Raw genomic sequence first — 56,201 nt, forward strand, 5'->3', positions numbered from 1 at the left:
GCGCGATCCCGAATCGGGCAGCCTGCGCCTCGGCATCTTCCCGACCCTCGGTCCCTACCTGCTGCCGCACGCGGTGCCGATGATCCGCAAGCGCTTCCCTCGCCTCGAGCTGCTGCTCGTCGAGGAGAAGACCGAAGTCGTCGTGCGGCAGCTTCGTGAAGGGCGACTCGACGCCGGCATCCTCGCACTGCCGCTGCACGAGCCGCAGCTGCATGCCGAGCCGCTGTTCGAGGAACCGTTCGTGCTCGCGGTGCCCGAAGGCAGCGCGCTCGCCACGCGCAAGGCCCTGACCCTCGACGATCTCGCCGACCAGAGCGTGCTGCTGCTCGAGGACGGCCACTGCCTGCGCGACCAGGCCCTCGAGGTCTGCCAGCTCGCCGGTGCCGGCGAGAAGGCCGGTTTCCGCGCAACCAGCCTCGAGACGCTGCGCCAGATGGTCGCCGCCGACGTCGGCATCACGCTGCTGCCTACGCTCGCCGTGAAACCGCCGGTGCCGCAGGTCGAGCACGTGCGCATCCTGCCGTTCAGCGGCAAGCCGCCGAGCCGGCACGTCGCGATGGTGTGGCGACGAAGTTCGGCGATGGCGCCGTTCCTGCTCGAACTGGCAGGCGTGCTGCGCGGCCTGCCGCCGGGCCTGCTCGATCCGCGTGCCGAGGCCGAGACACCGGCACGGAAATCCCGCGCCGTCGCGAAACGCTGATCAGCGCGAGGCCGCGTCGCGTGCGGCCTGCCACGCGAGCCGCGTACGGCTCGCCTTGCCGAACACCGCCTCGATGCCGGCACCGTCACCGTCGGCGATGCGCGCACGCAGGTCGGCGACCACCGCGGCATAGCGATCGAGTTCGCCGAGCAAGGCCTCGCGGTTGGCAAGCACGATGTCGCGCCACATCTCGGGGCTGCTCGCGGCGATGCGCGTGAAATCGCGAAAACCCGCGCCGGCCAGCGCGAGCTTGAGCTCGGCGTCGACGCCGTCGACGATCTGCGCGACCAGCGCGTAGGCGAGCACGTGCGGCAGGTGGCTGACCGAGGCGAGCACGCTGTCGTGGCGCTGCACGTCCATCTCGAGCACGCGTGCCCCGGCGCTGCGCCACGCAGCGCGCACGCGCTCGACCGCGTCGACATCGTGGCCGGCCAGCGGCGTGACGATCACGTGGCGGCCGTCGTAGAGGTCGGCGAGTGCGGCGTCGGGACCGTGCACCTCGCGTCCCGCGATCGGGTGCGCCGGCACGAAACGCGCGACCCGCGTGCCGAGCGCCGCCTGCGCGGCCGCGACGACATCGCCCTTGGTGCTGCCTGCATCGGTCACGACCGTGTCCGGACCGAGCCGCGTCGCGATCGACGCGAGGATCGTCGGCGTCTGCGCGACGGGGGCGGCGAGCAGCACGAGATCGGCGTCGGCCACTTCGTCGCCAGGATCGCGCGCGACGCGGTCGACGATGCCGAGTTCGAGCGCGCGTGCGAGCGCGACCTCGTTGCGGTCGACGCCGACGATCGTCCCGACCGCGCCGGCACGCCGCAGCGCACGCGCGAACGATCCGCCGATGAGGCCGACGCCGACGACGACGAGTTTGCTCAGCATGCACGAGGCTCCCGGAACGTGGCGCGGGAGTGTACGCCAGCGCCGCCGGCCGCCATGGCGTGCACGGGGTGTCGAGGGTCCTCGGGCACATTGAGAATACCGGCGCGGTGGGCTACGGTCCGCCGCATGCGTCCCGCAGCCGCCGCGACAGGAGCGTCATCGATGAAACCCGCGATCCGCGTGTCGAGCCTCGATCTCGAACGCCTCGAGAGCCTGCTCGACGAGCCGGCGCACGCGCGCAGCGCGACGGCCGAGGCGCTGCGCGGCGAACTCGCCCGCGCGACGATCCTCGAACCCGCCGGGATGCCGGCCGACGTCGTCACGATGAACTCGACCGCACGCGTGCGTGACCGCCTCAGCGGCGACGACCGCGAAGTGACCCTGGTCTACCCGCGCGACGCCGATGCCGCCGCGGGACGCGTCTCGATCATGGCGCCGCTCGGCAGCGCGATGCTCGGCCTGCGCGTCGGCGACACGATCCACTGGAACGTACCGGGCGGGCGTCCCCTGCATGTCGAGGTCACCGGGCTCGCCTACCAGCCCGAAGCCAGCGGCCACCTGCACCGCTGAGGTCGTTTCCTCCCGTGAAAACGCCTGCCGCGACAACGCGCCGCGCCTTCGTGCTGTGCTGCAACATGGCACTGGTACGCGTGCTATCCTCGCCGCGCTCCTCGGCGGTGACCGCATGATCCTTCCGCGCTACCACATCGGCCCGTCGGGGATCGCCGGCGCCGGCAAAGGCCTGTTCCTCGACGAGGACGTCGAGCGCGGGCGCATCCTTGTCGCGCCCGACGCGATCAACGAAACCTCGAGTTTCGCCGAGATCCTCTCGCGCCCCGATGCCGCGCAGACGTTGCCGGCTACCGTGCGCTGGTTCGAGGACCGCTACACCGTCAGCACCGACTGGCCCGACGAGTGCTACGTGAACCACGCGTTCGAGCCGACCGGGCTGTGGCACCTGGGCTTCATCTTCGCGGCGTCCGCGCTTCCGGCCGGCACCGAGGTCACCGTCGACTACCGCCACCTGCTCGCCCCTGGGCAGGAGGAAGATTTCCGCGATGCGGCCACGGACGCGCCTATCGTCGGATTCACCTGGAAAGAGAGTCTCGGAGCGTCCTCGCAGGCGCTGCTGGCCCTCCTCGACTAGCGAACAGGCATGATCGAGATCCCCGTCCTCGTCACCGAGCGGCTGCGCCTCACGGCGCTGTCGGACAAGCATTTCGAAGCCTACGCGGCGATGCTGGCCAATCCCGAGACCACGCGGTTCATCGGCGACGGTGAACCCCTCGACCGCATGAACGCATGGCGCTCGATGGCCATGCTGCTCGGCCACTGGGTGCTGCGCGGTTACGGCATGTGGGCGGTCGAACTGCGCGACACCGGCGAGTTCGTCGGCCGCGTCGGCCTGCATCATCCGGACGGCTGGCCCGACCTCGAGGTGGGCTGGATGCTGCGTCCCGAGTTCCGCCGCATGGGTTACGCGACCGAGGCCGCGCGCGCCGCGCTCGGCTACGCGTTCTCGCGCCTCGGTGCCGAGCGCGCGATCAGCCTGATCCGCGCCGAGAACACCTCGTCGGAGCGCGTCGCGCGACGCCTCGGCGGCCGCCAGTCGACCACGATCGACTTCCTCGGCAGCGCGACGCTGGTCTACACCTACCACCGCCCCGATCCGGCGACCTGAGCCGCGCAATGCGCCTGCTGCGCCCGCACGACTACCGCCGCACGCGCTGGAAGAACGACGGCGGCTGGACCACGCAGATCGCGTCGGATCCGGCCGATCCCGAGGCCGTCGGCGGCGCGTTCCGCTGGCGCGTCAGCATCGCCGAGATCGAACGCGACGGCCCGTTCTCCTCATTCCCGGGCGTCGATCGCGACCTGCTGCTGCTCGAAGGCAACGGCATCGAGCTCGACATCGACGATGCGCCGACGCGCACGCTGCGCCAGCGCTTCGAAGGCGTGCGTTTCACGGGCGAATCGAGCGTCGACTGCCGCCTGCTGGCCGGCGCGACGCGCGACTTCAACGTCATGGCGCGCCGTGACGCTGTCGTCGCGGAAACCCTTGCGCGACCGCTCGCCGGCGCGATGCTCGTGTTCGGCCAGGCCCGCACGCTGCGTCTCGTGCACGTGTGGTCGGGCCAGGCGACGTTCCGCACCGGCGACGCCCGCCTCGACGCGCGCCAGGGCGACACCGTGATCGCCTCGCCCGCGGCCGGCGAACGCCTCGTCATCGACGGTGCAGGCGAACTCGTGCTCGTGACGTTTCGCGACATCGACGCCTGATGCGGGCGCGACGCACGCGCCCTGCCCGACCGGACAGTCTGTTCCTCTCGATCCGCCTGATCACCATTCGACCGCGCGAGCGCCACCCTCAACCCGCTCGCGGCGACTCCGCAAGCACGCCGCGCGGTGCGTCGTCTGCATGCAGCGGCAGCTCGGCCTCGAGCGTCGTGCCGCGGCCCGCGACCGCGTCGATGCGCAGGCCGCCGCCGAGCGCCTCGAGGCGTTCGCGCATGCCGCTCACGCCGTTGCCCGGCACGATCGCGCCGCCACGGCCGTCGTCGACGATGCTCAACCGCGCGTGCGTGGCATCGCGCGTCGCCGTGATGCGCACGCGGTGTGCACGCGCATGGCGCTGCACGTTGGTGACGGCTTCGCGCACGGTCAGTGCGAGCGCGGTCTCGAGGTCGGCCGGCAGCGACGTCGCGTCGAGTTCGTAGTGCAGCGACACGCCATCGGCCTCGAGCAGCAGCTTGGCCGAGGCGAGTTCGGCGGCGAGGCCCGCGGCGCGGATGCCGGTCACGGCGCGACGTACCTGCGCGAGCGCATCGCGCGCCACGCGCGTGACCTCGTCGATCTCGTGGCGCGCGGCCTGCGGGTCACGATCGAGCAGCTTGCCCGCGAGCTCGGACTTGAGCGCGACGAGCGACAGCGTGTGGCCGAGCAGGTCGTGCAGGTCGCGGCCGATGCGCTCGCGTTCGGCGAGCGCGGCAAGCCGGCGCACCTCGTCGTGCGAGAGCTTGAGTTCGGCGCGCTTGCGCGTGGTCTCGACGAAGAAGTGGTTGCCGAGGAACACCGCGATGCCGACGATCAGCGTCACCGCGAACACGAACAGCGGATAGCGCAAGGCGAGCACCTGGGCGAGGAACAACGCCAGGATCAGCGCCGCCCACGCCGCACGGCGTCCGAACGGGCCGCCGATGAAGGCGGCCGTGGCGAGCGCGTAGATGATGTAGGTGTTGCTGAACGGGTTGATCGGCAGCAGCGCGTAGCCGAGCGCCGCGATGCCGAGCATGCACAGCGTGCGCGCGAACGTCGTGCGCAGCCGGAAGCTCAGCACGTAGATCGGCAGGAATGCGACGATCGTGACGAGCGTCGCAGGCAGCATCGCCGGACGCTCGCCCCAGCGCGGTCCGGTGGTGTCGGCGAACACCATCGGCACGAACAGGAACACGAGGTAGCCGAGCAGCCACACCGGCGTCCAGCCGAGGCCGAGGTCGTCGGGGATCAGGCGGCGGCGCAGCGCCAGCAAGGTGATCATCATCGTGCGCAGGGCGTTCATGGCCGGCTCCCGCGCAACTCTACCGCATCGATCGCGAAGCGGAACGCGCCGGCCGGCGCACCGGCGGCGAAGCTGATCGCACGCAGCTGGGCGAAATCGGCGCCGCCGAACGCGGCCAGCGGCAAGCGCACTTGGGTCCATTCCGGACCTGCCGTGAACGCGTGCATCGCGGGCATGCCCTGCATCGTCGGACCGGACATCAGCATGACCTGGTACTCGCGCCCATCGCCGCGCACATGGAAGACGAGTTCGGTGTTCGCGCGTGCGTCGACCGCACCCATCGGCGTGCGCGCCGGCAGGAACGCGATGCCGGCCCATGGATACGCCGAGCCTGCGGCGATCTCGCCGGAGACCTCGAGCGCTCCCGCACTGCCGACCGCGCCGCCCGCGACGAGCGCATGGCGCACCGTCGAGCGGCCACCCATGACCGCATCGGTGGTCTCGTGCCAGCCCGAACCGAACGCGGCCGTGACGGCGCCGTCGTCGAAGTCGGCGATGCGTGCATTCGCGGGCAACACGTCGACGGCGTCTTTCGACTCGCCGGCACGTGGACGCTCGACCGCGTAGCCGTTCTTCCAGACCGCGACGATCGCGCGCGTCGCGCGGATGTCGGAGGTCGGATCGCCGTCGACGAGCACGAGGTCGGCGCGGCGTCCCTCGGCGATGCGGCCACGGTCGTCGATGCCGAAGCGGTCGGCACTGCGCGACGTCGCCGCCGCGAGGGCCTCGAGCGGCGTGAGGCCTGCGCGCACGAGCAGTTCGAGCTCGCCGTGCAGGCTCGCGCCGTGCGCGGTGCCCGGATTGCCCGCATCGGTACCGGCGAGAATCGTCACGCCGGCCGCATGCAGGCGCCGCACCGACGCGAGCGCATCGCCCGGATACTCGGGATGCGCGTGCAGCGAAGGAAATGCGGCCTCGAGCGTCTGCACCTGCGCGGCCGAGAGCAACGGCCGCAGGCGTGCATCGGCGACCAGCGAACGACCGTCTCCCGCGCCGCTGCCGGCCGCGAACACCGACAGCGTCGGCACCACGAAGAGATCGCGTTCGCGCGCGAGTGCGACGAAGGCGTCGTCGGCCGGCGCATCGACGAACACGTGCGCGAGGCCGTCGGCGCCGGCGCGTGCGGCCATGCGCGCGTCGTCCTGCTTCGACACGTGCACGATCGCGCGCTTGCCGCGCCGGTGCGCGGCCGCGACGACGGCCTCGACCTGGGCCGGCGACAGCGTCGGCCAGCGCGTCGTCGTGCTGTGCGCGGAGAGATCCTCGACGATGAGCTTGACCAGATCCGCACCTTCGTCGACGCGCGCATCGACGAAGGCGGTCGCGTCGTCGCCCTCGGCGAGCGTCGGCACCGGCATGCCGTACTGCGTTCCGTGGCCGCCCGGCGCGGTCACCGCGACGCCGGCGGCCCAGAGGTCGGCCTCGGCGGTGCGCTCCATGCCCTCGCGCTCGCGGCGCAACGTGGCCAGGCGTCCGCGATCGCCGTGCAGGTCGATCGCGAGCGTGACGCCGAAGCGCAGCGCTTCGCGGCGGGCCTCGCCCCAGCTGTGCACGTGCGCGTCGATGAGGCCCGGCATCAGCGTGCGGCCCTTGCCGTCGACCGTCTCGACACCGGGCGCATCGACCTGCGTGCCGATCGCGGCGATGCGGCCGTCGCGCACGAGCACGTCGGTCGCCTCGAGCACGCGCTCGCCGTCGAACACGCGCGCGCCGCGCACGACGAACGTGTTGCCGGCCGGAAGCGCGGGCCCCGTTTCGGGCTTCGATGTCGAAGGTGGCGTGGTGTCCTGCATCACGACCGCGATCGCGAGCACGGCGACCACGGAGAGCCCGGCGATGAGCGAAGTCTTCGAGCGCATGATCGTCCTCCTCAACCGACGTCGGCGAGGCGGCGCCGCGCCATCACGAAGAACGCGACCGTCACCACGGCGAGCACGCCCAGGTGCATCGCGAGGCTGCCGCCGGCGTCGCGTCCGACGATCTTGAGCGCGATCTGCGACAGGTGGAACGACGGCCACACCGGCGCGAGCTTGGTGAAGATCGCGGGCAGGATCGACAGCGGCATCCAGAGACCGGACAGGAACGCCATCGGCAGGTAGATCAGGTTGACGATCGCGGGCGAGGCCTGGCCGCCGACGTGCACACCGATCCACAGGCCGATCGCGCAGAACGGCAGCGTGCCGAGCACGTTGACGAGGAACAGCCCGCCCCACTGCAGCGGCGAGAGGCGCACGCCGCCGAGGCTCGCGGCGAGCACGGCCAGCATCACCGAGATGATCGTCGCGAACAGCATCGCCATGACCATCTTGGCGACGAGTACCGCGCCGGGCGGCACCGGCAGCGCACGCTTGAACACGAGCAGGCCGCGTTCGCGCTCGAGCGCCATGGTCACGCCGAAGCCGAACAGCGCCGAGCCCATGATGCCGAACACGCCGTAGGTCGCGAGCAGGTAGCGCGCAGCTTCGCCACCGCCGCGTCCACCGCCGAGCAGCACGCCGAACAGCACGTAGAACAGCGACGGGAAAAGCAGCGCCGGCAGCACGTACGACGGCGTGCGCAGCAGGCCGAGGAATTCGTACTTGGCTTCGAGCAGGTACGGACGCAGGCGGAAACCGGCATCGAGCGTCGTGGTGTTCATCAGGCGGCATCCCGGGTCAGTTCGAGGAAGGCGTCGGCGAGGCCGGCGCGCTGCACTTCGAGATCGGCGAGCGTGGCGTCGGCATCGAGCAGGCGGCGCACGACGGGTTCGGCAGGATCAGCGACGACGTCGAGCCGATCGCCGTCACGCGTCGCGCTGCGCACGCCCGGCCATGCGGCGACGTCGGCGGCATCGACGCGGCTGACGCAGCGGATGCGGCGCTGGGCGACGTGCGCGCGGATCTCGTTGACGCTGCCTTCCGCGACCGTGCGCCCGCGCTGCAGCACGACGACGCGATCGGCGAGTGCCTCGGCTTCCTCGAGGTAGTGCGTGGTCAGCAACACCGCGCAGCCGTCCGCGACGAGCTCGCGGATCGCCGCCCACAGGCGCTGGCGCGCGTCGATGTCCAGGCCCGTGGTCGGCTCGTCGAGGAACAGCACGCGGGGACGGCCGCAGATCGCGAGCGCGAACTGCACGCGGCGCTGCTGGCCGCCCGAGAGCTTGCCGTAGCGCCGGTCGAGCAGGCCGTCGAGGCCGGCCAGCGCCACGCAGTCGGCGACGCTGCGCGGCTGCGCGTAGTAGCTGCGTGTCAGGTCCAGCAGCTCGCCGACGCGCAAGGTGTCGGCGATGCCGACGCTCTGCAGCATGACGCCAACCTGGCGGCGCGCGGCGAGCACCTGCGGCGCCTCGCCGAACAGGCTCGCGCGGCCCTCGTCGGCCGCGGCGAGGCCGAGCAGCAGGCCGATCGCGGTGGTCTTGCCGGCGCCGTTCGGGCCGAGCAGCGCGAGCAGCTCGCCGGCGCGCAGCTCGAGCGAGAAGCCGTCGAGCGCGACATGGCTTCCGTAGCGCTTGCGCACCTCGGCCAGTGCGGCCAGCGGCGTGGAACGGTCGTGGGTCATGCGGCATCTCCCGTGGCGATGGGAGCATGCTCGTCGAGCGCGGCCCGGCGCGGCAGTCGCAGCGGTCAGGCCGCGCATGTGACAAGCGTCATGGCCCGCCGGGGGTACCGCCCAAAACCGCGCCGTGATAGGCTTCGCGCCACGTTTTTATCAACCCAATCAATAGTTAAGCCTGCTCGGCCCGCGACGTTCCACGGCGCGGGCCGCCGCTTTTGGAGAATGCGAATGAATGCGTCGTTGACGAAACTGCACGCGATGCGTGCCCACGGCACCTCCGTGCGCAGCCCCGGCCTCGCCGATGCGCGCATCGAGGCGCTCGCCGCGCAGCATGCGGACCTCGTCGCCGCGATCGACGACGCGCATGCCGCGTTCGAGGCGCTGCGCGCCAGCGATGCCGCGTTCCTCGCGCTCGACGAGAATGCCCAGATGGCCGCCGTGCAGGCCGATTTCGTCAACTTCTACGCCGACGACGCGGTCAACCCGTTCGTCGCGCTGGCCGCGCGCGGTCCGTGGGTCGTCACCACCAAGGGCGCGGTCGTCCACGATTCGGGCGGCTACGGCATGCTCGGCTTCGGCCACGCGCCGACGCCGGTCCTCGAGGTGCTCGCGCGCCCGCAGGTCATGGCCAACGTCATGACGCCGAACCTCGCCCAGTTGCGCCTCGCCAAGGCGCTCAAGGCCGAGATCGGCCACACGCGCGGCGGCTCGCCGTTCACGCATTTCCTGTGCCTCAATTCGGGTTCGGAGTCGGTCTCGCTCGCTTCGCGCATCGCCGACGTCAACGCCAAGCTCATGACCGACACCGGCGCGCGCCACGCCGGCCGCGAGATCAAGCGCCTCGCCGTCAAGGGTGCGTTCCACGGCCGCACCGAGCGTCCGGCCGTGTATTCGGATTCCACGCGCAAGGCCTACGTGCAGAACCTCGCGAGCTTCCGCGACGAGCGCAGCCTCGTCACGGTCGAGCCGTACGACGTCGACCAGCTGCGCCAGGTGTTCGCCGACGCCGACCGCAACGGCTGGTTCATCGAGGCGATGTTCCTCGAGCCGGTCATGGGCGAAGGCGATCCGGGCCGTGCCGTCACGCGCGCGTTCTACGACGCCGCACGCGAGCTCACGCGCGCCCACGGCACGCTCCTGCTGGTCGACTCGATCCAGGCCGGCCTGCGTGCGCACGGCGTGCTGTCGATCGTCGACTACCCGGACTTCGAAGGCATCGACCCGCCGGACATGGAGACCTACTCCAAGGCGCTCAACGCCGGCCAGTACCCGCTCTCGGTGCTCGCCGTGACCGAACCGACCGCCGCGCTGTACCGCAAGGGTGTCTACGGCAACACGATGACGACCAACCCGCGTGCGCTCGACGTCGCCTGCACGGTGCTCGACATGCTCACGCCGGCGATCCGCGACAACATCCGCAAGCGCGGCGAGGAGTTCCTCGCCCGCCTCGAGGCCCTCAAGGCGGAGCTGCCGGGCTACATCACCAAGGTCCAGGGCACCGGCCTGCTGTTCTCGTGCGAGCTCTCGCCCGAGTTCAAGTGCTACGGCGCCGGCAGCACCGAGGAGTGGATGCGCGAGCACGGCTGGGGCGTCATCCACGGCGGCGCCAACTCGCTGCGCTTCACGCCGCATTTCGCGATCACGACCGACGAGGTCGAGCTGCTCGTCGAAGGCGTGCGCCGCGCCCTGACCGAAGGCCCGCGCCTCGGCCAGCAGGCCAAGGGCACGCGCGCCGAAGCGGCCTGATCGACCCGGCGCGGGCCGTTACGGCCCGCGCCGACGGCGAGACCGCCATGAGCTGGGGTCAGGTTCATTTTTCCCACGCGCCCATCACGACAGGTGGGGCGATAAGGGAAAAATGAACCTGACCCCATTCTTGAACCTGACCCCATGCTTGTCCCTCCCATCCGTGCGCCCCACGAGGCGTAGACTCGCGCGCACCGGTGCCGGGCGGCACCGGACCCACGTGCGGGAGACCCCGACATGATCCTCCGGACCACGATCGCGTTCGCGCTGACGCTCGGCCTCGCGGCGATGCCGCTGCATGCCGCCGAGAAGGCGCCCACCACGCAACAGCAGCGCATGACCGACTGCAACCAGCAGGCGACCGGCAAGACCGGCGACGAACGCAAGACGTTCATGAGCGCCTGCCTCAAGGGCGAGACGCCGGCGCAGACCCAGCAGGACAAGATGAAGACCTGCAACGCCTCGGCCACCGCCAAGGAGCTCAAGGGCGAGGCACGCAAGGCCTACATGAGCAGCTGCCTGAGCGCGAAGCCTGCCGCGACGTCGTGAAGACGGCGTCGGATCGGCCGTAACGCGGAATCCCCGCAACCGTTCGCGTGTTGCGAGCCGCACGTTGCGAGGCCACAACACCCGACGCGGCGGAATCGCCTGCGGCGGTTCCGCCCTTGTGTCTTGATGCTCGCCCCGATCAGGCGATCATTGTCCCGGTGACACTCGGGAAACCCTGACGACGCCGTTTCCGCCCTTGAGCCTCCGAGCTCGTTTTGTAGATGCAGCGCGTCAGGGTTCTTGCTCTCGCCTCGAACTTGAACGGTATCTTCGGCCCGCTTCGGCGTGAGCCAGCGCATCGCAAGGGCAAGTCTGGCGGGATTCCGGGCGCTTGCAGATCGTCCTCGGATTTCAGGAGTACTCCCATGACACAGGTCATCGGCGTGGACGTGGCCAAGGCGTCTTTCGACGTGGCCGCCCCGCTGGGCAACGGCAAGTTCCGCACACGCGGCAAGATCGCCAACACTGCCGCAGGCTGGAACGAGCTGCTGGCGTGGCGGCAGCAGCACGCCCCGGAAGCGGCGGTGTGCATGGAGGCCACCGGCACGTATCACGAAGCCCTCGCGCGCGCGCTTCACGAAGCCGGCGTCACGGTGTTCGCGATCAACCCGGCCAGGATCAAGGCCTTTGGCATCAGCGAGCTGTCACGCACCAAGACCGACCGCACCGATGCCAAGCTCATCGCGCGCTTCTTCCTCGCCCAGCAGGCCACCCAGGCACCCCTGCAGCGCTACATCCCGCCCACGCCCTCCGAGGCGAGGCTGCGTGCGCTCGTGCGACGGCTGGAAGACCTCAAGGACATGCGCCAGATGGAGGCCAACCGCCGCGACGTGGCCGATGCCTCCGTGACCGACGGCATCGACGAAGTCATCACGCTGCTCGACACGCAGATCCGGCACACCGAAAAGGCCATCCGCGATCACATCGACGACGATCCCGACCTGCGCGGCCGCAACGATCTGTTGACCAGCATCCCCGGCATCGGAAAAGCGACCAGCGCCGTGCTGATGACCACGCTGGGTGACCTGAGCACGTACACGGACGTGCGTCAGATCGTGGCGTATGCCGGACTCAATCCCGCACAGCGCCAATCCGGCCGCTACGCAGGCAAGGTCTGCATCTCGCGCATCGGCAACGCCGACCTGCGCGCCAAGCTCTTCTTCCCCGCCATCTCCGCCATGAAGCACAACCCCGCCGTCGCCGCACTCGCGCAACGACTCAAGGAACGCGGAAAGACCGGCAAACGCGCCGTCTGCGCGGCCATGCGCAAGCTCCTGCACATCGTCTGGGGGGTGCTCCGATCCGGCAAGCCTTTCGATCCGCAACGAGCGCTTGCGGGGACGTAGGCAAGACGGTATCTACCCGTTCTTCGTAGGGCGGAACCCGCGAAGCGGATTCCGCCGTCGGCAAAGCCGGTGAACGCCGGCGCGGGCCTGGCCCGCACCGCATCAACGGAAGCGGTCGGTCGCCTCGACGAGCTCGTGCAGGATGCCGGGCTCGAACGCCGAGTGGCCACTGTCGACCGCGATGCGCAGGTCGGCTTCGGGCCAGGCGCGATGCAGGTCCCAGGCGCTGCGCATCGGGCAGACCACGTCGTAGCGGCCCTGCACGATGACCGTCGGGATGGCGCGGATGCGATCGACGTTGCGCAGCAGCTGGTCGTCGTGGTCGAAGAAGCCGCCGTTGACGAAGTAGTGGCATTCGATGCGCGAGAACGCGAGCGCGAACTCGTCCTGCGCGGTGCCGTTGATGTGCGCGTGGTCCTGCAGCAGGAAGCTCGTCGAGCCCTCCCACACCGACCACGCCTTGGCCGCGGCGAGGCGCACGGCCGCATCTTGGCTGGTCAGGCGGCGGTGGTAGGCGCTCATGAGATCGCCGCGCTCGGCTTCCGGGATCGCCGACAGATACGTCTCCCACGCATCCGGGAACAGCGCGTCGCAGCCCTTCTGGTAGAACCACTCGAGCTCCCAGCGGCGCAGCATGAAGATGCCACGCAGCACGAGCTCGCTCACGCGCTCCGGATGCGTCTGCGCGTACGAGAGCGCGAGCGTCGAGCCCCACGAGCCGCCGAACACCTGCCAGCGGTCGATGCCGAGATGGTCGCGGATCGCCTCGATGTCGGCGACGAGGTGCCAGGTCGTGTTGTCGGTCAGTTCGGCGTGTGGCGTCGAGCGCCCGCAGCCGCGCTGGTCGAACAGCACGATGCGGTAGTGCGCGGGATCGAAGAAGCGCCGCGACTTCGGACTGCAGCCCGCACCGGGACCGCCGTGCAGGAACACGACGGGCTTGCCGCGCGGGTTGCCGCACTGCTCGTAGTAGACGTGATGCAGCGGCGAGACCTGGAGGAAACCGCTGTCGAACGGTTCGATGTCGGGATACAGGGTGCGGCGCGCGGCCGAGTCGTTCGTGGTCATGCGCGCAAGTCTAACCGCTCGCCTCCGCGAGCTGCGCATCGAGCGCGGCGGCGAGCTCCGGCAGCGCATGCGCGGCGGTGTCGCGCCAGTGCAGGTCGACCTCGTCGGCACGGAAGCCCGGCTGCGGGTTGATCTCGACGACGAAGGCGCCGGCGCGCCGTGCGAGTCCGGGCAGGCTCGCGGCCGGCTGCACGAGGCCCGAGGTGCCGACGACGAGCACGACGTCGCTGGACCCGGCATGCGCGACCGCACGACGCCATGCCGCCTCGGGCAGCGATTCGCCGAACCACACGACGCCGGGCCGCACGCGGCCGCCGCAGACACACGCGGGCGGCGTCTCGCGCTCCGTCGCGGCGGCGTCGACTCGTGGCGGCGGCTCGCCGGCACGCATGTCGCAGCGATCGCAGCGAAGTGCGAACAGTTCGCCGTGCAGGTGCACGACGTCCACGCTGCCGGCGCGTTCGTGCAGGTCGTCGACGTTCTGGGTCACGACGGCGATCTCGGCACGCGACGCCATCGCCGCGATCGCGCGATGCCCCGCGTGCGGCTGCGCGTCGCGCACGCCGGCCATGCGCCAGCGGTACCAGCCCCAGACCAGCGGCGCATCGGCACGCCACGCCTCGGGCGTCGCGAGTGCCTGCGGATCGAAGCGCGCCCACAGGCCGTGGTCGCCGCCACGGAACGTCGCAATACCGCTTTCGGCCGACATCCCGGCACCGCTCAGCACGAGGACACGGTGGGCCGCGGCAATGCGCGCGGCAAGCGCGGTGGCGATGGCGGAGCGGTCGTGCATGCGGCGTCTCCGCATCGTCGGGACCCCGATGATAGGAAACCGTGCACGCCCGCGTCCTCGTCCGCATCTCCTCGACGATCGGGACACGACCATGCGCCTCGCCGCTACCCTCGCCCTCACCTTCCTGTCGGCCCTCGGCATGGCCCACGCCGCCGACGACGCCACGCTTGCACGCGGCCGCTACCTCGCCGTCGTCGCCGGCTGCAACGACTGTCACACCGCGGGCTTCACGACACGCGGAGGCAAGGTCCCCGAGACCGAATGGCTCAAGGGCGACACGCTCGGCTATGCAGGGCCGTGGGGCACGACCTACGCCCCCAACCTGCGCCTCACGATCGCACGCATGGACCTGCCGGCGTGGACCGCATGGGCGCGCGGCGTCGTGCTGCGCCCGCCGATGCCGTACTGGTCGCTCAACGCGATGAGCGACGCCGATCTCGCTGCGCTGTGGCACTTCACGCGCGCGCTCGGCGAGCCGGGCTCGCCCGCACCGACCGCGTTGCCGCCGGGCCGGGAGCCGCCCTTGCCGGTGTTCCGCCTGACCCTGCCGGCGATGCCGCCGGGCGCGTTGCGCTGACCTGCGCAGGGCTCCCGTGGCGACGCTCGGTTACACTGCGCGCCCCTTCAGGAGCCCCGGATGCACGCACCGACCACCACCAGCGGCACCGCGATCGCGAGCCTCGTGTTCGGCATCGTGTCGTGGGTTGCGCTGCCCGTCATCGGGGCGATCGTCGCGGTGATCTGCGGCCACATCGCGCGCAGCGAGATCCGTCGCGCACCGCAGGGTGCGATCGAGGGCGACGGCATGGCCCTGGCCGGCCTGATCCTCGGCTACATCAACATCGCCGCGACCGTGCTGGTCATGATCGCCCTGGTCGGCCTGATCGGCTGGGGCCTCACGTTCATGAAGCCCTGAGGCGCGCGACGTGTACGGCCTGCTTCGACACGCGCTGTTCCGCCTCGATGCCGAGCGCGCCCACGACCTGACCCTGCGCGCGCTCGACGCCGCCGGCCGCGTCGGCGCGACGGGCCTCGTTGCGCGCCGTGCGGCAGACCTGCCCGTGCGTGCGTTTGGCCTCGAACTCCCGAACCCCGTAGGCCTCGCCGCCGGCCTCGACAAGAATGCCGCGCACGTCGACGCGCTCGCCGCGCTCGGTTTCGGCTTCATCGAGGTCGGCACGACGACGCCACGCGCACAAGCCGGCAATCCGAAACCGCGCATGTTCCGCCTGCCCGCGCACGAGGCAGTCATCAACCGCCTCGGCTTCAACAACGAAGGCGTCGACGCGCTCGTGCGCAATGCCGAGCGCGCGCGTTTCGGCGGAGTGCTCGGCATCAACATCGGCAAGAATAAGGACACGCCGAACGAGCGCGCGGTCGACGACTATCTGCATTGCCTCGAACGCGTCTACGCACGTGCGAGCTATGTCACCGTCAACATCTCCTCGCCGAACACGCAAGGCCTGCGCGACCTGCAGGAAGAAGAGACGCTGCGCCGCTTCATCGCCACGCTGCGCGAGGCGCAGGAGCGGCTCGCCGCGCGCCACGGCGCGCGCAAGCCGATGCTGCTCAAGATCGCACCGGATCTCACCGAAGCGGAGCTCGACGCGATCGCCGAGGTGCTGGTCTCGTGTTCGGTCGACGGCGTGATCTGCACCAATACGACGATCGCGCGCGACGCGGTCGCCGGTGCCCGCCACGCGGACGAGACCGGCGGCCTGTCGGGACGCCCCGTGTTCGCGCGCTCGACCGCAGTGCTCGCCGGCATGGTGCGTCGCCTCGGCGATCGCGTGCCGGTGATAGGCGTCGGCGGCATCCTCTCGGGTGCCGACGCGCTCGCCAAGCGCGAGGCCGGCGCCTCGCTCGTGCAGCTCTACACGGGCCTCGTCTACCGCGGACCCGCGCTCGTCGCCGAGTGCGTCGAGTCGTTGCGCAGGTCGATGCGATGACGCAGATCCCCGGCTGCGTCATCCTCGACGATGCCGCACTCGAAGGTCGCAACACGCTGCGTGTCGCCGCGCGCGCCGAGATCCTCGTCGACGTGCACGACGTCTCTGCGTTGCCTGCGCTGTTCGAGCTGCCAGCGTTCGGCGCACTGCCGCTGCTCGTTCTCGGCGAGGGCAGCAACCTTCTTTTCGCGGGCGACTGGCCCGGCATCGTGCTGTCGATGGCCACGCGCGGCATCGACGTGCTCGGCGAATCCGGGCAGCGCACACGCCTACGCGTCGCCGCCGGCGAGAACTGGAACGACTTCGTGCACTGGTCGCTCGCGCGCGGGTATCGCGGCCTCGAGAATCTCGTGCTGATCCCGGGTACGGTCGGCGCAGCGCCGATCCAGAACATCGGCGCCTACGGTGTCGAGGTCGCCGAGACGATCGCGGCCGTGCACGTGTGGGACCGCCACGACGGTCACGCGCGCGTGCTCGACGCGACGGCCTGCACGTTCGGCTACCGCGACTCGCTGTTCAAGCGCGAACCGGATCGATACCTGATCACCGCGGTCGACTTCGAACTCGCACGCGACGCACCGTTGCGCGTCGACTACGCCGGCATCCGCGACGAGCTCGCCACGCTGGGCGACGGCGAGCCGACCGCGTCGCGCGTCGCCGAAGCCGTCGCGCGCCTGCGTACGCGCAAGCTGCCGAACCCCGCCGTGATCGGCAACGCAGGCAGCTTCTTCAAGAATCCCGTCGTGGCGGCCGATCTCGCCGCCACGCTGAGCGGCGCCCACGCGGGCATGCCGGCATGGCCGTCCGTCGACGGCATGGTCAAGCTCTCGGCGGCGTGGCTCATCGAACAGGCCGGCCTCAAGGGTTATCGCGACGGCGCCGCCGGCATCTCGGCGCAGCACGCGCTCGTGCTCGTCAATCATGGCGGCGCGACCGGCGCGGCGCTGCTCGGCGTCGCGAAGCACGTTGCACGAACCGTGAAGGAGCGCTTCGGCGTGGTCCTCGAAGCCGAGCCCAGGATCGTCGGCAAGCGCTCCTGAAAACGTTTTTCCGGCGGGTTTCGCGCTCGCGGTCACAATTGCAGCGACGTTCCGTCGTTATCGTGCGTTCATTCCCCCTCTCCATGGACCGGGTCGCGCCCGGGGAGACCGCATGACGACCGCCGCCGCCACGTCGCCGTTGCTCAACGCGCGCCGCAAACTGTTCACCGCCCTCGGCGCTGCCGTCGGCCTCGGTGATTCCGTCGCCCCCGCCACCGCGATGCATCGCCCAGGCAAGGAGGCGATCGACAAGAGCCTCGTCGAGCCCGAATCGCCCGATGCGCTGCCGCAGACCCATGCGACGCCGCCCGACTTCGTGCGCTGGATCACGAAGGGGACGTTCGGCTACTCCACGGCCGACGGTGCGGCGTTCCTCGCGCTGTCGGGCAGCACGATGGACGCGAAGTGGCAGACCTGGATCAACCAGCAGCTTGCGCCCGCGACGATCGCCGACACGGATTGCACGAACCGCATCAGTGCAGCCGGCTTCCTGACGATCAACAAGACGCTGCCGCAGCTCTGGAACGACCACGTCCGTGCCGATCCCGAGTACTACGTGCGCATGCTCCCGGCCAACGAGACCGAGTGCACGACGATCATCCGCGCGATCTACAGCAAGCGGCATCTGTTCGAGCGCATGGTCAATTTCTGGCACGACCACTTCAGCGTGTTCGGCTTCGACTACGACATCGCCCCGGTGCTCGTGCACTACGACCGCGACGTGATCCGCCCGAACGCGTTCGGCAACTTCCGCACGATGCTCGAGCAGGTCGCCACGTCGACCGCGATGCAGCTCTACCTCGACAACTACGCAAGCCGCGGCGCCGATTTCAACGAGAACTACGCGCGCGAACTCATCGAACTGCACACGCTCGGCGTCGCCAATTACTTCGGCCCGGGCGATCCGTTCCAGGTGCCCTGCCTCACCGCCAACATCCACTGTCCCGGCACGGTGCCGGCCGGCTACGTCGACAACGACGTCTACGAGGCCGCCGCCGCGCTGACCGGTTGGACGATCAAGAACGGCTACTGGCAGTACCCGACCGAGAACGACGGCACGTTCGTCTACCGTGCCGACTGGCACGACCGCCGCAACAAGATCTTCCTCGGACTCTACATCCCGCCGAACAACCAGCCGGCGATGCAGGACGGTCGCGACGTCTTCAACCGCCTGTGTGCGCATCCGGGCACCGCCAAACACATCGCGACCAAGATGTGCCGGCGCTTCATCGGCGACTCGCCGTCGCAGGCGATCATCGATGCCGTCGCGCTCGACTTCGCGAACAACATCGACGCGCCCGACCAGATCGCACGCATGCTGCGCACGATCCTGACGAGCAACGAGTTCAAGACGAGCTGGGGCGGCGGCATGCGCCGGCCGTTCGAGGTCGCGATGGGCGCGCTGCGCGGCCTCGCCGCGAACTACACGCCCAAGCCCGACAACACGAGCGAATGGACCGTCACCGAGCGCTACCAGTGGCTGATCCAGATGGCCGGCCACCGCTCGTTCTACTGGAATCCGCCGAACGGCTACCCGGACCGCCAGAGCGCTTGGGCCAGCACGGGTTCGCTCGCGAGCACGCTCAAGATGCTGTCGTGGTTCCCCGAGATGCGCACCGGCTACGCGAGCGGGCAGACCTTTCCGTACGTCTCCGACATCAAGGTGCAGACCGAGACCGCGTTCCCGACCACCTCGGCCCGCAACGCGCCCGCGATCATCGGGTACTGGTGCGACCGCCTGCTCGGCTACCGCCCTGAACCCGTCTACAGCGTCGCGACGAGCTTCCTGCAACAGAACGCCAGTGCGAGCGAAGTCATCGACATCACGACCGATGCCTGGAACGCGAACAACCTAAAGCTCCACTACACCCAGCAGCGGCTGCGCACCGCGGTGGGCATGATCCTCATGTGCGCCGACAACTTCCGCAGGTGATGGCCATGACCACCTTCGACCGCCGCGACTTCCTCAAGACCTGCGCCGTCGGCTCGCTGACCGCCGGCATCGTGCCCGGCGCGCGCGTCGCGTTCGCGCAGCCCGAGGTCAACACCTACGACACGCTCGTGCTCGTGTTCCTGCGCGGCGGCATCGACGGCCTCAGCCTCGTGCCGCCGATCAGCGGCAACGACCGCAACTACTACGAAGCGGCGCGCCCGACGCTGCGCGTGCCGGTCAGCGGCACCGGCGCAGCCCTCGCGCTCGCCAACTCCGCGAGTGCGAATGCGACCTCGGGCCTGCATCCGCGCGCCTCGCGCCTGCACACGCTCTACCAGCAGAACAAGCTCGCCGTCGTGATCGGCGCAGGCATGCCGGCACCGGTCACGCGCAGTCATTTCGACGCCCAGCAGACCATGGAGTACGGCACGCCCGGCTCGACGAGCATCAGCAGCGGCTGGCTCACGCGACATCTCGCCAGCGCCGGCCTGCCGGCCAACGTGACGATCCCCGCGGTGTCGGCGGGCAGCATCACGGCCAATAGCCTCATCGCGAGCACCGAATCGATCACGATGGGCAGCGGCGGCGATTTCCGCATCGACCAGTCGGCGTGGAACTGGAACTCGCGCGACCGCTACGACACGCCGCCGAACGGCTTCCAGGGCCTCGTCGAACGCCTGCCCGAACTGTGGGCCGGCAACAACCCGCTCGAGGCCGCAGGCCGCCAGACCCTCGACGCGCTGTCGATCGTGCGCCCGATGAACTTCGGCGCCTACAACGCGACGTCGAATCCGGGCGGCTACGCTCCTGCCAACGGTGCCGCATATCCGACTGACGGCCTCGGCAACCAGCTCAAGATGATCGCCCAGCTCATCAAGGCCAACGTCGGCATGCGCGTTGCCGCACTCGACTACGGCGGCTGGGACACGCACAACGGCCAGGGCGTGCCGACCGCGAGCTACGACCCGTTCGGCAATTCGGTCGAGGCGCTTTCCAACGCACTCGCCGCGTTCTACCAGGACCTCAACGGCACCGGCGCCAACGCGTTCGCGAACCGCACCAGCATCGTCGTCATGAGCGAGTTCGGTCGCCGACTGCGTGCCAACGGCAGCGGCGGCACCGACCATGGCTACGGCAACATGATGATGGTGCTCGGCGGCTCCGTGAACGGTGGCCAGGTCTATGGCCGTCAGACGTTCGCGGGCTTGGCCGGTGAAGCCCTGTTCGAGGGCGAGGACGTGCGCGTCACCACCGATTTCCGCCGCGTGCTGTCCGAAGCACTGATCCGTCGCGCCGGCAACAACCGCCTCGGCTACATCTTTCCGGCGTACTCGGGCTACTCGCCGCTCGGCATCTTCCAGGGCACCGACATGACGCCCGACTACACGAACTCGTTCGACCGCATCTTCCGCGGCACCTTCGAAGCAGCGTGACGCACCGGCGCATGCCCCATGCATTCGTGCATGGGGCGTCGCGTCGAGCAGCGGCCCGGCCGACCGATGCCGGATGGCATGCGTTCCGGTCCGCGGATCGATCGTCCCCGCGCCGTTTCGTCTCCGTGAGCAGAGGCGTGTCGGCATCCGCACGACGGGAACCCGGCTCCGGCAGCCGGAGAATCCTGGACCACCGGCGCTGCGCCCCATCGAGCAACGCATCCACCCGATGAGGGAATGACGAGCGGCTTTCGGGACCTTGTCCACGCCGGCGCGAACACGCGCCGGGCGCCCGACGTGCCTGCGCACGTGAATCGGTACGGCTCCCGACATCGAGCGGGATGTCCGGCCGAGCACCGCTCCGGACGGATCGGCATCCCATCGTCGTTCTCGCCGGAAGGATCCGAGACGACTCGCCCCTGACCTGCCCTGCAGCTGTTCGAAGGGGCCGGAACGACGGCGCGAGGCGCTCAATGCGATGGACCCTACCGCCGGGGCGCGTGCACGGCGACGCTTGACGCGCCTGCATGGCCGTCCCGCTGCCGATACCGTCCCGGAAACGCCACCCAAGCCACAAAAAAATGACACCTCGCCATTCTTGATGACGTTGAAGATCATTTATGATCATGTATGATCACTTTCACCCGCGGATCTGACGGAACTGACGGGCAACGCCCTCCAACGCCCTCGCCAAGGAACCGCGCCATGTCGAACCTCAACGAAACCCTCAACGACCTCATCTCCCAGGACGGCTCGCTCTGCGCCGCGCTCGTCGACTACACGAGCGGCATGCTGCTTGGCTCGGCCGGCACCGGCGTCGACCTCGAACTCGCCGCGGCCGGCAATACCGAAGTCATGCGCGCCAAGATGAAGGCCATGCACGCGCTCGGCATCAAGGATTCGATCGACGACATCCTCATCACGCTCGGCCGCCAGTACCACATCCTTCGTCCGTCGGCGAAGAAGCCGGGCCTGTTCCTGTACTACGTGCTCGACAAGTCGCGCGCCAACCTCGCCCTCGCGCGCCGCAAGATCCAGGACGCCGAGCAGTCGCTCGTCGTCTGATCCGCGCGACGTGGCGCGGGGGACCCCACCCGCGCCACGCCGCCCCGGAACGGGATACGCCCGGCCATCGGCCCGCAAGCGCCCCTGCGCGCCATCTCCCTGGTCCATCCCGCTCCGCCGGCGCCACCACGACATCGCCGGCACCACACGCCGCCCGGCGTGATCCGGGACCATGTGATCGGCAAGTGAATAGCACGCTCACTAATAGCTCGCTATGATTCAAGCATGCGCTCGATGGAAGACCTCCGCCTGCAGGTTTCGTCCGGCCTGATCCTGTCGGCCCGCCTGTGGCAGCGTGTCGTCGACAACGCCTTGTCGGGGCACGGTATCTCCAATGCGATGACCACGCCGCTGTTGATGATCGGGCGCACCGGCGGCGGCATCCGCCAGGTCGATCTCGCCCAGCTGATCGGCGTCGAAGGGCCCACGCTCGTACGCACGCTCGACAAGCTCGGCGAGGCCGGGCTCGTGCGTCGCGACCCGGACCCCTACGATCGCCGTGCCAATCGCCTCTCGCTGACCGAGGAAGGCGAAGCACTTCGGCAGCAGCTCGAGGAGCGGCTCACCGAACTGCGGGAGGCGACCTTCGCGGAGCTCTCCGCACAGGACATGGAAACCGTGCTCTCGTTCTACCGCATCGTCGCCGAAGCCGCGCGCGGCACCTGATCAGTCGGCCGCGACCGGCGCACCCATGTTGCCCTTGCTGTAGGTGCCCGAACGGTCAAAGCAGCAGGCGCGGCGCTTGCCCGAGGCGAGCATGTCGCAGGCCGTGGCGATGCGCTTCACGCGCGTCTCGGCCTTCTTGCCCGAGGTGATCCAGTGGATCCAGTCACGCCGCGCGACGGCCGTGATGTCGTCCCACGTCGCACGTGCGGCGGGCTCGTCGGCGAGTGCCTTGCGCAGGTCGGGCGGCAGCTTGGGTTCCGGCTCCTTCGCGACCGGCGTCATCGTGAGTTCGACGCTGTCGCCGACCTCGACGCCCGCGGCCTCGCGCAGCTTCTTCTCGATCTTGAGCCAGTGGCTGCCCTCGCCGTCGGGCTCGAGCGTGGCCTGGAACGCGTGCCCGGCCAGCGTGCCGTCGACGCTCGTCATGCTGCGCGTCGGCAGCTTCGCACTCGCGGTTTTCGGCAGCACGAGGAACGTCCACGTCGCGCCTTTCGGCTCGGCGGGACGCTGGAGCGTCGCCTTGAACACAATGCGCACGGGGGTCGGAGTCGTCGCCATCGGCCTAATCTAGCATCGCGCACGCGCACCCACGCTCAGACCGCCGCGAGCATGCCGACCGAGGCGATCAGGCGCTCGCGCACCGCGTCGTCGCCGAAGCGTGCACGCCACCACGCGAGGGCGGCACCCGATTCCTGCGATCGCCACGCGAGATGGAACGCCTCGGGCGCGCGTGGCTCGTCGACGTCCTTCACCACGAGCAGGCCCGCCTCGATGGCCGGGCGCGCGAGCGCGACAGGCAGGAAGCCGAAGCCGAGCCCGGCGACCTGGCAGCGGTACTTCGTGGCCATGTCGGGCACGGTCAACGTGTCCTGGCCGTGCAGCAGGCCGACCGTGCGCGCGAGCAGGCGCCGCGCCGAATCGGCGACGACGACCGCGCGATGCGGTTGCAGGTCGTCCTTGCGCAGCGCGCGGTCGATCGCCGCGAGCGGATGCGTCGGTGCCACCGCGAACACGAAGGCGAGGTGGCCGATCGGCGTCGACGCGTAGCCGCCGCCCGAAGGTCCCTCGCCCGCCGCGACGACGAGATCGACGCGCTCGTCGAGCAGCGCTTCCCATGCACCCGACATGACGTCCTGCGCGACACGCAGGCGCGTGCCCGGCGCGACCGCGTGGAAGGCCTCGATGTCGTCGAACAACGCGATCGGCGGGAACACCGAATCGAGGCCGATCGCGAACTCGGTTTCCCAGCCCGTCGCGACGCGTCGCACGCGGTGCTCGAGATCCTGTGCGGCCTTGAGCAGGTGGCGGCCTTCGCGCAGCAGCTCGCGTCCTGCATCGGTCGGCACGACACGTGGCCCGAGCCGCTCGAACAGGGTCACGCCGAGGCCTTCCTCGAGCGTGGCCACGGTGTAGGAAATCGTCGACGGCACGCGATGCAGCGCCTTCGCCGCGCCCGCGAACGAGCCGCGGCGGTCGATCGCATCGAGCACCTGCAGTGCATCGAGGCTGATTCTCAGCATTCGATTTTTTCGATGATTGGCATGCAAACGGCTCGCTTTTCGTGTCGAGGCATGGCGCGCAGACTGTCCATCACCCCGCCACGACGGCGATTGCAGCAGATCCCGGCATCGCCCGCCAGCATCGAATCCATCGATCTCACACAAGGAAGCCCGCCATGAACACCACGCTCGCCAACGCCCTCCCGCTCGCCGCCCGCCACATCGCCCCGGCCCTGGTCGGCCTGCTGTTCGCCGTCTCCGGCTGGAACAAGATCGGCGGCTTCGACCACGTCGCCGGCTGGATGGCCAGCCTCGGCCTGCCCGCGGCACCGGCGCTGCTCACGGCTGCGATCGCGCTCGAACTCGTCGCCGGCGTCATGCTCATGGTCGGCTTCGGGACGCGCTGGGCCGCGCTCGCGCTCGCCGCGTTCACGATCCCGACCACGCTGATCTTCCACGCGTTCTGGAACGTCGACGCCGCGCAGTTCGCCGAGCAGCAGACCGCCTTCCTCAAGAACCTCGCGATCCTCGGCGCGCTGCTCATGGTCGCCGCGCAGGCGCCCGAGCCGAAGCGCGCGACGGCCACCGCCGCGCTGCGCATGGGCTGAACGTGGCGCCGCCCCTCGGGGGCGGCGTCCTTCTTCCGCATCGACATCCATCCCTTTCCAGGAGAACGCCATGAGTGCCCGCCTCAACTACTTCCGCGTCTCGCGTGATGCCGCCGCGAAGTACACCGCCTTCCACGATGCCGTGAAGCAGCAGCCGATCGTCGCCGAGCTCGGCCACCTCGTCACCACGCGCGCCTCGCAGATCAACGGCTGCGCGTTCTGCGTCGACATGCACGTCAAGGAGGCGACGATCGACGGCGAACGCGCGCTGCGCCTGTTCCACCTCGCCGTGTGGCGCGAGTCCAACCTCTTCACCGAGCGCGAGCGCGCCGCGCTGGAATGGACCGAAGCGCTCACGAAGTTGTCCGACCACGGCGTGCCCGAGGCGATCTACACCGCCGTGCGCGAACACCTCTCCGAGCAGGAGCTGTCGGACCTGTCGATGCTGATCATCGAGATCAACGGCTGGAACCGTCTCGCGGTCGCGTTCAAGACCGTGCCCGGTTCGGCCGACAAGGCCTACGGGCTCGACAAGGCCAACCTGGCCTGACCTTCCCGGCCGCGGCGCCTCGTCGCCGCGGCCCTCCCCGATGACACCACCCTGTCGACGGCGCTCGCCGCCCGAGCCGACGCGCCCACCGAAAGGACGATGAATCAAGTTTCAAGCACGAAACGTGACCATTCGATCACCCGACGCGCGCACAGTGTCCGCCGTCACCCGACACCGCCTTCCCACCTACGCTCCCGGAGAACCGCCATGTCCATGCTCCGCACCACCATCTTCGCCGGCCTCGTCGCCACCACCTCGCTCGCCCACGCCGCGCCGACCGCGAAACCCGCCACGCCGCTGCGCCCGGTCGCGGGCTTCCTCGAGGCCCTCAACGGCAGCGGCGGCACGCCGATCGAACAGCTCTCGCCGCAGGCCGCGCGCCAGGTGCTCGTCGATGCCCAGGCCGGCGCGACGCTGCCGCCTGCCGAGGTAACGCGCACGACGATCCAGGCCGACGGCAAGCCGCTCGAGATCGTCGTCGTGCGTCCGCAAGGCACGAAGGACCAGATGTTGCCGGTCTTCATGTTCTTCCACGGCGGCGGCTGGGTGCTCGGTGATTTCCCGACCCACGAGCGCCTGATCCGCGATCTCGTCGTTGCCTCGGGTGCGGCTGCGGTCTACGTCGGCTACACGCCCTCGCCAGAAGCGAAGTATCCGGTCGCGATCCACCAGGCCTACGCGGCGACGCGCTGGGTCGCCGAGCACGGCGCGCAGATCGGCGTCGACGGCACGCGCCTCGCGCTGGCCGGCAACAGCGTCGGCGGCAACATGGTCGCCGCGGTCGCGCTGCAGGCCAAGCAGGCCGGCACACCGGCGATCCGCTACAACCTCATGCTGTGGCCGGTCACCGACGCGGACTTCACGACGGCCTCCTACGACACCTACGCGAACGGGCACTTCCTGACGCGCGCGATGATGAAATGGTTCTGGGATGCGTACATGACCGATCCGAAGCAGCGCGCGGAGATCCTCGCCTCGCCGCTGCGCGCGACAAGCGCGCAACTCGCCGGCCTCGCGCCGACGCTGATCCAGACTGCCGAACTCGACGTGCTGCGCGACGAAGGCGAAGCGTTCGGCCGCAAGCTCGATGCCGCGGGCGTCGACGTCACCGTGACGCGCTACAACGGCCTCATCCACGACTACGGCCTGCTCAACGCCTTGAGCACCGTACCGGCCGTGCAGGACGCGCTCGACCAGGCCGGTGCCGGCCTGCGCGATCACCTGAAGTAAGCGTCTCCTCACGCGGCGATCATGATCGATCGCCGCATTCCACCACCGACGCGCACGCAGGGCGGGCCCACCCTGCGGCGCATCGCGCGTCAGACCTGCGCCTGCGCGTAGGCTTCGCCCAGTTTCACCGCGCACTCCTCGCAGCAGACCTCCACCGTCTTGCCGCCGATCTTCACGCTGATCGCGGTGCCGTCGAGCGGGTAGTCGCACGCTGCACACGTCTTCTCGGCCATCGCCGTTCTCCAGTCGTCGCCTGCCAACCAGGCGAGGCCATTTGAACGCGCCGCGCGTATCGCCGCTGTCAGGATCTTTAGCGACCGGCGCTATGCTGCGCGCCTCGCCCGCGAAATGCCGACCGTGCCGGACTTCCATCGCCTGCGCCTGCTCGAGACACGCGTCGTCACCGTCGACGACGTGCACTGTCCAGGCGGGCCAGCACACCGCGACGCGCCCGAAGTCTCGAGCGCGACGCACCTCGTGTTCCCGTACCGCGGCGCCTATGTGCGCCACGTCGGCGACGACGCCTCGGTGGCCGACGCGAGCCACGTGCTGCTGTTCAACGAGGGCGAATGGTTCCAGGTCAGCCATCCCGTGCCGGGCGGCGACGCGAGCCTGTCGCTGCAGGTCGATGCGGGCGTGCTGCGCGAACTCGCCGCGCCCGAACTGCTGCACGACAGCGAACCGCTGCGTTTCCGTACGCAGCGACTCGGCCTCGATGCACGCGCGCAGGTGCTCGTCGCGCTGCTCGGCCACTCGCTGCGCGAAGGCAGTGCCGAACCGCTCGAAGGCGAAAGCCTCGCGCTCGTGCTCGTGCACCGCGCGATCGGCCCGCGCACCGTGCGCATCGCCGGCGCGAGTGCGGCGCGACAGAAGCTCGTCGAGCGAGCGAAGGTCGTGCTCGCAGGCGACCTCGCGCGACGCTGGACGCTCGCCGAGATCGCCGCCGACGTCGGCGTCTCGCCGGTCTACCTCACGCAGAGTTTCCGCCAGGTCGAAGGCGTGCCGCTGTACCGCTACCAGTTGCGCCTGCGCCTCGCACGCGCACTCGACCGCCTCGCCGGCGAAGACGACCTCTCCACGCTCGCGCAGGATCTCGGCTTCTCGAGCCACAGCCATTTCGCCGCGGCGTTCCAGCAGGCCTACCGGCGATCGCCCTCGGCGTTCCGGCAGCACGTGCTCGCAGGCGGAACGCGCGGCAAGGCGCGCGTGCGACCGACGTCGTGATGCACGCACACCTCGTCGATCAGACTCCCGCCAAGGCCACCGCATCCGCTCCTGCCGCGAAGCGGAGGCGTCCCGACGTGTCGTTCGCGGCCTGCCAGACGGCCTCGGCGACGTCGAGCGGTTGCGTCGTCGCCGTGAGCGTCGCGAAGCCCTCGAACACGCTCGCCGCGAAGGCGGCGTACGGCTCGGTGACGAGGCCCGACATGCGTTCGGCGCCGTTCGCGGCGAAGCGCGTGTCGGGGCAGTAACCCGGCTCGACCAGCGCCACGCGCACACCGAACGCCGCGAGTTCGAGCGCGAGCGAGGCGGTGAAGCCTTCGATCGCGGTCTTGCTCGCCGTGTAGGCGGCGACGAGCGGAAACGGCGCGAGCGTCGCGCTCGAGGTGACGTTGACGATCGTGCCGGTACGGCGCTCGCGGAAACGCGGAATGATCGCCTGGCACATCGCCATCGTGCCGAACGTGTTGGTCTCGAAGATCTCGCGCACGGTCGACATCGGCGTCGCTTCGAACGCACCGAACAGGCCGAGCCCGGCGTTGTTGACGAGCACGTCGATCGGCCCGGACTCGTCGAGTGCGCGCGCGATGCCGTCGGCATCGGTGACATCGAGCGGCAGAAGGCGCAGGCGCGGCGATGCGGGCAGCAGATCCGCGCGCGGCGTGCGCATGGTCGCGACGACGTTCCAGCCCTGCGCGTGGAAGTGACGGACGGTGGCCAGGCCGTAGCCGGACGAACAGCCGGTGATCAGGACGGTTTTCATGACAGCTCCTTGGGTGGTTTGACGCGGAGCGCCACGGTAGGCCACGATCGCCGGACGATGAATCGCTGGATGTCCGCCATGTTCGAGCCATCGTCCGAAAATGGCTGACCCGCTGTCCCAGCTCATCGACCTGCTGAAGCCTCGCGCGGCATTCGCCAACGTGATCAGCGGCAAGGGTGCATGGGCCGTGCGCTTCCCCGCGTACGGCAAACCGGGCTTCTGCATCATGCTCGAAGGAAGCTGCGAGCTTGCCGTCGACGGTCATGCAGCGCTCGCGCTCAAGGCCGGTGACTTCGTGCTGCTGCCGACGACGCCGGCGTTCACGCTGTCGAGTGCGGATGCGCCATCGCCCATGCTGCTCGATCCGCACGCCCTGCCGAGCGACGGCCGCGACGTGCGCTACGGCGATGCCGGCGATGCTCCCGACATGCGCTCGCTGGGCGGGGCCTTCGTGTTCGAACGGACCGATCCGTCCCTGCTGATCGCCTCGTTGCCGACGATCGTGCACGTGCGCGATGCGAAGAGACTGTCGCAGCTCGTCACGATGGTCGCCGAGGAGACGACCACCTCGGGGCCCGGCCGCGACGTGATGCTGTCGCGCCTGGTCGATCTGCTGCTGATCGAGGCGATGCGCGCAACGACCGGCGGCGATGCACCGCCCGGCCTGTTGCGAGGACTCGGCGATGCGCGCCTCGCGGTCGCGTTGGAGCGCATGCATGCGCGCATCGACCACCCGTGGAGCGTCGGCGAACTCGCACAGGTGGCCGCGATGTCGCGGTCGACGTTCCACGAGCGCTTCACGCGCACGGTCGGCGTCGCGCCCATGGCCTACCTGCTCGCCTGGCGCATGCAGGTCGCGAAGGATCTGCTGCGTCGTGGCGACCTCGACGCGAGCCGGATCGCCGAGCGCGTGGGCTACGGTTCGGGTAGTGCCTTCAGCGTCGCGTTCCGTCGGCATGTGGGCGTCGCGCCAAGTCGATACGCAAGGGATTCGGGGTCCGACACCCGGTCCGCAACGTCGACCTGACATCGGCGCGATCGACGACACCATCGCGGAACGAAGCACATCCCCATCATCGTGATGGATGAGAGTTCCCGCATCGTCATGCGGTGATAGCCAAGCGCATCTTCCGACGCTTGCATCAGAGGATATTGGTCAGTCGGGAACATTTCCCGATATTCCCCAACTCGATCACATCAATTGCATGCATATGCAATGATTTCAAACTCACGATGTAAACGTCCTTGCACTCGGCGGCGTACGAAACTAGCCTCGGAAGGTCCGGGCGTGGATGCGCCGTCCGGGCCATTCGCGATGTCGTGACAACGAACGTGGCTTTTCCTCCACGGAGAGCCGCCTCGTGAACCGCCATGAGCCGATCCGATCGTCTCGATGACGCGTCCGGGGCCCTGCGACCCGGCGCCGGATCGGCTGAAACCACCGCAACGTTGAAGATGGGGAACAATCCGATGACACGAACCATGCTCAAGGCATGCCTGGCCTCCACGATCCTGCTGGCCGCGAGCGCCGGTGCGAGCACCGAGCGCTACACGCTGGCCGAACTGCGCGCGTACGAACTCGAGCTCAAGCAGCAGGCGTCCGCTCCCGGGGTACCGAATCCGCGTGACACGGTGACCTACACCGGCACGCTCGTCGGCGGGTCCGAGTGGAACCGTCCGTTCGCCGACTGCACCGGCCAGTCCGCGCTCGGTCCGGTGCGCTACCACGAGCAGCTCTTCAGCGTCAGCCAGACGGGCTCGTACTCGTTCGCGAGCACGCAGACCGGCTTCGACGGTTTCATCTTCATCTACTCCGATCCGTTCAATCCGACCTCCCCTAGCACCAACTGCGTGGCCGGCAACGACGACAGCGGCGGCATCGGCACGTCGAGTCTCACCACCAACCTCACCGCCGGCACGCTGTACGTCGCCGTGACGACCGCGTTCGAAATCGGCGAGGAAGGCCCGTTCTCGAATACCTTGACCGGCCCCGGCACGATCCTGCTTGGTGGTGGCGGTCCGCGCGCCGATCTCGGTGTGACCAAGACTGCGCCCGGTGGAGTCGCCAACGGCGGCAGCTACGTGTACGCGCTCGGCGCCAGCAATGCCGGCCCCGATGACGCCACCGGCGTCACCGTGACCGACGTGCTGCCCGCCGGCGTCACCTTCGTCTCGAGCACCTGCGGCGCGACCGTGTCCGGCCAGACCGTCACATGGTCGATCGGCGGACTCCTCAACGGCGGCAGCGCCTCGTGCGACCTCACGGTCGATCGTGCGTCGCTCACATGCAGCGCCGTCACCAACACCGCGACGATCGCCGGCGCCGAGCCGGATCCGGTCGGCAGCAACAACACGTCCACGCACAGCAATGGCGGTGGCGAGCAGATCGTCGACGGCGGCTTCGAGGCGGCACTCGCGCCGGCATGGGCACAGACCTCGAGCAACTTCGGCAGCCCGCTGTGCAGCGTGGCCAGCTGCGGTACCGGCGGCGGTTCGGCCGGCCCGAACGCAGGTTCGCAGTGGATCTGGTTCGGCGGCGCGGGCGCGGACGTCGAAACCGGCTCGGTCAGCCAGTCCGTCGCCTTCCCGGCCGGCGCGACCTCGCTGACGTTCCAGTACCGCCTCGGCGTGTGCGCGGGCGGCGCCGCCGACTTCATCCGCCTCACCGTCGGCGGCACCGAAGTGTGGCGTCGTGACAGCACCTCGGGCGAGTGCGCCGCGGCCGGCTACACGCAGGCCTCGATCGACGTGAGCGCGTATGCCGGCACCACGGCAACGATCAGCTTCGAGTCGACCACGGGTGCCGGCGGCACGAGCAGCAACTTCAACCTCGACGACGTCAGCCTCGCCGGCTCGCCGACGTGCAGCACGGGCGCGGTGCCGATCACGATCATCCCGACCACGGGCGGCACGGTCACCTGCTCGCCGAATCCCGTTGCGTCGGGCGGCGACGCCACGTGCACGGCCACGCCCGATGCCGGCCAGACCTTCACGGGCTGGACCGCGGGCTGCTCGGGCACCAACCCGGTCTGCACGCTGACCAACGTCACCGCGCCGGTCACGGTGCAGGCGGCCTTCGGTGCGGGCCCGGGCGGCGGCCCCGAAGCGGTCGCGCTGCCGGTCTCGTCGACGTGGCTCATGGTGCTGCTGTCGGGCCTGCTCGGCTTCGTCGGCCTGCGCACCCTGCGCCCGGCCACGCGCCGCTGATGCGACACCGCCGACGCTTCGGCGTCGGCTCACGCACGGCCCTGGGCAGCCCCCGCTGTCCAGGGCCGTCGTCGTTTCAGGCGACCCGCTTCGCGGGATGGCGTCGCGCCAGTCCTCCACGGCGCACTCGTCGTGCGTCGATCAACCGCCCGCGCCACCCGCCTTCGGCGAGCGCTTCAGCGCGGCCACCACCTCCGCCACGTTGAGCCCGAGCTCGAGCTGCAGGCGCACATAGGTGCGCTCCTTGCGCGACAAGGTGCGGCCAACCTCGATCCGCACGTCCTCGGCATGCAGGATGTGCATGATCCGCGGCATCGCCGACCCGATTGCATCGGGCCCGTAGCCGGCTTCGCGCAACGCCGCGACGAGTATGGTTTCGGCATCCATCGGTGATCCTGATCGTTCTGGAAGCACAGCATTGTGCGCCATGAAGCCGGCGGACGATCGGTTCCGCCGGGGAGTCGCGACCGTCTCGTCCATGCACCGCTCTCCGAGAGGATTCCGGACCTCCGCCCCAAGTCGGGGGAGACCGGCGCCCGAGACAGGTGCACCCTGTGCTGCAGGTGAGTCGAATGGAGGGTTCATTCGGCTCACGCCGTGAGCCGAGCAGCCATTTCCGGCATCGTGGCCGGCCTGCATATCGACGACGTCATCGAAGCGATCATGCGGCAGCCGCTCCTGCTTCGCGCCCCCTTGGTCACGACGTGCGGATCGACGTCGATCGGGCTATGGTGCCGGCTTGGTCACGCCGAGCCCGCATGAAGAAGCACTACGACCCACCGCTGACGACGAACCCGAACGATCCCCTCTTTCGTGTCGACAAGGGCATCGCCTCGGCGCAGAAGAAGCTGGACGTCGCGATCGACATGAAGCGGCACCACACCCGCCACAATCTGGCGCAGGAAGTGATCAAGGAAGCGCGTGAGATGCTGCGCAAGGCCGAACACGCGCGCGCACTCAAGCTCAAAGAGCTCGCGGTGAAGGCGGCGGAGATGAGGGCGGCAGGGAAGTAGCGCCCTCCCCCTTCCGGGGGACAGGGTTTGCAGAACAACGATGCGCCGCTCGACGACGCGACGCGCCCGTGTCGAAAGGCGTTCATATGCCTTGGTCAAACAGCGACCGCCGAACGCCTTGTCCTGGATGTCCCGGAATCCCCACGGTGCTCAGCCAGAGCTGGACAGCCGCCTCTCGATCTGCACGTCGAGGCCTGTCGCGATACCTCGACACGTCGGCATCAGGGCAGCGCGCCTTGGACAGGCGCTGCGCTTTCCGTCTCATCGATCGTTGCGGTTCGATCGCGTGGGTCACCGAGCCGCCACAACAACCCCGACATGCGCACCGCATGCCGTGTGAGTGCATCGCGCAGCACCTGCGCACTGCCCGCCACATGCAGGCGCGTGCGGGCGCGCGTGATCGCGGTGTAGACAAGTTCGCGCGAGAGCACGCGATTGGACTGGCGAGGCAGCTGCAGCCAGACCTCGTCGAATTCGCTGCCTTGCGCCTTGTGCACGGTCATCGCGAACGCGCTTTCGTGGGCAGGCAGCGCCGAGGGGTGGAAGGCGCGGACCTCCCCTGCGCTGTCGCCCGGGAACCAGGCCATCGGTACGCCGCGTTCGTCGTCGAGGCAGATGCCGATGTCGCCGTTGAACAGGCGGTGGCGGTAGCTGTTCTCGGTGACCAGCAGCAGGCGGCCGTGGAAGTACGACGACGCCGAGCCGCTGCGGCGACCGGATAGCAATTCCTCGATGCGCGCGTTGAAGCCGCGTGCGCCTTGCGGGCCTTCGCGCACGGCGGTGAGCAGGCGCAGGCGCTGCGCCATCGACAGCGCGGTGGCCGGATCGGGCGCGTCGCCGAGGCTGCGCCAGTGCGCGAGCAGCGCGTCGCGGCGGACCTCGAACGGGTCGAGCACGTCCTCGTGGAAGCTCACGCCGCGCAGGTCGCCGCCGCGCAGCAGGGCAAGCGCGGTGGCGCTGTCGCCTTCACGCACGGCATCGGCGAGCGGGGCGAGATCAAAATCGGCGTCCTGGCGATAACCGCGCAGCAGGTGCACACGATGGCCGCGCAGGCCGCGCGTGTCGTCGTCGACCGACGTAGCATCGCCGAGCAGCGGGTGCAGCGCACGCGCATCGTCGGCGTGCAGCGCGGCCCCGGGTCCGGCGGCCTCGAGGATCGCGGCGAGCACGTCGCCCGCTTCGACCGAGGGCAGCTGATCGGCATCGCCGAGCAGGATGAGCTGGGTGCCGTCGGCGACCGCGTCGACGAGCTTGGCCATGAGCGGCAGGTCGACCATCGAGGCCTCGTCGACGACGAGCACGTCGAGCGGCAGCGGGTTGTCGGCATGGTGCCGGAACACGGGTTTGTCGGGGATCGTGCCGAGCAGGCGATGAAGCGTGCTCGCGGTGTCGGGCAACGCGGCGCAGAGTTCGGGATCGACGTCGCTCGCGACGATCGCGTGCACGGCGCGGCGCAGGCTCTCGGCCATGCGTTCGGCGGCGCGGCCGGTCGGCGCGGCAAGGCCGATGCGCGGCGTCGCCCTGCCCGCGGCCCGGGCCTGTGCGACGAGCAGCACGAGCAGGCGCGTGATCGTGGTGGTCTTGCCGGTGCCGGGTCCGCCCGTGACGAGCAGCAGGTTGCGGCGCAGCGCGAGCGCGGCGGCGCGGGCCTGGAGATCGGCGCCGCCGCCCTCTTCCGCCCTCCGGGCTCCTTCTCCCGCGGAGGGGAGAAGGGAGGCATGCGGGAACAGCGTCGCGAACAACGGCGCGAGCGCGGCGATGTCCGAGCCATCACGCACGTGACTGCCGATGCGATGCAGGTCCGCGGCGAGACGGCGTTCGTACTCACGGTAACGACGCAGGTAGACGAGGCCGGCGCGACCTTCGATGCGCTCGAACACGAGTGGCGCGTCTGGGGCCGCTTCGATGTCGCCGGCTTCGGGCATCGCGACCCAGCGCGATGCGGCGAGATCGGCGATCCATGCGTCGGCCGACGGCCAGTCGATCTCGCCCTCGACGAGTCGCCACGGTTCGGCCAGATCGAAGCCCGCATGGCCCGAGGCGACCGCAAGCGACGCGAGGGCCGCCGCGGCGAGCACGCGATCCGGTGTCTCGGGATCGAGGTTGCGCAGGCTGCGCGCGAACGCGTGGTCGAGCGTGCGCAGATGACCGCTGCGGAACAACGCGTCCAGCAGGGAGGACGTGGTCATGAGTGCGGCACTCCCGACAGGCTCGGACCCTCACCCCTGCCCCTCTCCCGAAGGGAGAGGGGATCGTCTCCGTCGAGGGATGGGTCGCGGTGGCGTGATCGAGCTCTGGAAGGCGATTCGTGCGCGCCGCCGCGACCGCCGGAACCGTTTGGCCCGGCACCGGCGAACAGCGCATCGAGTTCATGCACGAGGGCAGGATCGAAGCGCCAGGCGTGGATGCCGGCGCCGTCGTCGAGCGTGGCGTCGAGGCCGCGGCAGAACACGTAGCGCACGCCGCCGAAGTCGCGCGCGTAGTCGTAGCCGTCGCCGAGGCGGAAGCGCAGCCAGCGGTGCAGTGCGAGCGTGTAGATCAGCGCCTGCAGGTCGTACTCGCTGTGGGCCATCGCCTCGGCGAGATGTGCGGGACCGTAGCCCGGCAGGCGGTTGGACTTGTAGTCGAGCACGTACCAGCGGCCGTCGTGGACGTAGGTGAGGTCGATGAGGCCGGTCATGAGGCCTTCGAGCGCGCGGCGCGCGCCGAAACCGTGGCGTGTCGCGAGCAGGTCGTGGCGATGCAGCAGCGCGAGCAGTGCATCGACGCGTGTCGGCGCGAGCGCGAACTGGAACTCGATCTCGGGGCGTCGCTGCTCGGCGGGTACGTCGGCGAGGCGCACGCCTTCGGGCAGCGTGACGGTGAGCGTCTGGCCGACCAGCGGCGCGATCACGGCGAGGCCATCGTCGAGATCGTCGACGCCGTAACCGGCCTGACGCAGGCGCGCGAGGATGATGTCGGCTTCGCCGTCGGGCGCCGATGCCTCGGGTGTCCAGTGCGACCACGCGGCGAAATCGCTGCGTTCGAGCGCATCGTGCAGCACGACGCCGAAACGCGGGCCCACGAAGCGCGTGTCGACGACATCGCCGGCTGGTGCGATCTCGGCCTCGGTCGCAGGTTCGTCGCGGCCACCCGGTGCAGCCTGGGTCGCCGCGGTCGTCGCCTCGCCTTGCCCGTCGGCGTTCGCGAGCTGCGTGAAGCTGTACACCCACCAGTCACTCGACAGGTTGCGCGTCGCGACGCGAGCAGGCGGCACGGCCTCGACCGCTTCGGGCGGCAGCCACGGCAGCGTGGTCGAGGGTGGCGTGGTGTCGAAGCGCAGCGCGTCGCCGAGCGCGGTCGACAGCGCCGCCGGCTCCGCGATCATCCGCGCGATCGCAGACTTCCCGAACCCGCACAGCGGACCGTCCGCGAGCCACAGCGCGTGGCGTGCGCGCGTGAGGCCGACGTAGAGCAGGCGCGCGTCCTCGGCCTGCTGCGCGGTGGTCCATGCGGCCTTCGCGTCGTCCCAGCCGGACACGGACGGCAGCAGCTTCCAATGCAGCGCGCGGCCGTCGTCGCCGGCCACAGTGACGTGGTGGCCGGCCGACGGCGGCTTGCCGACGATGCCCGCGAACGGCAGGAACACCAGCGGATACTCGAGGCCCTTGCTCTTGTGCAGCGTCACCACCTGCACGCGGCGCGCGTCGGATTCGAGGCGCAGCAGCTGACTTTCGTCATCGGCACTCGCGGTCACGATCGCGCGCGCCAGCCAGTCGACCAGGCCGTGCAGGCCCAACGCATCGGCCTGCGCTTCCTGCAGCAGCTCGGCGAGCTGCAGGTAGTTGGTGAGGCGACGCTCGCCGTCGAGCAGTCCGAGCAGACGCTGCGCGTGCGTGGCACAGAGATCGCCGACCAGCGCGAGCGGGCCGCCGCGCTGCAGGCGGTCACGCCACGCGAGCGCGGCCAGCTGCCAGGTGCGCAGCGCTTCGCCGTCGGCATCGAGCGCGGCGACCTCGGCGGCGTGTTCGCCGAGCAGCACCGTCGACAGTGCCGTGCGCAGGCGGCCGTCGTCGGCGCTGTGCAGCAGCGCGAGCAACAGCGCATGCAGGTCGCGCGCCTCCTCGGTTGCGAACAGGCTCTGCTTGCCGGCCGCGACCGCAGGGATGCCGACGCGTGCCAGCGCCTGGCGGATGCGCGTGGCCTCGGCGTGCGAGCGCACCAGCACCGCGATGTCGCCGGGCTGCACGGGGCGTCCCTCGACGGTCGCGTGGCCGGCGCGCGCGTCGGTGAGCACGCGATGGATTTCGGCGACACACGCCTGCGTGGCGATGTCGCGCGACTGCCCGGCGTTGTACGGCTTCGCGTTGCCCTTGCTGTCCACCTGGCCCGTCGGCGGCGCCTGCCACAGCGTCAGCGCGGGCGCGGCCGTGCCATGCCGCAGGTAGTCCGCGTCGTGGCGCACGCCGCCGGGTGCGACCTCGAAGAATTCGATGCGACCATCGACGAACGGCGGCGGCACCTTGCCGGGATCCGCGAGGTGCGCGGCGTACGCGCGCGCGTACAGCGCAGCGACGGCCTTCAGCACGCTCGGGCGCGAGCGGAAGTTCGCCGCGAGTGCGGGCGCTTCGTGCGCGGTGGCCTTCGCCGCGAGGTAGGTCTCCACGTCGCCGCCACGGAAGCCGTAGATCGCCTGCTTGGGATCGCCGATCACGAACAGCGCGGGATCGCCGCTAGTCGCACCAAACACGCGGTCGAAGATGCGCCACTGGCGCGCGTCGGTGTCTTGGAACTCGTCGACCAGCGCGATACGGTACTGCGCGCGCAGCGCGGCGACGAGGGCGTCGGCGCGGCGGGCTTTCGCGGTCGCAGCGGCGCTGGCACCTGTGCCGCCGGCGCTGCCGTCGCCGTCCGCATCGCCATCCACATCGAACACGTTCGCGACGCGGTCGATCAGATCGTCGTAGGTCTGCACGCGCTGCTGCTGCTTGAAGCGCGCGAAGCGCGCACGCGCGTCGTAGCGCAGGCGATGCAGCAGTTCCACGCGCAGGGCGTCGCGCCATTCGGCCACGGCCGTCAGCGCCTCGATATAGTCGGGGATCGCGTCGCAGACCGGAGAATCGGGCGTCGGCGCCTTCGCCTTCTTGTTGGTCTTGTCGACCAATGTCGCGCGCTGCAGGTTGCCGAGCTTCGCGTGCACGAACGGAACGGCGGGATCGCCGGCCTCGCACCACCACGCGAGCGAAGCGAAGAGATCGTCGATCCAAGTCCGCTTGTAGCTTTGGCCATTGAGGACGCCACCGTCCACCGCCGCGATCAAGGCGGCATGGAATTCCGGACCATGCCCCCGCACCGCCGCCGCCAGCGCCTCGCCCGCCGCCCGCAACCGCGGCGCCGGATCGTCCGGCACCTCCGCCAGCGACGGCCGAATCACGCGCTCGCGCACGAGCGGCGACAGGTCGGCGGCCAGCGCTTCCGGACCACCGCTCCACAACGCGATGAGATCGTCGGCGACGTCGTCGGCCGCGCCGTGCGCGCGCCACAGGTCGGCCGCGATCGACGCGCGCAGCGCGGCGTCGCTGGCCATGAGCTCCGGTGCGTCGAACCCCTGCCCCGACTCCAGCGCGTGCTCGCGCAGCACGCGCGCGCAGAAGCCGTGGATCGTGAAGATGGACGCGAGGTCGATGTCGTTGGCCGCGGCGTGCAGGCGCGCGCGCAGCGCGTCGGCGGTCTCGGTGCCGCGCGCGAGATGCGCTTCGAGCACCGCGTGCGTGAGCGCGGCTTCGGGCGACGCGTCGCCGGCAGGCACCGTGCCGACCAGCGACGTCGCCAGCAGCAGGCGCGCGCGGATGCGGCTGCGCAGTTCCTGCGTCGCCGCGTCGGTGAAGGTGACCGCGAGGATCTCGCCGATCTTCAGCCCGCGCTCCACCACCAGGCGCACGACCAGCGTGGCGAGCGTGAACGTCTTGCCGGTGCCGGCCGACGCCTCTATCGCGCGCACGCCGGTGAGCGGCAGCTGCAGGTACGGGTCGGTCGCGGCACTCATTCCGCGTCCTCCACGTCGAGGTTCGCGGCGATCGCGCGCAGCGCGTCGAGGTCCGTGCCCTGCCAATGCAGGCCGGAAACGACCGCGTTGAAGATCGTCATCGCGTGGTCGACGAATGCGACCTGCGTCGCTTCGTCCGTGAACGGATCACGCCCGCGCAATGCGAGACGCAGCGCTTCGCCCTGCCCTTCGCTCCAGCCGCGCTCGTTGCCCGCCCACTTCTTCTGCGCCGCAGCCAGGCCACGTTCCATGTTGGGCGCATCGAACAGCGCCCAACCGCTGTACGGCGCGAACGGCAAAGGCTCACGCAGGCCGCGGTCGCGCAGCGCGACCAGCTTCGACAGCAGCGCGCGCGCCTCCTCCGCACCGATTTCGCGCTTCTGATACGCATCGACGCCCTCCGCGCCCTCCGCGCCCTCGTGCACCTGCACGAACGGCGCGTCCACGCCCGCCGCGCGCGCGAACAGCCAGTCCAGGCCGTCGCGGATCGCGGAACTACCGTTCGGCTTGCCGAAGCGCACGCGCGCGATGCCATGCGGATACACACCGTCGACGCGGCCGGTCAGGCGCACGCCGTCGAGCGGAACCTCCAGGCGCAGCGAGTCCTCCATCGCGTCCCCGCGCCATGCGCGGAAGGCCTCCGCATACGCGTGGACCTCGGCGCAGACCACCGCCAACGCGTGCGCGCCGAGCGGCCCCGTAGGCAACAGGCCGCGTGCGCGCAGCGACGCCTGCATCGAAAGATCGTCGTCGCCACGCAGACGCGCTTCGTACACCGCTTGCTGCAGCGCGTGCCTCTGCAGGCCGCGCGCGGGCGCGACCAGCGGTTCGACGTCCTCGCCGGCATCCTCCACTTCCGCCAGCCGCAAGCCGAGGCGCTGGCCCAAGAAAGTCTCGGCCGGCGCGCGAAGGAACCTGCTCAGTGCGTCGATCGTGAGCACGTCCGCCGCATCGTCCGGCGGTGGCAGCGGCGCACCGTCGAACCACGGCGGCAGCGGTTCGCGGCGCAGCGTCGGGCGCGCGGCGGCCTGCCACCAGGCATGGCGATACGAAAAGCGTCGCGGCTCGTCTCCGGCGCCGAACGCGGCCGGCGCGAACGGCTGCAGCGGATGGCGCACGACGAGCGTCTCGGTGGCGTCGATACCGGGCACATGCTGGGCGGCAGCCACATCGAGCAGCTCGGACACGAGCACGGACGGCTCGCGCACGCTGCCGTCGCGCGGATCGGCGCCGCGATAGCTCACGTAGAACACGTCCTGCGCGGCGACGAACAACTGCAGGAACAGGAAGCGGTCGTCGTCGCGCGTCGAACGATCGCCGGCCTGGCGACGATCGGTGCCGAGCTCGGCGGTGAGGCGGTTGAGGCCCGCGGCCGGATCGCGGCGCGGGAACTCGCCGTCGTCCATGCCGAGCAGGCAGATGACGCGGAACGGCAGCAGGCGCATCGGCACCATGCGGCCGATGCTGACGCCGCCCGTGAGCAGCGGCGCACGCGTGTCGGCCTCGCCGAGAGCGCCAGCGAAGTGCGCACGCACGGCCTCGGGCGGCACCGGGTCCCCGAAGCCGGCGCGTGACGCATCGGCCGCGAACGTGTCGATCAGCGTGCGCAGGCGATCGAGCGCACGCTGCGTCGAGGGCGACGACGGCGGGCGCGGCAGCAGCGCATCGAGGAGATCGAGCAGGCGCGTGCGCCAGGCTTCGGGCGGCAAGTTTTCGCCGAGCGACCTGGCGTTCTGCGCGAGCACGCGCAGCAGGCGGATCAGCGTGTCGAGCGCGTCGAGCGCACTGCCTTCGAGATCGGGCAGCGGCGCGACGATGCGGCCCGAGGCCGACGCGATCGGTGCATCGCTGCCGCTGGCGTGGCCGAGCAGCAGGCGATCGAGCGCGAACGCCCAGGTGTAGGCGTCGTCGCGTGGCGCATCGAGTCGCGCGCGGTGTGCCGCATCGAGGCCCCAGCGCGCACCGGCCGCGTGCAGCCACGCATGCAGGCGTGCGAGCGCGGCGGCATCGAGACCGGCCGCCTCGGCGAGCGGCGGACTCGCGAGAAGGTCGAGCGTCTCGGCGAGCCCGAAGCGCGCGATCGGCAGCGCGAGCAGGCGCACGAACACCTCGGCGAGCGGTTCGCCCGCGAGCGGACTCGCGTCGGCGAGCGCGTAAGGGATCGCGTCGTCGCGGCCGCGGCTGCCGAACACGGCCTCGAGGTACGGCAGGTAAGGATCGATGTCGGGCGCGAGCACGGCGACATCGCGCGGCTCGAGCGGCGGATCGAAGCGTGGATCGTCGAACAGCGCGCGCAGCTGGTCGTGCAGCACCTGCAGCTCGCGCAGGCGCGTGTGGCAGGCATGCACCTGCAGGCTCGGATCGTCGAGGCGCAGCGTCGGCAGGCGCGTGCGCGGATCGCCCGCCGTCGGCGCAGGCGGTGGTGACGGCAGGCGATGGAACAGGTCCGACTGCAGGCGCCGCAGGAGGCTGCCCTGCAGCGGCCCACCGCCCTCGCCCGGATCGGCATCACCGCGGATCTCGACATCGGGATGCACGATCTCGTAGCTGCCGAGCACGGCCATGAAATCGCGTCCGGCCGCGCCCCAGGCCTGCAGCAGCGGATTCTCGCTGCGCACGGCTTCGACGTCGGCGGCGCGCACGCGCTGCAGGTCGCCCCAGTAGTCGCGGCTCGGCGACGGCACGTAGAGGTGCAGCGTGCCGACGCGCGCCTGCGTCGCGAGCACGCGCAGCACGTCGGGCGAGACGTTGAGCGTCGCGAACGCGAACAGGCGCACCGGCAGACCACGCGGCAGCGGGCCGTCGGCGTCCTCGAAACGCTCGAGGTAGCGCTGGATGCGGCGCGCGCGATGCAGGCGCCCTTGTGCCACGCGCCGCCACAGCAGCGCCTGCGGATCGTCGGGATCGGCACCGGCCTCCCAGCGCAGCAGCCACATGCGGCGCCAGGCCTGGTACTTCTCGAACACGTTGGCGAGCTCACCCGCGAGCGACCACGCACGCAGCGGATCGGCCGACTCGACGTGCACGCGCAGCGCGGCGAGCGCGGGATGGCGCATGAACGCGGTGTCGGTCAGTGCGGCGTAGAGATGCCAGTGCAGCGCGGCGGCATCGAGATCGTCGGCAGGTTCGAACGCATCGTCATGGGACGGCGGATTCGCCGCGAGCATGCGCGCGACGAACTCGCCGGGCGTAAGGAACTCGAGGTTCGCGGCCACACCGTGCGCAGCCGCGAGCGTCGCCTGCAGCCAGCGCCGCATCGCGACCTGCGGGATCAGCACGATGTCCGGCGCGAGCAGCGACTGCCCCGGCACGGGCCTGCGCAGTTCGTCCGCGAGCAGCGCCGCGAGCACGTCGAGCGCATTGGCGTGATAGAGGCGGAAATCCGCGGCGCGTCCAGGCATCGGACGATGATGCCAGAGGGCTGTCGCAGCGGGCGAGACGGGGTGAATCCGGCGGGCGGGTCGTCGTCGGATGAACCCCGCACTTTCGCGACGGCACTGGATCCCTCACGACGTCATTCCGACGGAAGCCCACTGCTGTCCGGGGAAAAAATCGCACATCGCGTAGCGGGACACGGCGAAATCACCTTCGGCGGTTCCGCCCTACGCGCTCCCTGAGATGCATTCGCAAAGAATGGGGTCAGGTTCATTTGCCCCGAGAGGCACGAACTTCCGGAATTCACCACGAGGCAAATGAACCTGACCCCATTTTCCGGCCCGTGCGCGATCAGCCCTTGACCAACGGCGCCTTGAACACATAGCCGACGCGCTGCTGCGACTGCAGCGGCACGGCCATGGGCGTGACGCGCTCGATGCGGCGGCGCAGGCGGTAGATGGTCGCGTGCAGCGTGTTGCCGGATTCGCTGTCGGTGGCGAGGCCGAGGCGGCGTGCGAGGTCTTCGCGCGCGACGACGGCGCCTTTCGCCTCCAGGAAGCATTCCATGAGCGACAGATCGGTCGCGCTGAGTTCGATCGCCTGACCATCCGGTGCGGTGAGCACGCTGCGCAGCGGATCGAGGCGCCACGCGGTCGCGGTCTTGGCCGTGGTCGTGATGCGGCGGTGCACGGCGCGCACGGCGAGTTCGACCTGCTCGAACGTCACCGGCTTGACGAGGTACATGTCGGCACCGGCATTGACGACCTCGGCGAACACCTCGTCGCCGAGGCGGCCCGACACGACCAGCACGCCCGCGTCGCTGCGCTTGCGCAGGATGCGGATCAGCTCGACGCCGTCGACGCCGGGCAGCATGAGATCGAACACGTAGAACTCGAACTGGTAGGCCTCGGGATCGGCGAGCAGGTCGCTGCTGTCGGTGTAGACGCGCACGTCGACGCCGCGGTGGCGCAGGTGCTGGGCGAGGAACTCGCCATATTCGAGGTCGTCGTCGACGAGGGCCAGGGTGCGCGGCAGCATGCGGGGCGATCCTTGGCGGACGTCAGTCCGCGAGGCCTTGGGGAAGCGTCAGGCGCATGATCGTGCCCGACGGCGTGTTGGGCAGCGCCTCGACGTCGCCGCGGTGGATGCGCGTGACCGCGCGCACGATGAACAAGCCGAGGCCGGCGCCCTGGCGCATGCGCGAGTTCGATCCGCGCGCGCCCTTCTCGAACAGGCGCGGGCGCAGTTCGTCGGGAATGCCCGATCCCACGTCGCGTACCTCGATGATCAGCGCAAGAGGCTCTTCGGACTCGGTGATGCGCAGCACGACCGGCGCGTCGACCGGCGAATACGCGAGCGCGTTGTTGAGCAGGTTGCGCAGCACGAGGCGCATCAGCGTCGGATGCAGGTGCACGGTGCGCGTGCCGGTCACGCGCTGGACCGTGATGCGCGGGCGCAGGTCTGCGGCGATGTCGGCGAGCACGAGGCTGACCAGCGTCGGCAGGTCGGTATCCGTGAGTTCGCGCGTGCCTTCGCCGATCGCGAGGATCGTGCCCGCGGCGAGCGTGTTGTCGAGCGTGCCGATGACCTGGTTGAGCACGCCCTCGGCGCGCGCGAGCGCGGTCGAGGCGGCCGTCGTGGTCGGCAGGTGCAGATCCTCGATCGCGGTCATCGTGGCCTGCATCGCGGCCGAGGCGTTGTTGAGCGGCTGGCGGATCTCGTGCGAGAGCAGGTGCAGCATCTCGTTGCGCTCGGTCAGCATCGAGGTGCGCCAGTCGAGCAGCGTGCGGGTCTTCTCGAGCTCGGCGTGGACCTGCTCGTTGCGCTGCTGGTCGCGGAAGCGCGTGAACAACTGCTCGCGCTGGCGCACGATGACCTCGTCGCGCGAGCGCTCGGCGGTGATCTCGAGCATCGCGACGAGCACGCCGCCATGGCCTTGTGCATCGACATCGGGCGCGACGTGCACGCGGCACCAGCGCGAGGCGCCGAGGGCGTTGCGGCGTTCGTCGTCGAAACCGGTCTCGGTGCCGCGCCGCGCGAGGTCGAGGTAGGCGCGGTGGCGCGTCGCGGCCGGTTCGCCGACGAGGTCGAGGTACGGCGTGCCGACCGCGGCGTCGGCCTCGACGCCGAACCACTCGGCCCAGGTACGGCTGGCCATGCGCACGACGAGATCGTCGTCGAGGTACGCGAGCATGAGCGGCGTCGCCGAGAGCAGGCGCGACAGGCGCGCAGGCGCATGCCAGACAGTGGCCTCGGAAGGATCGGTATTCATGCGGCGACCCGTGCGGCGCCGGTGCTGCGCGGGGTGCGCGTCACGTGCAATCGAAGTAGACGAGGTTCACCGAACCGGTCTCGGTCGACTGGCCGAGGCTGATCGTGCCGCTGCGGCGCAGGTGCAAGGCATCGCGGTGGAGCATGAGCTCCTCGCTGCCGATACGCACCCAGGTGCCGTTGGTCGAGCGGTCGGTGAGCACGAAGTGGCCGCGCTTCCACTCGATCATCGCGTGGTCGCGCGAGACCCAGTCCGCATCGACGGTGAGGCTGTGGCCGGGCTCGCGGCCGAGCGTGAACGGATCGGCCGTCTCGTCGATCGTGAACTCGCGGCCGCGGTGGCGCAGCGCGAGCTTCATGCGCTCGACCGGCTGGTTGGCGAACTGCACGATGCGCTGCACCGTGGTGACGTGCGAGACGTCTTCCTGCCAGAGCACGTCGACGATCTCGATCGGCAGCTGCTTGCCGGCCACGCGCGCGGTGCCGAGCGAGCGCACCTGCAGCGCGCCGGCGCTGGTGATGCCGAGCGCGGTGCCCGCGGTCGCGACGATCTGGTCGCGCTTGGCCAGCGCGGCCATGCGTGCGGCGACATTGACGGCGTCGCCGAAGATGTCGCCGTCCTCGAGCAGCGCGTCGCCATGGTGCAGGCCGACGCGGATGCCGAGGTTCTCGGCGACGAACGCGGGCTCGCTCTTGACCTTGCGCTGCATGTCGGTCGACGCGAGCAGGCCCTGCAGCGCGCCCGGGAAGGTGCACATGACCTCGTCGCCAATGGTCTTGACCAGCGTGCCGCCGTGGCGCTGCGCGACCTCGGCGAGCGCCCCGAGTACCGACGCGATGAGGCTGCGCGCGCGCACGTCGCCACGCGTCTCGAACAGCTTGGTGCTGCCCGACACGTCGGCGAACAGGATGGTCAGCGTGGCGGGAGTCACCCGCGGCATCATAGGCGATTCCCCGGCACGCTCCAATCGCGTCAGCCGGCCAGTTCGGCCGCGGCGGCGACGATGTCGGCGTCGCCCGGCAGCACCGCGAGCGCGGCGCCGGCCAGCGGCGTGTAGGTGTCGGCGCCGACCACGCGGCGCAGCGGCGTCGCGCCGAAGCCGGCCTCGACGATCGCCGTGATCACGCCCTCGCCCACGCCGGCCGCCTCGCGGCCCTCGTCGACGACGAGGATGCGCTTCGCGCCGGCCGCCTGTGCGGCGACGAACGCGTTGTTCAGCGGGACCAGCCAGCACAGGTCGACCACGCGCACCTTCCAGCCGTGCGCGGCCTCGATCGCGCGCGCGGCGCGGAGGCTCATCGGCACGCCGTTGCCGTAGCTGAAGATGACGAGATCATCGGCCTCGGGCGCGTAGACGCGGCCCTCGCCGAGCGGCATCGCCTCGTCCTGCGAGGGGTACGGGAACAGCCACTGGCCGTCGCCGGCCTCGTGCAGGTCCTTGGTCATGTACAGCGCGATCGGCTCGAGGAACACGGTCACGCGGCCGTCGACCCTGGCCAGCGCGGCCAGCGTGCGCAGCATGCGCGCGGCGTCGTCGCCGCGGCTCGGGCAACCGACCACGAGGCCCGGGATGTCGCGCAGCGCGGTGATCGAGTTGTCGTTGTGGAAGTGCCCGCCGAAGCCCTTCTGGTAGCCGAGACCGGCGATGCGCACGAGCATCGGGTTGCGGTACTGGTCGTTCGAGAAGAACTGCAGCGACGCGGCCTCGCCGCGGATCTGGTCGCAGGCGTTGTGGAAATAGGCCAGGTACTGGATCTCGGGCACCGGCAGCATGCCCATGTTCGCGTAGCCCTGGGCGAGGCCGAGGATCGTCGTCTCGTCGAGCAGCGTGTTGAACACACGCGCGCCCTTGAACGCCTTGTGCAGGCCCTTGGTGACCGTGTAGACGCCGCCCTTCTGCGCGACGTCCTCGCCGAACAGCAACGTGTCCGGGTACTTGATGAACAGGTCGTGCAGCGCCTGGTTGATCTGGATCGCGAGATGGCGCGCCGGCAGCTTCTCGGGCAGCTTGTCCTCGCCGCCGAACACGGCAAGGCGACGCGCGGGATCGGCCTTGCGCACGGCTTCCGCGACGACCGCCGCGGGCGAGTACGGCGCGAGCGGCGCGATGACTTCCTCGAGCGTCTCGAGCTTGGGCCGGCGGTCGGCCTCGGCGGCGGCGTCGAAGCAACGCGTGCGCATCGCCTCGTAGGCCTCGAGCAGGGTGTCCTTCGTGAACAGGCCCGACTCGAGCGCGATCGCCGCCGATCGCAGCAGCGGGTCGGTCGCCTCGACGGCGACGAGTTCCTCGATGCTGCGCCACTCGATCTCGAAGTCGGTACCGGCGTGACCCATGATGCGCGTCGTGCGCAGGTGCAGGAACGTCGGCCGACGCGTCGAGCGGCAATGCTCGACCGCGCGCTCGACGTCGGCGTAGCCCGAGGCGAGATCGAGGCCGTCGGCGTAGAAGTAGTCGAGGTCGCGGCGCTCGGCGAAGTTGCGCGCGATCCAGCCGCCCGGCGTCTTCACCGAGATGCCGATGCCGTTGTCCTCGCAGACGAACAGCACGGGCGCGGGCAGCTTCTGGTAGGCCGTCCACGCGGCCGCGTTGAACGCGGTCTGCGCGGTGGCATGGTTGGACGAGGCATCGCCGAACGAACAGATGGCGATCGAATCCGAAGGGATCGGCAGCTCGTGCTGGATGCGGCGGCCCTGCTCGATCGCGAGCGCGGTACCGAGCGCCTTGGGCAGGTGCGAGGCGATCGTCGAGGTCTGCGGCAGCACCCACAGCGGCTTGCTGCCCCACACCTTGTGGCGGCCGCCCGAGGCGGGGTCGTCCTTGCTCGCCGCGAACGACAGCGCCGAATCCATGACCGGATCCATGTCCGGCAGCTTGCGGAAACGCTCGGCCATGAACGCGCCCGAGCGATAATGCAGGAAGGCCGGATCGGTATGGCGCGTCAGCTTCGCGACGAGCGCGTTGCCCTCGTGGCCGCTCGAGCCGATCGTGTAGAACACCTTGTTGCGCACGCGCAGCACGCGTGCCATGAGGTCGAGGTGGCGCGAGACCAGCTGCGACTCGAACAGCTCGAGGAACGCCTGCGCGCTGCACGCGCTGCCCGGCAATACCGGTGCGCCCGGCGCGGGCTTCGCACGCGGCGTGCCGTGCCAGTCGCGCACGAACTCGACGAAGTTCTGATCGCAGATCTCGGCGCGGTTGAGGCCGCGGTGACGGGCGGCGATCGGGGGCGGGTTCGGTACGGCGGCCATGGCGGTCGTTCGGGGTCGGGAAAGCCGGCGATTGTAGCGCCGGCGCGGCGGCGTGCCGATCGCCCGGCTTCCGTGGCGGTCGTCATGGAAGCGGATCTCGCGCTCTGCTATTGATCTGCCGGCGTCGCGGCACCGCCGCGGTCGGAGGGGACGGGATGGCCATGCGGATCGACCCCTGTCGCGCGGCGCGTGCGCTGGCCGCGATCGTTTTCATGCTCACGGCCGCCATCACCTCGGCACAGCCGCAGGCCGCGCGCCCCGACCCGCTGCTCGCCCATGGCTTCGAACGCGCCGACGCCGGGCCGGCCACCGATGCGGCGGCCGCACGCTTCCTCGCCCAGGCCACGTTCGGGCCGACGCTCGAGGACATCGCCCGCGTGCGCGCGGTCGGGTACGCGGCGTGGATCGACGAGCAGCTCGCCCTGCCCGCCTCGACCCAGGTGCCGTATCTGGACTGGGTCACCACGCTGCCGTCGCAGCCCGATGGCAACAACCACGTCACCGACGCCACGCGCCTGGAGATCTGGGCGATCAACGCGCTCGGCACGCCCGACCCGAGCCGCGGCAACGTGCGGCCGCGCGACGCGCTGCGCCAGCGCGTCGCGTTCGCGCTGAGCGAGATCTTCGTCGTCTCGAACAAGAACGGCACGCTGGCCTACCAGCCGTGGGCGCTCGCGAGCTGGTACGACATGCTCGCCACGAACGCGTTCGGCAGCTACCGCACGCTGCTCGAGGACGTGACGCTGCATCCGGCGATGGGCATCTACCTGAGCCACATCCAGAACCAGAAGGCCGACCCGACGCGCAACATCCGTCCCGACGAGAACTACGCGCGAGAGGTCATGCAGCTGTTCTCGGTCGGCCTCGTGCAGCTCGCCGCGGACGGCAGGCCCGTGCTCGCCGGCGGCCAGCCCGTGCCGACCTACGACCAGGCCACGGTGCGTGGCTTCGCGGCCGTGTTCACGGGCTGGAACTGGAACAACACGGGCTGCGGTCCCGGCAGCTACACCTGCTGCACCGTGCAGACCTACACGAACTGCGGACCCTACGACTACAACGTGCCGGCGTGGAAGCTGCCTATGCAGCCGATCGAGGCCTTCCACGACACCACGAGCAGCAAGCAGCTGCTCGCCTATCCCGGCAGCACCCTGCCCGGCGGCGTGCTCGCTGCGGGCGGCGATGCGCGCGCCGAACTCGCGGCCGCGCTCGACAACCTCTCGCAGCATCCGAACGTCGGACCGTTCATCGCGCGCCGGCTGATCCAGCGCCTCGTTACGAGCAACCCGAGCCCTGCATACATCGGCCGCGTCGCGGCGGTGTTCGCGAACGACGGCCAGGGCACGCGCGGCAATCTCGGCGCGGTCGTGCGCGCCGTGCTGCTCGACGCCGAGGCGCGCTTCGGCCAGTGGAGCGACACCGCGCGCTTCGGCAAGCTGCGCGAGCCGCTCGTGCGCACGACCCATCTGTGGCGCGCGATGAACGCCGCGAGCACGGGCGGCCGCATCGACACGATCAACCCGTATCCGCCGATCGAGGACTGGTACGGCCAGGGTCCGCTGCGCTCGCCGTCGGTGTTCAACTTCTTCCGTCCCGACTTCCGCCGCCACGGCGAGATCGCCGCGGCCGGGCTGTACAGCCCCGAGTTCCAGATCCTCAGCGACACGATGGCGGTAGGCACGCCGAACCGACTGTTCAGCCTCGCGTTCTGCTGGCACTCCGACGGCGAGAGCTGCTGGACCAACGGCCGCGGCGCGACGCTCTACCTCGACACCGCGCGCGATGCGGCGCTCGCCGCGAGCGATCCCGATGCGCTGCTCGCGCGCTACGACCTGCTGTTCCTGTCCGGGCAGATGTCGCCGTTCATGCGGTCGACGCTGCGCACGCGGCTCGTCGCGATCACCGGCGCGAACCGCGGGCGCCAGCGCGTGCAGCATGCGCTGTACCTGATCCTCAACAGCCCCGAATACGCGATCCAGAAGTAGAGGCCGCCATGCACGTGCATCGACGCCGGTTCCTCACCCGCAGCCTCGCCGCGATCGGCGGCGTCGGCCTGCACGGAGCGTTCGGATCGCTGCGTGCGCTCGCCGCAGCGACCTCGCAGCAGGCCTTTCCGGCCGGCGACTTCAAGGCGCTCGTGTGCATCTTCCTCAACGGCGGCAACGACAGCTTCAACACGATCGTGCCGTACAGCGCGCAGGCCTACGCCGACTACCGAAGTTCGCGCACCGTGCTCATGGCCAACGGCGGCCTCGCGTTCGACCAGGCGACGCTGCAGGCGCAGGCGCTCGTGCCTCGCCCACCCGTGGCCGGCCTTCCCGGCGGACCGCCCGGCGACGGTGCGAGCTACGGCATGCATCCCGCGATGACCGGCCTGCGCGGCCTGTTCAACGACGGCCGCGCGGCGATCGTCGCCAACGTCGGCACGCTGCTGCACCCGACCAGCCAGTCGGCCTACCAGGCCGGCACGGTCGCGGTGCCGCCGCAGCTGTTCTCGCACTCCGACCAGACCACGACCTGGCAGACCTCGCGTCCCGACGACACCAACGCGAACGGCTGGGGCGGCCGCATCGCCGACCTGCTGCACGCGGCCAACAGCGGCGCGATCCCGATGTGCATCTCGCTGTCGAACAACAACCTGTTCCAGCGCGGCGACACCCAGGACAGCTATTCGATCGATCCGTCCGGCGTCGAGAAGCTGAGCTACCTCGGCGAAGGACCGGAATCGTGGGTGATCGGCCCCAACGCGGCCGGCATCGCCGCGTGGCAGGCGCTGGTCGCCGAAGGTGCGCAGGCGCACCTGTTCGAACGCGCGTTCGCCGACAGCTCGCGCAAGGCGGTCGACAATTACGAGGTCGTCGACGCCGCATTGAGCGGCGCGCCGGCGCTCGCGACGCCGTTCCCGGACACGCCGCTCGGCCGCCAGCTGCGCATGGCCGCGCAGATCGTGCAGGTGCGAGGTGCGCTCGGCATGGCGCGCCAGGTGTTCTTCGCCTCGGTCGGCAACTACGACACGCACAGCTACCAGATCGACGACCAGCAGGCCAACCTCGCCCAGCTGTCAGGGGCGATCACCGCGTTCCAGGCCGCGATGGACGAACTCGGCACGGCCGATCGCGTCACCACGTTCACCGCCTCGGATTTCGGCCGCACGCTCGGCGTCAACGGTGACGGCACCGACCATGGATGGGGCGGCCATCACCTCGTCGTCGGCGGTGCCGTGCGCGGCGCGCGCTTCTACGGAGCGATGCCGTCGCTGCGCGCCAACGCCAATCCCGACGACACCGGCTACGGCCAGGTCATCCCGACCACCGCGGTCGACCAGTACGCGGCGACGCTGGCGCGCTGGTTCGGCGTCGATGCCTCGGGCATCGCGACGATCCTGCCGAACCTCGGCCGCTTCGCGGCGGCCGATCTCGGCTTCATGGGCTGACGCACCCGTCCGGTCGCGATTGGCCCGGACGCGCCGGGCCGCTATCGTAGGCACCGGCGCGCTCGCGCCGAAGGGGATCACGCCGTGAACGCGCCCGACGACCCGTCGTCCGACGACCGCACCGAACTGCTCGGCCACGACCAGAACGCGCCCGCCGACGGCAGCGACTTCGGCCCGGGCTCGCGTATCGGACCCTACACGCTCGTCGAGCACCTCGGCGAAGGCGGCATGGGCCAGGTGTTCCTGGCCGAACAGGTCGAGCCGATCCGCCGCCGTGTCGCGCTCAAGCTGATCCGCCGCCAGATCGCCGACGACCTCACGCTGGCCTACTTCCAGATCGAGCGCCAGGCGCTCGCGCGCATGGAGCATCCGGCGATCGCGCGCGTCTACGACGCCGGCCGCACGGAGGAAGGCTTCCCGTACTTCGCGATGGAATACGTCGAGGGCATCACGCTGCGCCGCTGGCGCCGCGAGGCCTCGCCCGACCTTGCCACGCGCCTGCGCGTGTTCATCACGCTCGTGCGCGGCGTGCAGCATGCGCATGAGCGCGGCATCGTCCACCGCGACCTCAAGCCCGACAACATCCTCGTCACCGTCGTCGACGGCCAGGCCCAGCCCAAGCTCATCGATTTCGGCATCGCGATCGGCGTCGACGGCAGCGGCAGCGTGTCGGCGCATCGCGCCGGCACGGTCGACTACATGAGCCCGGAGCAGTTCGCCGAGCAGCACGCGGCGATCGACGCGCGCAGCGACGTCTACAGCCTCGGCGCCGTGCTGCTCGACCTGCTCGACGATGCGCGCATCCTGCGCGGCGGCACCACGACGCTGCGTCCGACCGAGCTGCATGCGCGCCTGCGCGCCTCGCTCAAGGGCCATGTCGATCCCGACCTTCGCGCCGTGCCGCTCGAGTTGCGCCACCTGCTCGCGCGTGCGCTCGCGCCGGACCGCGAGCATCGCTACGCCTCGGCCGCCGCGCTCGCCGACGACGTGCAGCGCTTTCTCGACGGCGAGCCGCTCGCCGCTGTCCCGGCGACGCGCCGCTACGCGATGCGCAAGTTCGTGCAGCGCCATCGCGTGCCGGTGGCGCTCGCCTCGGCGATCGCGCTCGCCGTCCTCGCGGGCCTTGTCGCGACGACCTGGTCGCTGCAGCGCGCCGAGCGCGAGGCGGCACGCGCGCGGGCGACCGCCGACTTCCTCTCGACCGTGCTCGCCGGCGTGGATCCGGACACCGCCCGCGAACTCGACAAGACGCTGCTGCGCAAGGTGCTCGACGAGGCCGCCTTGCGTGCCGGTCGCGAACTCGCCGCGCAGCCCGACGTGCTGATCGACATCGAGGGCGTCATCGCACGCAGCTACACCGGACTCGAGGACCACGAGCGCGCGCTCGAACATGCACGCGCCGCGCACGACCTCGCGGTCGCGCGCAATGGCGAATCAGCACCGTCGGCCTACGCCACGCTGCCGTCGCTGACCACCGCACTCGTCAACACCGGGCACGCCGACCAGGCGCTGCCGATGCTCGAGCGCGCGATCGCTGCGGGTGCAGCCGCGGGCATCGACGAAGCGAAGATCCTGCAGCTGCGCCACAACCTCGCGATCACGCTGCGCGACCTCGGCCGCTCGCGCGACGCGATCGTCGAATCGCAACCCGCCTCCGAAGGCCTCGACCGCCTGCTCGGCCCCGATGCGGAGCCCTCGGTCAACGCCCGCCTCACGCTGGCGATCCTGCTTGCCGACCTCGACCGCTTCGACGAGGCGGTCCCGATGATCAGGGAGCTCATCGCCCGCCGCTCGGCCACGCTCGGCGCGGACCATCCGCTCGTGCTGACGATGCGCAACAGCCTCGCCGTGTTCCACATGCAGTCGCGGAAGTTCGCCGAGGGCGAACGCGAACTCAAGGCCCTGCTCGATCCGGTGCGCAGGCAGTACGGCGACGGGAGCCGCTTCGCACTGATGATCGAAGGCAACCTCGGCGGTGCGCTGCGCCAGCAGGGCAAGGTCGAGGAGGCCGGGCCGTACTACCAGCGCACCTACGAGAACTATCTGCGCCTGTTCGGCCCGGACCACATGCGCTCGATGCAGGCCGCACACAACTATGCCAACTGGCTGCTCGACGCGGGGCGCATCGCGGAGGCGCTGGCGATGCAACGAAGCGCGCTCGAGGCGATGCGCAAGCAGTATCCCGATGACCATCCCGTGACGGCCGAGATCCTGACCGGCCTCGGCAAGGCCCAGATTGCCGCGGGCGATCTCGACGACGCCGAGCGCTCGTTGCTCGAATCGATGCGGATGAAGATCGCCGTGCGCGGACCCGACAGCAGTCGTTTGCCGGCCAGCCGTGAAGCCTTGCGCGAGCTCTACACGAAGCTCGGCCGCACCGACGAGGTCGCCCGCTACGCGGAGCCTGCCGCGACGACGCCTTGACGGTGCGCGGCGCTCCGCGGCCGTGCACTGCACGTCCGCGCGTTCCGCGACACCGGGGGCTGGCCCGGCACCCAGGCATACCCGGCATCGCGTCCCGCGCGATCAGGCCTGCATCGGCACGAAGCCCGGCTGCGCGCGCACGCGGTCGAACCATGCCGTGATCGCCGGGTATCGGGTCAGGTCGAAGCCGCCATCGGCGGCGACGTGCGTGTAGGCGAACAGCGCGATGTCGGCGACCGAGTAGGCGTCGCCCGCGAAGAATGCGTGCCTGGCGAGATGGCCTTCCATGACGTCGAGCGCCTGCATGCCGCGCTCGATCAGGCGCGGAAGGTCGGCGTGGCGCGCGTGGTCGGCCGGCAGCCAGCGGCGGATGAAGCGCGCGACGGCGACGTAGGGCTCATGACTGTACTGCTCGAAGAACATCCACTGCAGCGCGAGCGCACGCTGCCATGCATCGGCGGGCAGCAGCGGCGAGCCGTCGGCGAGGTAGCACAGGATCGCGTTCGATTCGGCGAGCACGCGCCCGTCGTCGAGTTCGAGCAGCGGCACCTTGCCGTTCGGATTGAGCGCGAGGAACGCCGGCGTGCGCGTGGCGCCCGCAGTGCTGTCGGTCTCGATCCACGCGTGGTCGCGACCGAGGTGCGCGAGCACGAGCTGCACCTTGTAGCAGTTGCCCGAAGCGGCCATGCCGTACACGCGCATCACGGGTTCTCCCTGCGCGCCTGCCAGTCGGCACGCGTCTGGCCCCAGACTTCCACTTCGAGGTCGTGCGGTGCAGGCAGGCGTCCCATGCGCAGCAGGCGCGAGCCGAGCTTTGCCGCGACCACCTTGGACTTGTCGTTCGCAGGAGAAATCGTGTGCACGATCTCGTCCCAGCCGAGCGTGTCGAACGCCCACGTCATCGTCGCCGCCGCGGCTTCGGGCGCGTAGCCGCGGCCCCAGGCGTCGCGCGCGATGCTCCAGCCCACCTCCGTACCGGGCCAGCCTTCAGGCTGCCACGGGCCGACCCGACCGACCCAGCGTCCGCTCGCCTTCTCGATCACCGAGAAGAACGCGAAGCCGTAAAGCGACCATGCGCCCGCGACGGTCGCGAACGCGCGCCATGCGACCGGACGCGCCTGCACGCCGCCGAGGTGCAGCGTGGCTTCCTCGTCGGCCGCGAATGCAGCCCAGGGCTCGAAATCCTCGGGAAGCGGCGGGCGCAGCACGAGCCGTTCGGTCTCGAGCCGGATCGACGGGAGCGGCATGGCGGGATCTCGTGGGACGGGTACGCGAGTCTAGTCCGATGCGTCGACCGCGGCACATGACACCGCGCATCTTCGACGTGACGTTCTCGGCTGCGCTGCCCCCTCTCCCCCAACCCCTCTCCCACGAGGGGAGAGGGGAAGCATGGCTCGTTCGGTGCGGCGTTCTCATTCTTCGGTGCGAGACCCGTCGACGTGACGTTCTCGGCTGCGTTGTCCACTCTCCCCCCCGACCCCTCTCCCGCAAGGGGAGAGGGGGGGCGACTCGTGCTGCGCGGCGTTCTCATTCTTCGCTGCGAGGCCCGTCGACGTGACGTTCTCGGCTGCGTTGCCCCCTCTCCCCCGACCCCTCTCCCGCAAGGGGAGAAGGGAGGAACGGCTCGTTCGGTGCGGCGTTCTCATTCTTCGGTGCGAGGCCCGTCGACGTGACGTTCTCGGCTGCGCTGCCCCCTCTCCCCCGACCCCTCTCCCGCAAGGGGAGAGGGGAGGCGCGGCTCGTGCGGTGCGGTGTTCTCTTTCGTCGCTGCGAAGCAAGGTCCACGTGACGTTCGCGGCTGCGTTGCCCCTCTCCCTCAACCCCTCTGCCGCGAGGGGAGAGGGGAGGCGCGGCTCAGGGAATGTTGCGCTCTCTTCTCGTGACAGAGCCGGAGAGTGCGCAAGTCCGGCAGGACAACGCCCTCTCTCCCGACGAAGGAGAGAAACTCCTCGAAAATCGGCATCGATGCCGCGCACGACGTGAACCCGTCACGACGCGAACACGCGACGTACAACGTCGGCCACTCCTGGCTCTTCTCCCCTCTCCCCTTGCGGGAGAGGGGCCGGGGGGAGAGGGGTGCTTTTCGACGACAGGCATCCGCCCTCCGCGAGCCGCCACGACATCGGGCGTTCGAGGCCATGACGTCTCGTGCGCACGCATCACGCACGTCGCCGACTCCTCACTCCACGCACACCGGCACCATGATCATCGTCATCGCGCCGCCGCCCAGGTTGGCGATGTGGCGAGGCTGCATCGTGGTCTTGCGGCAGGTGAGCTTGCGGGCCTGCGCATTGCCCGCGGCGGTGTCGTCGGCGTCGTCGCGCGAGAGGCGGTAGTCGAAGCGGAAGCGTGTGCCGGGCGGCAGCGCCTCCTTGTTGCCTGCGAGGAGTTCGGTATCGACGGTGAGCGCGAAGCGCTTCGGCAGGACGCGTCCGTCGAGCGTGACCTTGCGCTCGTTGAATACACCCTCGCCGCGCAGGCGGCCCTCGCCGTCGATCGTCAGCGAGACATCGTCGTCGGCGACCCAGCCGTCAGTGGTGTCGCGCCCTTCGGCGGTGAAACTCATGTCGCCCTTGCCCTCGACGACGCCGCTGACGACGAGACGCGAGCGTCCCTTGCCGAGCGGCTCGAAGTACGCGGTGCCCTGCCCGCGATCACGCTGCGCGTCACGCCGCGCGCCGGCTTCCCTGACGCCTACTTCGAGTCGGCCCAGCCAGGGATCGGCGACGTTGTCGCGAGAGGGTGTCGACTCGGCGCAGGCACCCAGCGATGTCGCCACGAGTGCAGCGGCGAGCAGCATGATCCGCATCGATCGTTCCTCGTCCGTGGAGTCGACGAGGATGCCTTCGCCCGCGTGAACCGATGCTGCTTCAGCGCACGTAGGTGCAGGACGGCATCGTGCGCGCGATGTCGGGGTAATCCTGCGTCTCGCAGCGCCATTGCACGCCCATCGCGTCGATGCGCGACACGTCCGGAACGAGCCGGATGCGGCCGCCCTGCTTGCCCGACGAGGCATCGAACACGAGCTCGATCGCACCGTCACGCACGGTCGCCGACACGAGCGAAGCACCGCGA

At 70.1% G+C, this 56,201-nt stretch carries 50 protein-coding genes (2 of these 50 running past the window's edge); 27 read left to right on the forward strand and 23 right to left on the reverse strand.

All coding sequences use genetic code 11. The annotated features are described in order from the left end of the window. Positions 1-700, forward strand: the 3' portion of a protein-coding gene (locus tag ACQQ2N_RS20265; protein ID WP_440223389.1) for a LysR substrate-binding domain-containing protein. 254 nt of this gene lie to the left of the window's left edge; 700 of the gene's 954 nt are visible here — the last part of the coding sequence; its start codon lies off the left edge, out of view; it ends in the stop codon at positions 698-700. Here the strand turns inward: ACQQ2N_RS20265 and ACQQ2N_RS20270 are convergent, their stop codons facing one another. Further along, positions 701-1,579, reverse strand: coding sequence for a prephenate dehydrogenase (locus ACQQ2N_RS20270; RefSeq protein WP_440223390.1), 879 nt, complete (start codon positions 1,577-1,579; stop codon positions 701-703). A 162-nt stretch (positions 1,580-1,741) separates the two neighbouring features. Here ACQQ2N_RS20270 and rnk point away from each other — a divergent pair, with 162 nt between their 5' ends. The 4 genes from rnk to ACQQ2N_RS20290 all read left to right on the forward strand — a co-directional run bounded on the left by rnk (position 1,742) and on the right by ACQQ2N_RS20290 (position 3,859). After that, complete coding sequence (gene rnk, locus ACQQ2N_RS20275; RefSeq protein ID WP_440223391.1) at positions 1,742-2,149, forward strand: nucleoside diphosphate kinase regulator; 408 nt, start codon at positions 1,742-1,744, stop codon at positions 2,147-2,149. A 115-nt stretch (positions 2,150-2,264) separates the two neighbouring features. Next, positions 2,265-2,726 (forward strand): SET domain-containing protein, encoded by a 462-nt coding sequence (locus ACQQ2N_RS20280; RefSeq protein WP_440223392.1) that lies wholly within the window; start codon positions 2,265-2,267, stop codon positions 2,724-2,726. 9 nt (positions 2,727-2,735) lie between these two features. Then, a complete protein-coding gene (locus ACQQ2N_RS20285) occupies positions 2,736-3,260 on the forward strand; it encodes a GNAT family N-acetyltransferase (RefSeq protein ID WP_440223393.1) in 525 nt (174 codons plus the stop codon). Between the two features lie 8 nt (positions 3,261-3,268). Further along, positions 3,269-3,859, forward strand: coding sequence for a HutD/Ves family protein (locus ACQQ2N_RS20290; RefSeq protein ID WP_440223394.1), 591 nt, complete (start codon positions 3,269-3,271; stop codon positions 3,857-3,859). An 88-nt stretch (positions 3,860-3,947) separates the two neighbouring features. Here the strand turns inward: ACQQ2N_RS20290 and ACQQ2N_RS20295 are convergent, their stop codons facing one another. The 4 genes from ACQQ2N_RS20295 to ACQQ2N_RS20310 are packed head-to-tail and all read right to left on the reverse strand — an operon-like array spanning position 3,948 to position 8,675. Continuing rightward, positions 3,948-5,138 (reverse strand): sensor histidine kinase, encoded by a 1,191-nt coding sequence (locus ACQQ2N_RS20295; RefSeq protein ID WP_440223395.1) that lies wholly within the window; start codon positions 5,136-5,138, stop codon positions 3,948-3,950. Next, positions 5,135-6,997, reverse strand: a complete 1,863-nt coding sequence (locus ACQQ2N_RS20300) for a CIA30 family protein (protein ID WP_440223396.1) — start codon at positions 6,995-6,997, stop codon at positions 5,135-5,137. Before ACQQ2N_RS20300 ends, ACQQ2N_RS20295 begins: the two co-directional genes overlap by 4 nt. An 11-nt stretch (positions 6,998-7,008) precedes the next feature. Then, positions 7,009-7,776, reverse strand: a complete 768-nt coding sequence (locus tag ACQQ2N_RS20305; RefSeq protein WP_440223398.1) for an ABC transporter permease — start codon at positions 7,774-7,776, stop codon at positions 7,009-7,011. Beyond that, positions 7,776-8,675, reverse strand: coding sequence for an ATP-binding cassette domain-containing protein (locus tag ACQQ2N_RS20310; RefSeq protein ID WP_440223399.1), 900 nt, complete (start codon positions 8,673-8,675; stop codon positions 7,776-7,778). The genes ACQQ2N_RS20305 and ACQQ2N_RS20310 overlap by 1 nt, the downstream gene beginning before the upstream one ends. A 255-nt stretch (positions 8,676-8,930) precedes the next feature. On the opposite strand from ACQQ2N_RS20310, the gene ACQQ2N_RS20315 reads away from it, so the two are divergent. From ACQQ2N_RS20315 to ACQQ2N_RS20325, 3 genes are all read left to right on the forward strand, one after another. After that, complete coding sequence (locus ACQQ2N_RS20315) at positions 8,931-10,418, forward strand: aminotransferase class III-fold pyridoxal phosphate-dependent enzyme (RefSeq protein WP_440225812.1); 1,488 nt, start codon at positions 8,931-8,933, stop codon at positions 10,416-10,418. A gap of 237 nt (positions 10,419-10,655) precedes the next feature. Beyond that, entirely contained in the window at positions 10,656-10,967 is a 312-nt protein-coding gene (locus ACQQ2N_RS20320; protein WP_440223400.1) for a PsiF family protein, read from the forward strand. Between the two features lie 365 nt (positions 10,968-11,332). Further along, complete coding sequence (locus tag ACQQ2N_RS20325) at positions 11,333-12,313, forward strand: IS110 family transposase (RefSeq protein WP_440223401.1); 981 nt, start codon at positions 11,333-11,335, stop codon at positions 12,311-12,313. A 102-nt stretch (positions 12,314-12,415) separates the two neighbouring features. Here the strand turns inward: ACQQ2N_RS20325 and pip are convergent, their stop codons facing one another. Then, on the reverse strand, positions 12,416-13,381 hold the full coding sequence (pip, locus tag ACQQ2N_RS20330) for a prolyl aminopeptidase (protein WP_440223402.1): 966 nt from the start codon (positions 13,379-13,381) through the stop codon (positions 12,416-12,418). 10 nt (positions 13,382-13,391) lie between these two features. After that, positions 13,392-14,174 carry an SIR2 family NAD-dependent protein deacylase gene (locus ACQQ2N_RS20335; protein ID WP_440223403.1) on the reverse strand — a complete coding sequence of 261 codons (783 nt, stop codon included), beginning with the start codon at positions 14,172-14,174 and terminating at the stop codon, positions 13,392-13,394. Positions 14,175-14,265: 91 nt separating this feature from the next. Here ACQQ2N_RS20335 and ACQQ2N_RS20340 point away from each other — a divergent pair, with 91 nt between their 5' ends. The 8 genes from ACQQ2N_RS20340 to ACQQ2N_RS20375 all read left to right on the forward strand — a co-directional run bounded on the left by ACQQ2N_RS20340 (position 14,266) and on the right by ACQQ2N_RS20375 (position 22,260). Continuing rightward, positions 14,266-14,751: a cytochrome C gene (locus ACQQ2N_RS20340; RefSeq protein WP_440223404.1), complete on the forward strand. Its 486-nt coding sequence runs from the start codon at positions 14,266-14,268 to the stop codon at positions 14,749-14,751. 60 nt (positions 14,752-14,811) lie between these two features. Further along, a complete protein-coding gene (locus tag ACQQ2N_RS20345; protein WP_440223405.1) occupies positions 14,812-15,090 on the forward strand; it encodes a DUF4190 domain-containing protein in 279 nt (92 codons plus the stop codon). Between the two features lie 10 nt (positions 15,091-15,100). Next, entirely contained in the window at positions 15,101-16,123 is a 1,023-nt protein-coding gene (locus ACQQ2N_RS20350) for a quinone-dependent dihydroorotate dehydrogenase (RefSeq protein WP_440223406.1), read from the forward strand. Then, positions 16,120-17,163 carry a UDP-N-acetylmuramate dehydrogenase gene (murB, locus tag ACQQ2N_RS20355; protein ID WP_440223407.1) on the forward strand — a complete coding sequence of 348 codons (1,044 nt, stop codon included), beginning with the start codon at positions 16,120-16,122 and terminating at the stop codon, positions 17,161-17,163. Before ACQQ2N_RS20350 ends, murB begins: the two co-directional genes overlap by 4 nt. A gap of 112 nt (positions 17,164-17,275) precedes the next feature. Then, positions 17,276-19,096 carry a DUF1800 domain-containing protein gene (locus ACQQ2N_RS20360; protein ID WP_440223409.1) on the forward strand — a complete coding sequence of 607 codons (1,821 nt, stop codon included), beginning with the start codon at positions 17,276-17,278 and terminating at the stop codon, positions 19,094-19,096. Between the two features lie 5 nt (positions 19,097-19,101). Next, complete coding sequence (locus ACQQ2N_RS20365; RefSeq protein ID WP_440223410.1) at positions 19,102-20,529, forward strand: DUF1501 domain-containing protein; 1,428 nt, start codon at positions 19,102-19,104, stop codon at positions 20,527-20,529. A gap of 705 nt (positions 20,530-21,234) precedes the next feature. Then, positions 21,235-21,594, forward strand: coding sequence for a hypothetical protein (locus ACQQ2N_RS20370; protein WP_440223411.1), 360 nt, complete (start codon positions 21,235-21,237; stop codon positions 21,592-21,594). A 225-nt stretch (positions 21,595-21,819) separates the two neighbouring features. Next, the gene (locus ACQQ2N_RS20375; protein WP_440223413.1) at positions 21,820-22,260 is read left to right on the forward strand and encodes a MarR family winged helix-turn-helix transcriptional regulator; all 441 of its coding nucleotides are present in this window, start codon (positions 21,820-21,822) and stop codon (positions 22,258-22,260) included. Here the strand turns inward: ACQQ2N_RS20375 and ACQQ2N_RS20380 are convergent, their stop codons facing one another. After that, positions 22,261-22,818 carry a YdeI/OmpD-associated family protein gene (locus tag ACQQ2N_RS20380; RefSeq protein WP_440223414.1) on the reverse strand — a complete coding sequence of 186 codons (558 nt, stop codon included), beginning with the start codon at positions 22,816-22,818 and terminating at the stop codon, positions 22,261-22,263. A 35-nt stretch (positions 22,819-22,853) separates the two neighbouring features. Next, positions 22,854-23,777 carry a LysR substrate-binding domain-containing protein gene (locus tag ACQQ2N_RS20385; protein ID WP_440225814.1) on the reverse strand — a complete coding sequence of 308 codons (924 nt, stop codon included), beginning with the start codon at positions 23,775-23,777 and terminating at the stop codon, positions 22,854-22,856. A 158-nt stretch (positions 23,778-23,935) separates the two neighbouring features. Between ACQQ2N_RS20385 and ACQQ2N_RS20390 the strand changes: the two genes are divergently transcribed. From ACQQ2N_RS20390 to ACQQ2N_RS20400, 3 genes are all read left to right on the forward strand, one after another. Further along, entirely contained in the window at positions 23,936-24,367 is a 432-nt protein-coding gene (locus ACQQ2N_RS20390) for a DoxX family protein (RefSeq protein ID WP_440223415.1), read from the forward strand. A gap of 70 nt (positions 24,368-24,437) precedes the next feature. After that, the gene (locus ACQQ2N_RS20395) at positions 24,438-24,917 is read left to right on the forward strand and encodes a carboxymuconolactone decarboxylase family protein (RefSeq protein WP_440223416.1); all 480 of its coding nucleotides are present in this window, start codon (positions 24,438-24,440) and stop codon (positions 24,915-24,917) included. 207 nt (positions 24,918-25,124) lie between these two features. Continuing rightward, positions 25,125-26,147: an alpha/beta hydrolase gene (locus ACQQ2N_RS20400; RefSeq protein ID WP_440223417.1), complete on the forward strand. Its 1,023-nt coding sequence runs from the start codon at positions 25,125-25,127 to the stop codon at positions 26,145-26,147. Between the two features lie 89 nt (positions 26,148-26,236). Here ACQQ2N_RS20400 and ACQQ2N_RS20405 read toward each other — a convergent pair whose 3' ends face one another. Beyond that, positions 26,237-26,380 carry a hypothetical protein gene (locus tag ACQQ2N_RS20405; protein WP_440223418.1) on the reverse strand — a complete coding sequence of 48 codons (144 nt, stop codon included), beginning with the start codon at positions 26,378-26,380 and terminating at the stop codon, positions 26,237-26,239. 124 nt (positions 26,381-26,504) lie between these two features. On the opposite strand from ACQQ2N_RS20405, the gene ACQQ2N_RS20410 reads away from it, so the two are divergent. Continuing rightward, positions 26,505-27,371 (forward strand): helix-turn-helix transcriptional regulator, encoded by an 867-nt coding sequence (locus ACQQ2N_RS20410; RefSeq protein ID WP_440223419.1) that lies wholly within the window; start codon positions 26,505-26,507, stop codon positions 27,369-27,371. 19 nt (positions 27,372-27,390) lie between these two features. Here the strand turns inward: ACQQ2N_RS20410 and ACQQ2N_RS20415 are convergent, their stop codons facing one another. Next, positions 27,391-28,131, reverse strand: coding sequence for an SDR family oxidoreductase (locus tag ACQQ2N_RS20415; RefSeq protein WP_440223420.1), 741 nt, complete (start codon positions 28,129-28,131; stop codon positions 27,391-27,393). 100 nt (positions 28,132-28,231) lie between these two features. Between ACQQ2N_RS20415 and ACQQ2N_RS20420 the strand changes: the two genes are divergently transcribed. After that, complete coding sequence (locus ACQQ2N_RS20420) at positions 28,232-29,158, forward strand: cupin domain-containing protein (RefSeq protein WP_440223421.1); 927 nt, start codon at positions 28,232-28,234, stop codon at positions 29,156-29,158. Between the two features lie 443 nt (positions 29,159-29,601). Next, positions 29,602-31,338, forward strand: a complete 1,737-nt coding sequence (locus ACQQ2N_RS20425) for an InlB B-repeat-containing protein (protein ID WP_440223422.1) — start codon at positions 29,602-29,604, stop codon at positions 31,336-31,338. Between the two features lie 141 nt (positions 31,339-31,479). Here the strand turns inward: ACQQ2N_RS20425 and ACQQ2N_RS20430 are convergent, their stop codons facing one another. Beyond that, positions 31,480-31,725: a polyprenyl synthetase gene (locus tag ACQQ2N_RS20430; RefSeq protein WP_440223423.1), complete on the reverse strand. Its 246-nt coding sequence runs from the start codon at positions 31,723-31,725 to the stop codon at positions 31,480-31,482. A gap of 210 nt (positions 31,726-31,935) precedes the next feature. On the opposite strand from ACQQ2N_RS20430, the gene ACQQ2N_RS20435 reads away from it, so the two are divergent. Next, on the forward strand, positions 31,936-32,100 hold the full coding sequence (locus tag ACQQ2N_RS20435) for a hypothetical protein (protein ID WP_440223424.1): 165 nt from the start codon (positions 31,936-31,938) through the stop codon (positions 32,098-32,100). Continuing rightward, a complete protein-coding gene (locus ACQQ2N_RS20440) occupies positions 32,097-32,351 on the forward strand; it encodes a hypothetical protein (protein WP_440223425.1) in 255 nt (84 codons plus the stop codon). Before ACQQ2N_RS20435 ends, ACQQ2N_RS20440 begins: the two co-directional genes overlap by 4 nt. A gap of 221 nt (positions 32,352-32,572) precedes the next feature. Here the strand turns inward: ACQQ2N_RS20440 and recD are convergent, their stop codons facing one another. The 7 genes from recD to ACQQ2N_RS20475 all read right to left on the reverse strand — a co-directional run bounded on the left by recD (position 32,573) and on the right by ACQQ2N_RS20475 (position 47,272). Beyond that, positions 32,573-34,540 (reverse strand): exodeoxyribonuclease V subunit alpha, encoded by a 1,968-nt coding sequence (gene recD / locus ACQQ2N_RS20445; RefSeq protein WP_440223426.1) that lies wholly within the window; start codon positions 34,538-34,540, stop codon positions 32,573-32,575. Next, on the reverse strand, positions 34,537-38,376 hold the full coding sequence (locus ACQQ2N_RS20450; RefSeq protein ID WP_440223427.1) for a UvrD-helicase domain-containing protein: 3,840 nt from the start codon (positions 38,374-38,376) through the stop codon (positions 34,537-34,539). The genes recD and ACQQ2N_RS20450 overlap by 4 nt, the downstream gene beginning before the upstream one ends. After that, the gene (gene recC / locus ACQQ2N_RS20455; RefSeq protein ID WP_440223428.1) at positions 38,373-41,777 is read right to left on the reverse strand and encodes an exodeoxyribonuclease V subunit gamma; all 3,405 of its coding nucleotides are present in this window, start codon (positions 41,775-41,777) and stop codon (positions 38,373-38,375) included. Before recC ends, ACQQ2N_RS20450 begins: the two co-directional genes overlap by 4 nt. Before the next feature lie 325 nt (positions 41,778-42,102). After that, on the reverse strand, positions 42,103-42,789 hold the full coding sequence (locus ACQQ2N_RS20460) for a response regulator transcription factor (protein WP_440223429.1): 687 nt from the start codon (positions 42,787-42,789) through the stop codon (positions 42,103-42,105). 22 nt (positions 42,790-42,811) lie between these two features. Further along, on the reverse strand, positions 42,812-44,023 hold the full coding sequence (locus tag ACQQ2N_RS20465) for a sensor histidine kinase (RefSeq protein WP_440223430.1): 1,212 nt from the start codon (positions 44,021-44,023) through the stop codon (positions 42,812-42,814). A 40-nt stretch (positions 44,024-44,063) separates the two neighbouring features. Then, positions 44,064-44,954, reverse strand: coding sequence for an adenylate/guanylate cyclase domain-containing protein (locus ACQQ2N_RS20470; protein ID WP_440223431.1), 891 nt, complete (start codon positions 44,952-44,954; stop codon positions 44,064-44,066). A gap of 41 nt (positions 44,955-44,995) precedes the next feature. Next, positions 44,996-47,272, reverse strand: a complete 2,277-nt coding sequence (locus ACQQ2N_RS20475; protein ID WP_440223432.1) for a thiamine pyrophosphate-dependent enzyme — start codon at positions 47,270-47,272, stop codon at positions 44,996-44,998. A 212-nt stretch (positions 47,273-47,484) separates the two neighbouring features. Here ACQQ2N_RS20475 and ACQQ2N_RS20480 point away from each other — a divergent pair, with 212 nt between their 5' ends. The 3 genes from ACQQ2N_RS20480 to ACQQ2N_RS20490 all read left to right on the forward strand — a co-directional run bounded on the left by ACQQ2N_RS20480 (position 47,485) and on the right by ACQQ2N_RS20490 (position 53,126). Beyond that, on the forward strand, positions 47,485-49,254 hold the full coding sequence (locus ACQQ2N_RS20480; RefSeq protein ID WP_440223433.1) for a DUF1800 domain-containing protein: 1,770 nt from the start codon (positions 47,485-47,487) through the stop codon (positions 49,252-49,254). An 8-nt stretch (positions 49,255-49,262) separates the two neighbouring features. Next, positions 49,263-50,702, forward strand: coding sequence for a DUF1501 domain-containing protein (locus ACQQ2N_RS20485; protein ID WP_440223434.1), 1,440 nt, complete (start codon positions 49,263-49,265; stop codon positions 50,700-50,702). A gap of 84 nt (positions 50,703-50,786) precedes the next feature. Further along, entirely contained in the window at positions 50,787-53,126 is a 2,340-nt protein-coding gene (locus tag ACQQ2N_RS20490) for a tetratricopeptide repeat protein (protein WP_440223435.1), read from the forward strand. Between the two features lie 102 nt (positions 53,127-53,228). Here the strand turns inward: ACQQ2N_RS20490 and ACQQ2N_RS20495 are convergent, their stop codons facing one another. The 4 genes from ACQQ2N_RS20495 to ACQQ2N_RS20510 form a co-directional block, all read right to left on the reverse strand. Next, entirely contained in the window at positions 53,229-53,828 is a 600-nt protein-coding gene (locus ACQQ2N_RS20495) for a glutathione S-transferase family protein (protein WP_440225816.1), read from the reverse strand. Beyond that, on the reverse strand, positions 53,828-54,373 hold the full coding sequence (locus tag ACQQ2N_RS20500; RefSeq protein ID WP_440223436.1) for a GNAT family N-acetyltransferase: 546 nt from the start codon (positions 54,371-54,373) through the stop codon (positions 53,828-53,830). The genes ACQQ2N_RS20495 and ACQQ2N_RS20500 overlap by 1 nt, the downstream gene beginning before the upstream one ends. Before the next feature lie 932 nt (positions 54,374-55,305). After that, the gene (locus ACQQ2N_RS20505) at positions 55,306-55,935 is read right to left on the reverse strand and encodes a hypothetical protein (RefSeq protein ID WP_440223437.1); all 630 of its coding nucleotides are present in this window, start codon (positions 55,933-55,935) and stop codon (positions 55,306-55,308) included. Positions 55,936-55,996: 61 nt separating this feature from the next. Beyond that, positions 55,997-56,201 carry the 3' end of a pilin gene (locus ACQQ2N_RS20510; RefSeq protein WP_440223438.1) on the reverse strand. 395 nt of this gene lie beyond the right edge of the window, so 205 of the gene's 600 nt are visible here — the last part of the coding sequence; the start codon falls outside the window, past its right edge; its stop codon occupies positions 55,997-55,999.

Source organism: Dokdonella aquatica, from assembly GCF_051987395.1.
GTDB lineage: Bacteria > Pseudomonadota > Gammaproteobacteria > Xanthomonadales > Rhodanobacteraceae > Dokdonella.

What these genes read in the sequence shown, in the direction of transcription:
- ACQQ2N_RS20450 (WP_440223427.1), bottom strand. Translation starts at nt 38,376, where the DNA reads ATGAGTGCCGCGACCGACCCGTACCTGCAGCTGCCGCTCACCGGCGTG.
- ACQQ2N_RS20475 (WP_440223432.1), bottom strand. Translation starts at nt 47,272, where the DNA reads ATGGCCGCCGTACCGAACCCGCCCCCGATCGCCGCCCGTCACCGCGGC.
- ACQQ2N_RS20345 (WP_440223405.1), top strand. Translation starts at nt 14,812, where the DNA reads ATGCACGCACCGACCACCACCAGCGGCACCGCGATCGCGAGCCTCGTG.
- ACQQ2N_RS20325 (WP_440223401.1), top strand. Translation starts at nt 11,333, where the DNA reads ATGACACAGGTCATCGGCGTGGACGTGGCCAAGGCGTCTTTCGACGTG.
- ACQQ2N_RS20295 (WP_440223395.1), bottom strand. Translation starts at nt 5,138, where the DNA reads ATGAACGCCCTGCGCACGATGATGATCACCTTGCTGGCGCTGCGCCGC.
- murB (WP_440223407.1), top strand. Translation starts at nt 16,120, where the DNA reads ATGACGCAGATCCCCGGCTGCGTCATCCTCGACGATGCCGCACTCGAA.
- ACQQ2N_RS20430 (WP_440223423.1), bottom strand. Translation starts at nt 31,725, where the DNA reads ATGGATGCCGAAACCATACTCGTCGCGGCGTTGCGCGAAGCCGGCTAC.
- pip (WP_440223402.1), bottom strand. Translation starts at nt 13,381, where the DNA reads ATGACCACGAACGACTCGGCCGCGCGCCGCACCCTGTATCCCGACATC.
- rnk (WP_440223391.1), top strand. Translation starts at nt 1,742, where the DNA reads ATGAAACCCGCGATCCGCGTGTCGAGCCTCGATCTCGAACGCCTCGAG.
- ACQQ2N_RS20340 (WP_440223404.1), top strand. Translation starts at nt 14,266, where the DNA reads ATGCGCCTCGCCGCTACCCTCGCCCTCACCTTCCTGTCGGCCCTCGGC.
- ACQQ2N_RS20400 (WP_440223417.1), top strand. Translation starts at nt 25,125, where the DNA reads ATGTCCATGCTCCGCACCACCATCTTCGCCGGCCTCGTCGCCACCACC.
- ACQQ2N_RS20310 (WP_440223399.1), bottom strand. Translation starts at nt 8,675, where the DNA reads ATGACCCACGACCGTTCCACGCCGCTGGCCGCACTGGCCGAGGTGCGC.
- ACQQ2N_RS20420 (WP_440223421.1), top strand. Translation starts at nt 28,232, where the DNA reads ATGGCTGACCCGCTGTCCCAGCTCATCGACCTGCTGAAGCCTCGCGCG.
- ACQQ2N_RS20370 (WP_440223411.1), top strand. Translation starts at nt 21,235, where the DNA reads ATGTCGAACCTCAACGAAACCCTCAACGACCTCATCTCCCAGGACGGC.
- recD (WP_440223426.1), bottom strand. Translation starts at nt 34,540, where the DNA reads ATGACCACGTCCTCCCTGCTGGACGCGTTGTTCCGCAGCGGTCATCTG.
- ACQQ2N_RS20320 (WP_440223400.1), top strand. Translation starts at nt 10,656, where the DNA reads ATGATCCTCCGGACCACGATCGCGTTCGCGCTGACGCTCGGCCTCGCG.
- ACQQ2N_RS20280 (WP_440223392.1), top strand. Translation starts at nt 2,265, where the DNA reads ATGATCCTTCCGCGCTACCACATCGGCCCGTCGGGGATCGCCGGCGCC.
- ACQQ2N_RS20440 (WP_440223425.1), top strand. Translation starts at nt 32,097, where the DNA reads ATGAAGAAGCACTACGACCCACCGCTGACGACGAACCCGAACGATCCC.
- ACQQ2N_RS20460 (WP_440223429.1), bottom strand. Translation starts at nt 42,789, where the DNA reads ATGCTGCCGCGCACCCTGGCCCTCGTCGACGACGACCTCGAATATGGC.
- ACQQ2N_RS20505 (WP_440223437.1), bottom strand. Translation starts at nt 55,935, where the DNA reads ATGCGGATCATGCTGCTCGCCGCTGCACTCGTGGCGACATCGCTGGGT.
- ACQQ2N_RS20300 (WP_440223396.1), bottom strand. Translation starts at nt 6,997, where the DNA reads ATGCGCTCGAAGACTTCGCTCATCGCCGGGCTCTCCGTGGTCGCCGTG.
- ACQQ2N_RS20465 (WP_440223430.1), bottom strand. Translation starts at nt 44,023, where the DNA reads ATGAATACCGATCCTTCCGAGGCCACTGTCTGGCATGCGCCTGCGCGC.
- ACQQ2N_RS20305 (WP_440223398.1), bottom strand. Translation starts at nt 7,776, where the DNA reads ATGAACACCACGACGCTCGATGCCGGTTTCCGCCTGCGTCCGTACCTG.
- ACQQ2N_RS20425 (WP_440223422.1), top strand. Translation starts at nt 29,602, where the DNA reads ATGACACGAACCATGCTCAAGGCATGCCTGGCCTCCACGATCCTGCTG.
- ACQQ2N_RS20485 (WP_440223434.1), top strand. Translation starts at nt 49,263, where the DNA reads ATGCACGTGCATCGACGCCGGTTCCTCACCCGCAGCCTCGCCGCGATC.
- ACQQ2N_RS20290 (WP_440223394.1), top strand. Translation starts at nt 3,269, where the DNA reads ATGCGCCTGCTGCGCCCGCACGACTACCGCCGCACGCGCTGGAAGAAC.
- ACQQ2N_RS20480 (WP_440223433.1), top strand. Translation starts at nt 47,485, where the DNA reads ATGCTCACGGCCGCCATCACCTCGGCACAGCCGCAGGCCGCGCGCCCC.
- ACQQ2N_RS20390 (WP_440223415.1), top strand. Translation starts at nt 23,936, where the DNA reads ATGAACACCACGCTCGCCAACGCCCTCCCGCTCGCCGCCCGCCACATC.
- ACQQ2N_RS20315 (WP_440225812.1), top strand. Translation starts at nt 8,931, where the DNA reads ATGCGTGCCCACGGCACCTCCGTGCGCAGCCCCGGCCTCGCCGATGCG.
- ACQQ2N_RS20285 (WP_440223393.1), top strand. Translation starts at nt 2,736, where the DNA reads ATGATCGAGATCCCCGTCCTCGTCACCGAGCGGCTGCGCCTCACGGCG.
- ACQQ2N_RS20415 (WP_440223420.1), bottom strand. Translation starts at nt 28,131, where the DNA reads ATGAAAACCGTCCTGATCACCGGCTGTTCGTCCGGCTACGGCCTGGCC.
- ACQQ2N_RS20270 (WP_440223390.1), bottom strand. Translation starts at nt 1,579, where the DNA reads ATGCTGAGCAAACTCGTCGTCGTCGGCGTCGGCCTCATCGGCGGATCG.
- ACQQ2N_RS20365 (WP_440223410.1), top strand. Translation starts at nt 19,102, where the DNA reads ATGACCACCTTCGACCGCCGCGACTTCCTCAAGACCTGCGCCGTCGGC.
- ACQQ2N_RS20360 (WP_440223409.1), top strand. Translation starts at nt 17,276, where the DNA reads ATGACGACCGCCGCCGCCACGTCGCCGTTGCTCAACGCGCGCCGCAAA.
- ACQQ2N_RS20395 (WP_440223416.1), top strand. Translation starts at nt 24,438, where the DNA reads ATGAGTGCCCGCCTCAACTACTTCCGCGTCTCGCGTGATGCCGCCGCG.
- ACQQ2N_RS20335 (WP_440223403.1), bottom strand. Translation starts at nt 14,174, where the DNA reads ATGCACGACCGCTCCGCCATCGCCACCGCGCTTGCCGCGCGCATTGCC.
- recC (WP_440223428.1), bottom strand. Translation starts at nt 41,777, where the DNA reads ATGCCTGGACGCGCCGCGGATTTCCGCCTCTATCACGCCAATGCGCTC.
- ACQQ2N_RS20405 (WP_440223418.1), bottom strand. Translation starts at nt 26,380, where the DNA reads ATGGCCGAGAAGACGTGTGCAGCGTGCGACTACCCGCTCGACGGCACC.
- ACQQ2N_RS20500 (WP_440223436.1), bottom strand. Translation starts at nt 54,373, where the DNA reads ATGCCGCTCCCGTCGATCCGGCTCGAGACCGAACGGCTCGTGCTGCGC.
- ACQQ2N_RS20380 (WP_440223414.1), bottom strand. Translation starts at nt 22,818, where the DNA reads ATGGCGACGACTCCGACCCCCGTGCGCATTGTGTTCAAGGCGACGCTC.
- ACQQ2N_RS20375 (WP_440223413.1), top strand. Translation starts at nt 21,820, where the DNA reads ATGCGCTCGATGGAAGACCTCCGCCTGCAGGTTTCGTCCGGCCTGATC.
- ACQQ2N_RS20495 (WP_440225816.1), bottom strand. Translation starts at nt 53,828, where the DNA reads ATGCGCGTGTACGGCATGGCCGCTTCGGGCAACTGCTACAAGGTGCAG.